This window comes from Streptomyces sp. NPDC020875, from assembly GCF_040641415.1.
Classification (GTDB): Bacteria; Actinomycetota; Actinomycetes; order Streptomycetales; family Streptomycetaceae; genus Streptomyces.
In genome coordinates this window covers 1-56,126 of the sequence record NZ_JBFADP010000022.1, presented here as the reverse complement: position 1 = coordinate 56,126, position 56,126 = coordinate 1, and the positions used below count along the sequence as shown (strand labels likewise).

The window sequence follows — 56,126 nt, the reverse complement described above, 5'->3', positions numbered from 1 at the left end:
TTGACCGCCGTGCCGATGGCCAGGGCGTCGTCGAGGACGGCGAGCCCGTCCAGGACACTCTGGCGGGTCCACACGCCGCCGAAGTCGCCTCCGGACTGTTCGTCCAGGACGTGGAGCTGAAAGTAGTCCGCGAAGAGCTCAAGTTTGGTCACCACCAGGGCATCATCCCCGCCGCCCACCACGGACAACACGGCAGGGTGAGGCCCGGGCCCGGCCCGCGGGGTACAGGGTTCACGGGAACGCGACGGCCGGGCCGGGGATCTCACGGAGCAGACCGCCGGGCGCGCCCTCTTGTCAGCCGTCGCCGGGGCCAGGTCCTTCGCCGAGGACTTCCGCAGCGGACGACCGGTTCGTCTCCTCACACCGCCGAGCACCGAGATAACAATTGCCATGCGGAGACCGGGAAACCAAAGGCGTTGATCTCTCTCGGCCCTGGATGTGGCGGCCGCAGTGCCGGGCCGCATCTTCGATTCCATGGTGGTGAGACCGCCCGCACGCGGAACGCGAGCGCCGGGCCGCGGACGCCGACGCGGTCCGTCAGGCGCTGGCGTGCGAGGACTGCGGGCGCGCCCGGGCCGCCAGGATGCGCTCACCACGCGAAGACATCCTCGCTGCGGCGCGACGTCGACGCCGAAGCCCGCCGGGAGACCGTCCCGAGCCGGGGAGCCGGGGAGCCGGGGAGCCGGACGGCGAGACGGCGACGCCGTCGTGGACCGAGCGTCCGTACGGCACGCAGGCCGACGAGCAGCTTGCCGCCACCATCCCGCTCTCTGCCTCCGGGGGCCGAGGTGGTGGTGGAGGAGGAGGAGGAGGAGGCCCAGGCCCGCCGCGGCCACCAGGTCCTCGGTACCCGGCTGGAGCCGTAGAAGGCCGGGCGTCACCCTGGGCGCCCGGTGGGGACAAGGAGCCGACTCCACCGGGCCGAGACCACGGCCCGCCGCATCGCCGCGGAAGGTGCGGCCCGGGCGTCCGCCGCCCAGCGGCGCGCGGCCGCCGGCCGGGCCCGGGAAGCGCCGTCCGCCGCATACCAGTACCGGCCCCCGCCGAGCCGCAGCGGACTATTGATGGGCATGTAGGCGACGGGGTGGTGCGGGCCTCTCGGCGGCGGTCACTGGCTTCGGAACCGTGCCGGAGACCGCCGAGGTCCGCTCCGAGTGCCCAGTGCGACGCCAACTTCTGCTATCAGAACGGCTGTAGAGTCCTGCCCGTGGCGAATCATCAGGACGAGACCAGAGCGGCGTACGACGGGGTCGTCGAGCTGTACGCATCGCTGTTCGCGGACCGGCTGGAGACACAGCCGTTCGCCCGGGCCATGATCGGCACCTTCGCCGAACTGGTGCGCGCCACGGGCAACCTGCGGGCAGCGGATGTCGGGTGCGGACCCGGACATCTGACGGCCATGCTGCACGAACTGGGCCTGGACGCCTTCGGACTCGACCTCTCCCCCGGCATGGTCGACCATGCCCGGCGGGCCCATCCGGCGCTGCGCTTCCAGGAGGGGCGGATGGAAGCCCTTCCGATCGAGGACGGGGCACTCGGCGGCGTACTCGCACACTATTCGATGATCCACACTCCTCCGGGAGAACTGCCGGAGTTGCTCGCCGAACAGGTACGCGTCCTGGCGCCGGATGGCCTGCTCCTTGTCTCCTTCTTCGGGACCGACGGACCAGAACCGGTCCGGTTCGACCACAAGGTGGCGCCTGCCTACAGCTGGCCAGCGGATCGCCTCGCCGAACTGCTGGCTGATGCCGGGCTCGTTCCCTTCGCCCGGCTGCTCCATGATCCGGCTTCCGAACGGGGCTTCCTCGACGCCCATCTACTGGCCCGCCGTTCGTAGGTCCCGCCCGGTGACACCCGTCGGCCGGTCGGCGCACCTCCGGAGAGGAGGTGGAGCACGCCCGTCGAGGGGCGGCAGATATGGATCCCGGCGACGATCGACGGCGTCCGCCAGGCCCTCGCCGACGACCCTGTGCGGCTGGCGGAGTTCGAGCGGGAGCTGGGCGGCACTCCGCCCTGGAGGACCTGGACGACGCGGTCCCCGGACCGCGGACCCGGTGAGCCGCTGCCGGATCCAGTTCTCCGATCGGGCCCTCGCCCAGCGGCGGTCGATGGACGCGCAGGGCCGCGCCGCGGTTGACGACGGGATGCGCCGACTCGCCACCGAACCGTGCGGACCGGGCTCACATCCTCGCCCCGTACAGCCGGGACAAGGACCGCCGGATGCTGCCCCTGCCGACCGGGATCGTCGTCGCTGGGTCCACACCGGCATCCTGGTCGTCACCGCCGTCGACATCATCCACTGACCACCACGGTGACCGAGCGGGCCCGACTCGCCCGGGTGGATCTGTTCGAGCGGGCCCGGGCCGTCCCCTCCTGCCGAGGATTCGCGATGAGCAGGCCCGAGCACGGCCGCCCCCGGCACGCCGGGCGGAGGTCCTGTGTCATACCCCCGTGGTACTCCTGTCCCATGAGCCAGTTCCGCGACTTCAACCTCAAGCTGCTCGTCATCGAGGAGCTCATGTACGGCCCCGAACCGCTCCTCCCGGTCTACGACCTGCCCGCACGGCTGGCCGAGCGAGGGATCGGCGACCCCGCGTCCTACGCCCTGGAGAACAGCCTCCACAGCACGGTGCTGCCGGAGTCCCGGGCCCACTTCGAAGCCCTGGAGATCCCGGCCGAACTCCTCGCCCGCGTCGAGGAGCTGTGCTTCGACGCCGGCGCGGACGTCTTCACCCACTGCGCCCCCGCCTGGGACGGCGAGGACGATCTGTTCGACGTCCGCCAGCTCGACGACCTCGCACTCCTGCCCAACCTGCGTGAGGTCACCTTCGTGGAAGACGGCGTCCTGACGGTGCCGGACGCTGCGGAGATCTTTGCCGCACGCGGCATCACCACCGACTGAGCCCGGCACTCGTCCATCGCCCCCGGACCCCGGCCGCGCCCCTCGGGCCCGCCACTTAGGTGGAGCGGCAGTCCGCCGCGAAGCGGGAGCTGTTGCTCCGAATGTTCCCCGAGCCCAATGTCGTCACCACCTGGGGGCAGGCCCGAGTGGGACGGGTTCCGGGGTCGGCCCGGCCCGGGTCGCGCTGCGGGCCGCGATGGAGACGGCCCGCAGCAACGGCGCCAGCCGTGCGGAGAAGCCGAAACCGCGCCTTGTCCGTACGGAGCGCCGGGATGGGCGCGAGCCGGTCGGCCTCGGTGCCGCGCTCGGCATGCTGGTCACCGAAATCGCCCGGGAACTTCCGGTCGCGGGCGCCTTACTGCGGGAGCGGTGGCCGGACATCGCCCGGGAACTCGCCGGACACGTCACGGCGGGCGGATTCGCCCCGGACACCAGCCAGCTCGCCGTGTGCCCGGAGGCGAAGGCCTGGGCGACGAAGCCCCGGCTGGAACAGACCGGCATCATTACGGCCGCCAACACCTCGGCCGTCCGCGCCCTGCGGGTCCTCGCACCCGGCACGGTCCCGGTACCCGAGCCGGCCGACGCTGCCCCGGTGCCGCCAACCGCCGCCCACGACATCGGGACGCCCCCCCGCCGGGCGGCCGCCGGGCCAGTGGGGGACCTCTGTGCCACTCGTGGCCGCACGCGTCGGAACAGAAGCGCTGGCGTCGGCAACCGCCAGCTCCGGGATCAACAGGCGGACCGCCTTCCGGCGCTCGTCCCGGGGAAGCCAGACGGGCGATCTTCCCCATCTGTTCGCTGATCCGGCTGAGTGTGATCTGAACGAGTCGGAGTGCGGGAACCGCGACGACGGTGTTTCAGGGGCCTTTGCATGGATCGTCGTGCGCAGGTATCGGCTGGGTGTCGGCTGCCAGGCAGGAGGAGTACACGGGCGGCACAGTGGGTGGCGGTTCCGGTTCCGACTGCGCGTTGAGAGCAATGACCGCCCCGGCAGCGGCGAGGCCGGCCGCGCACAGCACTCCCCACGCGGCCACCCATACACGTGAGTTGGTTCCTAACGGCTTCGGCATTCGGTCATCGTACGAGCACCGGCCGAGAACACCGGCGTGGAGACCGGTATCCGGCGCATTACAAGCCGCTTCCCCGGCCAGCCGCTCAAGGTGGTTACTCGCCGCTGGCCGGGCCGGTTCGCCTGCTACCGGTAAGCCGGGAGTGCCTGGTTGCGGGCGATGGCAGCGGAGTGACGCTTCGGGCGGCCCCAGGGGGGGGTGGATCGGGCGGCGGATCAGGAGGTGCCACTTCGTGCCGTCGCCGTCGCCGTCCTCGTTCTTGCCGTCGGAGACACGTTGAGGAGCCGATGAAGATGTCGAAGATCGACTACAGGCCCGTGGGCCTGTTGCTGAGTGCCGTCAGAGGGACGCTGCCCACGGCCTTGTTCCGCCAGGTCTGGCGGCGGCTCGGTCACGAGGACGAAGCGCCCGGCGCCACCGACCCGGACCGCACATGGCGGGAAGTCCTGTTCGCCGCCGCGGTCCGGGGCGCCGCGTTCTCCACTGTGAAAGCCGCCGTCGACCGCGGTGGAGCAGCCGCCGTTCACCGGCTTTCCGGGACCTGGCCCGGATGACACCGGGCCCTCGTCGGAGCCGTGTGCTCCGCCCGGACGCAAAGCCGTGTCTCCGCAGGGACACATTCCCTGGGGTGCGCTGCCGGGGTCGGCGGGACGTGGCTCAGGTGGTGCCGTCCGGTGCGCCGGGGCCGACCGCTTGCGCGTTCCCCGGGTTGGTCGGGGGGTGAGCCGTGCTGTGGTGCGAGTTCGCGGCGCCGGTGGGGGATGTCACCGTGAAGTACTCGAGCGTGCCGGTGATGTCGAGGAGCCGGTCCAGTATCGCGGGCCGGTCGTCCAGATGCAGCCGCGCTCCGGCCGCGGCGGTGCGACGGCCGATCATCAGCAGGATCGACAGGCCCATGGAGTCGACGGCACCGATCTCGGCGCAGTGCAGATGGAGTTCCTTGAGGCCGGGCCGGGCGGACAGTTCGTCGGTGACCTCGTCCAGGAGGAGATCGGCGGTGTCGTAGTCGAGGTCCCCGGTGATCTCGATACGTACCGTGTCCGCGGTGTCGATCGTGGTCAGGCGGAGGGCGGGGGGCTGCGTCATACGTATGTTCCAGCGGTGGGGTGGTCGGCGGTGAGAGCTTCGATACCGCGTTGCAGGGTGCGGGAGGCCCGGGGGAAGTCCTTGAGTTCGTGCGCGAGGAGGTTCAGCGTGGGAGGGAGGGTCTGGGCGGGCACTTCTCGGGCTCGGAGGATCTGGGCTGTCCAGGTGATGTAGCGGGTGAAGAGGTCGTCGTCGTCGAGGTAGAGGGAAGTGGCGAGGAACTCCACGATGTGCGCGAGGTCTTCCGCCGTGCGGTCGCGCCGCATTTCGTCGGAGCGGAGGGCGGGGAAGGCGTCCTGAAGTCCGGAGAAGACGGTCCGTACCAGAGAGTCGCTACTGCGGGCGACCATCGTGTACTCCTGGTCGGCCAGGTGCGGCAGGTCGTCGACCTGCTGGTGGTCGGCCTGCGGGCGCGCCAGCGGCCCCTCGGCGAGCCGGTCGGCCGCGGTTCGGGCGTCCGGAGCCCACGCCTGGGCGCCCAGCAGTTTCGCATAGCGGCCGTCGGGTCCGAACGCGGCGCCTCCGACCAGGACGGGAACGCCCACGGCCTGGCAGGCGGTGATCGCCGCGTGCGCCGTGGGCAGGCGGGTGGCGATCGAGCCGGACAGGGCGACCGCGTCGGCCTTCGTGGTGTGCAGGTGGGAGATGAGATGAGGGGAGGGGACCTGCGCGCCGAGGTAGTCGACCTGCCAGCCGCGCAGTTTCAGCACCTCGGCCACCAGGCGGGCGGGCAAGGCGTGCCACTCACCGTCCACGCAGGCCACCGTGATCCGTCCCCGGCGGGCCGTGGTACGGGCGGCGGGATGCAGGGCGAGCGCGGCGACGGCGCGTTCGTTGATGGAGGTCGCGGCATGCTCCTGCGCGACGCTGATGCGGTTGGCGGCCCATTCCTCGCCGATGGTGCCCTGGACCGCGGCGATCACGTCCAGCAGGACGGACTCGGGGTCGAGACCGTCGTCCAGGGCGCCCAGGACGATACCGGTGGCGGTGTGCTCGTCGCCTGCCGCCACGGCGGTCCACAGCTCGGCGGTGAGTTCCCGTATGCGCTCACGGCCGGGGAGCCGGGGCGGGGTGTGCGTGCTCATGCGGTGAACCTGCCCCGAGTGCGGCCGTTCACCGCACTCAGATGACGGGTGCGGGGCGCGGAGATCGCGAGGACGGCCATATCGTCGTGGCGACGGTTGCCGAGCCACTGGGAGGCGAGCATCTGGACGTGTTCCACGATGCCCTCGGCCGGCATCCCGGCGCATCCGGCGAGGGCGCGCCGGAGGCGTTCCTCACCGAAGAAGCTGTCGCCCAGCGGGCCGCCCTTGGCCTCGGTGATGCCGTCGGTGTAGAGGACGCAGGACTCGCCGGGGGCGAGCGTGACGGACGCGGTACGGGCGCGGACGTCCGGCAGCACCCCGACCAGGGTGCCGCGGGTGTCGGCTTTCTGGACCGTGCCGTCCGCGCGGATGATCAGCGGGTTGGGATGGCCGGCGCTGGTCAGCCGTACCTGGACCTCGTGGCCCCGGCGGGCGGCGGAGGCGAGTACCAGGGTCGCGAACCGGGTGTGGTGTGAGTTGAGCAGGGCGGTGTTGAGCAGGGTGAGCATCCGCTGGTGGTCGTCGGCCAGGGGCAGCAGGGCATGCAGGGTGTTGCGGATCTTGCCGGTGAGGACGGCGGCTTCCAGGCCCTTCCCGCACACATCGCCCAGCGTCACCAGCGAAGGCTCGCCTTCCACGGCGGCGGGGTGAACGTCGTAGAAGTCCCCGCCGATGCGTTCGTGGTCGGCCGAGGGGCGGTAGCTGCCGGCGAAGTCCACGCCGGAGATCTGGTGCAGGGCCGGGGGCAGCAGCTCCCGCATGAGTACCTCGGTGATGGCCGTCTGCTCCGCGTACAGACGGGCCGCCGACATGGCCGCCCCCGAACGCGCGGCGAACAGGCGGGCGAAGACCTCTTCCTCTTCGGTGAAGGCCGCGCTGCCCTCCCCGCGCAGCATCACCAGCGCCCCGGCCGGAACGCCGTGCCCGGGCAGCGGAGTGATCACCATCGCCCCGATGGGGCCGAAGCCTTCGGGGATCATCCAGGCCGGAGCGGCGGCGGGGTCGATCCACCGGGAGGGCACCGGCGGAAACCCGCGCAGGGCTTCACCGAGACCGGGCACCTCGCCGGGGTCGACCGCTTCCTGCGAGGAAAGGGGCATGCCGCCCCGCAGACACGTCACCACCGGAAGGCGGCGGCCGCGGGCCGGCGCGATGACCAGGGCCGCGTCGGCGAGGTTCTCGGCAGCCAGCTGCGCCGTCACGTCCATGCACCGCCCCAGGTTGAGTGAGGAGAGCAGCGTGCTGGACGCCTTCGCGAGGAACGCGGTCCGCTCCCGTTCCATGTGCAGGGCCTCACGGGCCAGCTGGTGATCCGTGTCGTCCACCAGCCACCACGCCACCGTGCCGTCGTCCCGCACACTGGGGTGCGCCTCGAAACGGCGTGCTTCGATCGCACCGGACAGCGGTACGTCCGAGTGCCGGGCGGCATCCGGGCCGCCCCGGCGGATCGCCCGGTGGGCCGCGGCCAGCCAGTCCGGTGCCACGTCGGCCAGGCGGCACGCCGGTCGGGCCGCAGGCAGCAGTGCCCGAGCCGCGTCGTTGCAGTCCACGACAAGGCCCGCCGCGTCAGCTACCAGGACCGGGTAGGGGGCACGGCCCCACGGGAAGGCCGGCTCCGCGTCCGCGGCGGTCTGTGCTCGGGTGGAAACCAAAGAACGAGGACCCGCTGGGCGAATCCCTCACCTCACCAACTCCATCGGGATCATTTCCTTCAGGCAACGATCCCCCAGGGGTCTTCTTCCTGGCAAGCCACCCCCTCCCACGCCCCCTCATCTGCACAGATGTCAAGGCGATGGGCGGGCAGGCCCTCGTACCGGACGACGCCTCCGGTACGGAGGCGGCCCAATGCGGTACCGGCGACGTCCGAGCCGTGCGTACGGCGAATCCGTCGGAGGAACGTCCCGTAGGCGTTCTACGGGGCTACCCGCTACGACTCTTCTCGTTCCCCCGGCTGTGACGACGCCGTACGGGATGGGGCGAGTCGGCCGGTGGCGTGGAAGGCGTGGACGAGTTCATGGACACCGGCGCCGGTGCTCAGGATGTCGCGGCCGAGGACCTGTTCGGCGGTGCGCAGGCGGGAGCGGACGGTGTTCCGGCTGATACCGAGTCGTCGACCGGTCAGCCGGGCGTCCGCGTCGGCCTCGATCCAGGCGATCAAAGTGCCGCGAAGGTCCTGACGCTCATGGGGACGCAGCGGGGCGAGGAGCGCACGGGCCCAGGAAGCGACGGCAGGGGTGCCCAGCAGGTCGTCGAGGGTGGGCGAGGCCGTGACATCGGCCGTCTCCTCGAGGTCCCGGGGGTCGGCGAGGGCCAGGGCGAGGGAGAGACCGCCCCGCTGCGGGTGTTCCGGAGGTCGAGTCCGAGCGTCTTCTCGGTGCGTTGGAGATGGGTTGCACGGCGGGGGCTCCTACCCGGCGAGGCTCGCCACCCGGGCCGTCCCGGGAGCGCGAAGGAGCCGGAGGGCTGTCGGCCGCGACTTCCTTCTGCCCGCCGGAATCATCACTGCCGGGCGTGAAACGATTCACGCCCGGCAGCGCTCCGGTTGCAGACCGCGACCGGCACCGAGTCGAAGGCGGTCCGTATCGCCCGCGTGAGAGCATGGCCGGGCGGGAAGGAGCCCTGATGCCCGAACGGCTGCTGGCGCACGATTTCCGGATCACCCCCGACTACGGTGGATTCGACCTCTACGACGGCGACTGTGACGCGCGGGATCCGGAAGTGGCGACGCGAGCCCGGAGCGAAGTGGCGGCTGGCACCGGATACGAGATCGCCATCGCCTGCGCGGGAACGATGGACGTCGATCTCACGATCGAAGCCTGGAACGCGGCCCCAGACTCCGACCTGACCAGTTGGGAAGGCCATCGCCTTCTGGCCTTGGAATGCCCAACGGGCACTCTCGTCATCTCCAAGCGCACCATTGGCGCTACGGTCCTCGAACTCCCCGGGCCCGGCAACTATGCCGTGCGCGTGATGTACCAGGGGTGGCAGCAGATGAACGAAGCCATGAGCGTGTTCCCCATCAGTGCCGAACGAGCGCAGATACTGACCGGGGAACGGTTTGTCGTTCAATTCTGGCCATCGAGCCAGCAGTACAACTGACGGCGCGGGAGCCGATGGCCCCGGTCATACCGCCTCGGCCTGACCGTGCCCAGTTCCAGGGCTCCGGCCGCCGATATCAACTCCGAAGCCGGTCATTCGGCCATTGAATAGAAGCCGGGCTTGATCTCGCGACCTTCATGGCATGTTCATTGCGTATCTGATGGCTTCCCGCACGGTCCAGGCACGAGGCACAACCGACCGGAGGCACACATGACCTTACGCAGACTGCCGCGAACCCGTACGGCTCTCATGATCGTCTCGGCACTGTCGAGCGCGGCCCTGATGGTCAGCGGACCCGGCGCATCCGCAGCGCCCGCCCCGTCGTCCCCGCAAACCGACACGGCGCGGGTACTGCCCCAAGACGCCCAGACGATGGCCGGGGGCGCGATCAAGAATCTCAACACCGGTCGCTGTATCGACGACAGCGGCGCCTTCGGGCTCCGCGAGCATTCCTGTAACGGTCTCAACTACCAGGACTGGAAGATCATTTCTTCCCTGAACAACAACTGGGTCCTGAGGAACGACAACACCGGTCGGTGTATCGACGACAGTGGTGCCTTCGGGCTCCGCGAACACTCTTGCAATGGCCTCAACTACCAGCGCTGGGAACTGTGGCGCAACAGCAACGGCACGATCACATTCAAGAACGAGAATACGCGTCGGTGTATCGACGACAGCGGCGCTTTCGGGCTCCGCGAACACGCCTGCAACGGTCTCGGCTACCAGCAGTGGTACGGCGCCTAGGCACCGATACGGCCGGGCGGACGCACCGAGGCGAGCGAGCGCCTACGTGGCCACTCGCCGAAGACGCCCGCCCGGCGCGCATCGGAATTCGGGTTCCCTAGCTGGTCGGGCGGGTCCGGCCGGAGAGCCGGTCCAGGATGACGGGGCCGAGGTCGGTGACGTCCCCGGCGCCCATGGCGAGGCTGTGCGGTGTCGGCCCTGCCGGGCGGCCCACTCCAGCGCGGTCATGTCGCGGCTGGCGAGTTCGGTCAACGCGCCGTGGTCGAGCCGCAGGCGGGCGATCTCCACGTGCCCATGCCGACGGCGATCATGAGCGCGGTGGGCCGGGTCGACTACACCCTGCCGTTGGGCTCCGCTGCCGCTTCGAGGAGCAGCCGGGCAAGTTCTGCCCGCGCCTGTTCCACGGCGAGACGCAGCGGCGCCGTCTCCCGGTACTCACCAACGGGCGCTTCCGTGTCCGCCCCGGCCTCCAGGAGAAGACGCGCTGCCGCCGTGTGACCTCCCCACAAGGCGTGGTCCAGCGCGGCGCGGCCCCGACCCTGGCAAGTCTGGCCGTCCGGGGAAACACCCAGACACAGCAGAGCCACGATCTCCTCGTCCCGCCCGGCGGCCGCCGCCCGCACCAGGTGCTCGTCACCTTCCATCCGGTCATTCTCCGGCCGGGGGCGAGAACAGTTGCGCGGCAACCAGGGCCTCCCTCCCCGCGGCGGATCGCGGGCCGGTGCTGCGGCAACCCGCCAGAAGGCCCCAGCTCGGACTGCGACCTCTTCCTGTTCATCACCGCGCGCGGGAACTGCACCTGCCCGGTCCCGGCCCGCCCCGGTCGGCACCGGGCACGTGCCGACGGCCAATCGGCCGCCCTGGATCTGTTCGCGACGAGGGTGCGCCCCCAGGCGGCTGCCGACGGTTGTTGCGTGGGCTGGCGTCGTCGTGGTGGTGGGGAGTGAGTGAGCAGGATGAGCCCTCTGGAACCTGCCTGATGGTGCGCCGGGAAAGTCGGCGATTGGTCAGCATCAGCCCTCGAAAACCTGGTGGAAGCTGACCGGATATGCGACTCGTTGTAAGGTAGGGAACTGCACTTGACCTGCGAGAACGCAGGCAGGGAGCCTAGTTCCGGGAGTAGCTCGATGATGCGCACCATGTTCAAGTCCAAGATTCACCGTGCCACTGTGACGCAGGCCGATCTGCACTATGTCGGCTCCGTCACGATCGACGGCGAGCTGATGGAGGCCGCCGATCTGCTCGCCGGTGAGCTGGTCCATATCGTCGACGTCACCAATGGTGCCCGGCTGGAGACCTATGTCATCGAGGGCGAACGCGGTTCCGGGGTGATCGGGATCAACGGTGCCGCCGCCCATCTGGTCCATCCCGGGGACGTGGTCATTCTCATCAGCTACGCCCAGATGGACGACGCGGAGGCGCGCGCCCTGGTGCCGCGGGTGGTGCATGTGGACGCCGCGAACCGCATCGTGGAGCTGGGGAGCGACGCGTCGGCGCCCGTACCGGGGAGCCGGACCGAGCGGAGTCCCGGTGCCGTCGTGGGCGGAGCCGGCGAACGATGAGCGAAGGAGCGATGTGATGGCCGAGGCCGCGGAGTACGAGCTGCGGGACGACCGGGCGCGGGGCCTGCTGGAGGCGTACGACGGCGACGGGACCGTGACCGGGCGGATCCAGTACTTCGTCCTGGACCGGGACGGCGCGCCCGCCGCGCTGGTCGCCGTGCACACCGTGGTCGACCGCGGCTACGAGGGCCGGGGCATCGCGGGGGCCCTGGTCCGCGAGTTCTACGCGATCGCGGGGCGGGCGGGCCTGGCCGTCGTACCGCTGTGCCCGTACGCCGCGCGCTGGGCCGGACGGCACCCCGACGAGGCGCCCGAGGCCCCGGCCGGGCTGGTCGAGGCCGCCGAGGAGGAGCTGCGGGCCCGGCCCGACCGGTGGTGAGCGGCGAGGGCCCGGCGGGTTCCGCCGGGCCCGTTCTGGCGCTGCTCCACACCTCGGCCGTGCATCCGCCGGTCTTCGACGCCCTGCGCGACCGGCACCATCCGGGGGTCGGGCTGCGCCATCTCGTCCACGAGGGACTGCTGGCCCGCGCGGTCGCGGAGGGGCCCGAGGCGGTCGCCGACGAGGTCTCCGGCGTGGTCGGGCGGGCCGTCGCGGCCGGGGCCGGGGCCGTGCTCTGCACCTGCTCGACCATCGGCGCCGTCGCCGAGGCGAGCGCCGGGCGGCACGGCGTGCCCGTACTCCGGGTGGACCGCCCGATGGCGGCCGAGGCCGCCGCCCGGGGCCGGGCCGTGGTACTGGCCGCCCTGGCGAGCACGCTGGGGCCCACGGAGGCGCTGATCCGGGCGGAGGCCGCCGGACGGCCCCTCGAACTGCGGAGCGTCCTGGTCCCCGGGGCCTGGGAGCGGTTCGAGGCCGGGGACGCCGAGGGGTACGCCCGGACGGTGGCCGCCGCGGTCGACGCCGTCCGCGATACGGCGGTGATCGTGCTGGCCCAGGCGTCGATGGCCCCGGCCACCGGATACGCCCGTACGGCGATCCCGGTCCTGGCGGGGCCCGAGTCCGGGCTGCGCGCGGCGGTGACGGCCCTGAACGGAGGGTGACCCGCCGGGGGAGTGTGGGCCCGGCGGGCGGGGGAACCCGTACCGGGAGACAGTTGGAACGCACGACTCCGGATCCTGGAGGACCGTATGACCCAGCCCCCCGTACCTCCGTCACCCGTACCGTCGCCGGGCCCGCCGGGACCCGACCCCGGCCCGCTGCCCGGCCCCGTACCGACTCCGCAGCCGCCGCCCCGGCCGCCGGACCCGGTGACGCCGCCCGGTCCCGGGCCCGGCCCGGGGCCCGATCCGGAGCCCCAGCCCCAGCCGGGACCGGCCTGATCCTCCGGCCGTCGGGCCTATGACGGCCGGGGCGCGTCCGACGTGCCCCGGCCCCGGGCCGTACGGCCGGTCAGTCCGCCGCGACCTCCGAGCGGTCCCCGCCCCAGAGAGTGTGGAACGATCCCTCGCGGTCGGTACGGCGGTAGGTGTGCGCGCCGAAGAAGTCCCGCTGGCCCTGGGTGAGGGCCGCCGGGAGGCGCTCCGCGCGCAGCGCGTCGTAGTACGCCAGGGACGCCGAGAACCCCGGTGTCGGCACGCCCTGGCGGGCCGCCGTGGCGACGACCTCCCGCCAGTCGTCCTGCGCCGCGCCGATCTCCGCCGCGAACCGCTGGTCCGACAGCAGGCCCGGCAGGTCGGGCCGGGAGTCGTACGCCTCCCGGATCCGGTCGAGGAAGTCCGCCCGGATGATGCACCCCGCCCGCCAGATCGACGCCACCGCGCCGAGGTCGACATGCCAGCCGAACTCGGTGCTGCCCGCCGCGATCTGATGGAAGCCCTGGGTGTAGGAGACGATCTTCGAGGCGTACAGCGCCTGCTCCACGGCGTCGGCGAAGGCCGCGGCCTCCGCCGCGCCGAGCGGTCGCGGCACCGGGCCCGGCAGCTCGCGGGACGCCTCCCGCAGCGCCGCGTGGCCCGAGACGGAGCGGGCGAAGACCGCCTCCGCGATCCCCGAGACGGGCACCCCGAGGTCGAGCGCCGTCTGGACGGTCCAGCGGCCCGTGCCCTTCTGCTCGGCCCGGTCGGCGACGACGTCCACGAACGGCTTCCCGGTCGCCGCGTCCGTATGGGCCAGTACCTCGGCCGTGATCTCGATCAGATACGAGCCCAGCCGCCCCCGGTTCCACCGGCGGAACGTCTCGGCGATCCCGGCGGGGGAGTAGCCCGCCACCGAGCGGAGCAGATCGTACGCCTCGGCGATCAGCTGCATATCCGCGTACTCGATGCCGTTGTGGACCATCTTGACGAAGTGCCCCGCGCCGTCCGGGCCGATATGGGCCACGGTCGGCACGCCGTCGGGCGCCTTCGCCGCGATCCGCTCCAGGAGCGGGCCGAGGGCGGCATAGGACTCCTCGGAGCCGCCGGGCATGATGCTGGGGCCGTGCAGGGCGCCCTCCTCGCCGCCGGAGATGCCCACGCCGACGAAGTGGATACCGCGTTCCCGCAGTTCCCGCTCGCGGCGCCGGGTGTCGGCGAAGTGCGCGTTGCCGCCGTCGATGATGACATCGCCCTCGTCGAGGAGGGGGGCGAACTCCTCGATCACGGCGTCCGTCGGCCCACCCGCCTTGACCATGATCACCAGTCGGCGGGGCCGTTCGAGCGCGGCGACGAACTCCTCCGCCGACTCGGCGGCGATGAACTCCCCCTCGTCCCCGAACTCCTCGACCAGGGCGCGGGTCCTGGCCGCCGTACGGTTGTGCACGGCGACCGTGAAGCCGTTCCGGGCGAAGTTGCGGGCGAGATTGCGGCCCATCACCGCGAGTCCCGTGACCCCGATCTGCGCGTTACCACTCATCAGAAACTCCTGCGGTCCAAGGCGTGTGCCGAAGATCACCCACGGGTCCGCGGATGCCTTCCGGCCGGTCGGCCGGGTGGTCGTACGCGGTGCCGGGGCTCCGGCCGCTCACTCGTCGTCAATTCCCGCGCAGCCCGGAAAATTTCCCCGTTCGAGCCCGTGTTCGCCCCGATGGCACGGGGTCGGGGCGGCGATCGGGCGACGGTCCCCCCAGGTCCGGACCGGCCCTCCGGGGGTGTCCGCCCCCGCCTGCCGTCGTGCGCGGGGCGCTGAGCCCTTGTCAGGGCCGGAGCGGACGGCCTAGGTTGACGGCTTGGTACGTGACCGTTCCGTGATCTACCGTGCTTGACCAGCCGTACTCGTCGTACCAGCCGTTTCAGTTCTGCCTGCCCCAGGGGGAGAAGCACCATGGCCGCAACCGGTCGCCACCGCCGCCAACAGCCGAGCCGTATCAACCGCGCGTCGTTGACGGTCACCGCGGGCGCGTCCGGCGTGGCGCTCCCGCTGATCGCCGCGAGCACCAGCCAGGCCGCGTCCGTCGACGTCTGGGAGAAGGTCGCCGCCTGCGAGTCGACCAACAACTGGAAGATCAACACCGGTAACGGCTACTACGGCGGACTCCAGTTCAGCCAGTCCACCTGGGAGGCGTTCGGTGGCCGGGAGTACGCCCCGCGCGCCGACCTCGCCAGCAAGGACCAGCAGATAGCCGTCGCCGAGCGGGTCCTGGAGGCCCAGGGCCCCGGCGCCTGGCCGCACTGCTCCGGCAAGGCCGGGCTCAGCCGCGGCGGCGACGCGCCCGCCGTCTCCCCCGAGCGGGGGGACAAGGCCCAGGGCGGCCGGACCGCCGCCGCCGAGACCCGGCAGGCCGCCCCGCAGCGGACCGCGCCCCCCAAGCAGCAGAAGGCGACTCCGACCACGGTCCCCACCCAGCGCCAGGGCTACACCGTCGCGGGCGGCGACTCCCTCTCCTCGATCGCCGACGCCAAGAACGTCCGGGGCGGCTGGCCCGCCCTCTACGAGCAGAACCGGGCGACCGTCGGCTCCGACCCGGATCTGATCCACCCGGGCCAGAAGCTGGTCATCAAGATGTCGGCCCCCGCGAAGGGTTCGGCGCCGGTCCGGGAGCGCGCCGCCGGAACCGACCGCACCCCGAAGACGGCGGCCCCCGCGCCCCGGCAGCGGGCCACCGGCGAGCAGGCCCGCAAGCAGGCGCCCCGCAAGGCCGCGCCCGAGGTGCGGAAGGAGCGGGCGGAGCGGCCCGCCACCAAGCCGCAGCAGACCCAGAAGCCCCAGCCGAGGAAGACCCGGCAGGCCGCCCCGTCCCGGGCCGGGCTGAGCGCCCCGGTCGACGGCGCCATCGGCACCGCGTACCGCAAGGCGGGCTCCGCCTGGTCCAGCGGCTACCACACCGGGGTCGACTTCCCCGTCGCGACCGGCACCTCGGTCAAGTCCGTCGCCAACGGCCTCGTGGTCTCCGCGGGCTGGGCCGGTGCCTACGGCTACCAGGTCGTCGTCCGCCACGACGACGGCCGGTACAGCCAGTACGCCCATCTCTCCGCGCTCACCGTCCGCTCCGGCCAGCAGGTCGACAGCGGCCAGCGGATCGGCCGCTCCGGGAACACCGGCAACAGCTCGGGCCCCCATCTCCACTTCGAGGTCCGAACCGGCCCCGGCTACGGCACCGACATCGACCCCCTCGCCTACCTCAGGTCCGGTGGCGTCTCAATCTGACCCCCGCGCCGCCGCCGGGGCCCGCCGCTCCGCCGACGGCCCCGGCACCGCCCGGTGCCGGGCGGCCCGATATCCGGGCCGGTGGGATCCACAGCCGCGAAACCCCCGCCTCCCGGTCCGGTCCGCCGCGCCCCGACCGGCGCGCGCGGCCGGGCCGTACGGCACCGGAGTGCCCCCGGGACGCCCGCCGGTCTCCGCTCCGCCCCGCGACACCGGATCCGCGTCGGGACCGTCGCCGGCCGTCCCGCGCGCGTTCCCCGGCTCCCCGGCGGCCACCGCGGCCTCCCGGTCCCGGGCCGCCGCCAGCCGCTCCGATGTGAGCAGGGCGAGCCCGGCCGCCGCCACCGCGCCGAAGCCGATCGCCAGCACCGCGCCCGGGGCGCCGCCCCGGAACGACTCCCCGAGCATGGTCAGCCCGACCGCCGTCGCGACCACCGGATTGACCACCGTCACCGTCGCCAGCGGCGCCGCGAGCCCCGCGCCCCGGTACGACGCCTGCGAGAGCAGCAGCCCACCGGTGGCCAGGACGGCGACCGCGAGCAGACTGGGCCACTGGGCGAGCGGCTCCGACCACTCCCAGTCGACCGCGACGGTCTTGGTGAACACGGAGCCGATCCCGAACGCCACCCCGGCCGCCGCCGCCAGCAGCACGCTCCGCAGCACCGGACGGTTGATCGTCTGCGCCACCAGGAACACCAGGGCGACCACCCCGAACGTCACCGCCCCCAGCAGCGCCCGCTGCCCCGTACCCAGCGACGAGGAGGCCGAGTTCCCGGCGTCCCCGCTGAGCGCCAGCAGACCCGCCAGCCCCACGGTCGCCAGCAGCGCCCCGCGCCACGCGGTCGCCCCGGCCCGCCGCCGGACGAAGACCGCGGCCAGCGGCAGGGCGAACACGATCGTCAGCGCGCCGAGCGGCTGGACGACACTGAGCGGCCCGTAGGCGAGGGCTATCACATGCAGCAGCGCACCGACCCCGTTCAGGGTCACGGCACACCACCACCCGGGGTGGTTCAGGGGGGCGTAGGCGCGCGCGGTCGCCGCGACGTGCTCCTGCACGATCGCCCCGGCCGCATAGGCGACCGCGGAGACCAGGGACAGCAGCACGGCGAGCAGAAGGGGACTCATAGAGATCACGATCCCTCTGATACGGCGTCGCGTCGTCGTCCTGGAGCAGGCAATCCCTCCTACTGCCGACGGAGTACGAGCGTAGGCCCCAGGTCTGATCCCCGGTGTCCGGGCAGGTCGGCGGGGCGTACCCCGGAACGCGCCCCGGGGCGCCGGAACCCGTGGATCCGCACCGGGCCGTACATCGGCGGAGCCGCGCGGGTGGCACGAAGGCCGACAGGACCACGGTACGCCCGGCATGGCACCATGCGACAGCCGTCGACGGCGGCACACGGAGACCACGACGCGCGGACGGCCGCGGGCGACGAGAGAAGGGGCGGCGGATGAGCGGGGGAGCAGGACCGGAGGGCGAGACCGGAACAGCCGGGACCGCTGCCACCGGTGCTATCGGCGGCTTCTTCGCCCTGCGCACCGGCACGCCCCCGGACGGTACGGAACCGGGCCCGGCCGCCACCGCGCTCGCCGCCGTCTACGCGGGCGACCCCGTCCCGCTCGCCCGCCGGATCGATCTCGTCGCCGACCGGCTCGGCGCCCGTGAGCGACGGGTCGCCGCCTCCATCGCCCAGTTCGGACTCGCCGCCCGGCTCTGGTCGATCGCCCTCGGCTCCGCCGCCCTCCACGGCACCCTGCCCGCGCTCCGCCCCGCCGATCTCCGCTGGACCCCCGAGCGGACCACCCCCGACGATCTGCTGCTGACCGACCCGGGCACCCTGCCCGCGTCCGTGGCCGCGATCCGGGCCGCCGTCCACGAGGCCCATCTCGTCCCGCTCGCCGCCGCCGTCCGCCGCGATACCCGGATCTCCCCCGGGCTGCTCTGGGGCAACGCGGGCTCCGCGCTCGCCGGGGCCGTCCGCGAGATCGACGCCTGGGCCCGCCGTACCGGCCGTACCGACGCCGCCGACCGGGCCCGGACCCTGGCCGACGGCCTCTTCGACCACCCCGATCTGGCCCGCACCGTACGGGGCCCCGGGATGCGGCGGACCACCTGCTGCCTCCACTAACGGGTGGGCGGCGGGCTCTGCGGGGACTGCGCCTTCGACACCCCGCCCGGGGCGGGGCAAGCCGCCGGGGACTGCTGATCCGCGGGGTCCGGCCCCGGGGCGCACCCGGCGAAACCGGCCCCGGTCCCCGGCCGGGACGATCACATTTGGTCCGTCACCCCTCCGCTCGGTAAAATCGCGCTTTTGGAACCCCCGGGTGATCAGCGCGCGGTCAGCCCCGCGCGCCCCGCGATCGAGGAATGGCACAGCTCATGACGGTGACAGAGGACAGCCCCGCGTCGTACGGGCCCGGTATCGACCCGGAGCGGCTGGCCGTCTGCCTCAGCGTGCTGGACGAGCTGGACGAGCTGGACGTCGACCACCCCGACGCGATCACCGTCCGCCGGGCCACCGCGGGCATCTACCGTACGGTCAAGCAGCGCAGGCGCCAGGAGCGCCGGGCCTCCAAGACCGCGCACGACAAGGCCGTGACCGAGGCCACGGCCACCGGCTCCGCCGAGCGGATCGACGACGAGACCGAGGGTCTGCTGCCGTCCTCGTCGGCGCAGGGGCAGCTCGCGGGCATACTCAAGCGCCCCCGGTCCTGCTATGTCTGCAAGACCCGGTACGTCGAGGTCGACGCCTTCTACCATCAGCTCTGCCCGGAGTGCGCGACCGAGAACCGGGCCCGCCGGGACGCCAGGACCGATCTCACCGGCCGGCGTGCCCTGCTCACCGGCGGCCGGGCCAAGATCGGCATGTACATCGCCCTGCGGCTGCTCCGCGACGGCGCCCACACCACGGTCACCACCCGCTTCCCCAACGACGCGATCCGCCGCTTCAAGGCCATGCCCGACAGCGACGAGTGGATCCACCGGCTCAAGATCGTCGGTATCGATCTGCGGGACCCGGCGCAGGTCGTCGCCCTCGCCGACTCGGTCGCCGCCGAAGGGCCCCTGGACATCCTGATCAACAACGCCGCGCAGACCGTCCGCCGCTCCCCGGCGGCCTACCGCGAGCTGCTCGCCGCCGAGTCCGCGCCGCTGCCCGCGGGCGTACTGCCCCCGGCCGAGGTGATCGGCACCTTCGGCAGCGGCGCCGTGGACCCGGTGGCCGCCCTGCCGCGGGCCGCGGGTGAGGGCCTGACGGCCGCGGACGTCACCGGGCTCGCCCTGGTCTCGGGCTCGGCCACCCCGGCCCGGATCGAGGCCGGTACGGCGATCGACGCGGGCGGGCTCGTCCCCGACCTGGACGCCACGAACAGCTGGATCCAGACCGTCTCCGAGGTCGACCCGGTCGAGCTGCTGGAGGTCCAGCTCTGCAACTCGACCGCCCCGTTCATCCTGATCAGCCGGCTCCGCCCGGCGATGGCCGCCTCGGCCGCGCGCCGGACGTACGTCGTCAACGTCTCCGCCATGGAGGGCGTCTTCGCCCGGGGCTACAAGGGCGCCGGACATCCGCACACCAATATGGCGAAGGCGGCGCTGAACATGCTCACCCGGACCAGCGCCGAGGAGATGTTCCGCAGCGACGGGATCCTGATGACGGCCGTCGACACCGGCTGGATCACCGACGAGCGCCCGCACCCGGACAAGATGCGGCTGGCCGACGAGGGCTTCCACGCCCCGCTCGACCTGGTCGACGGAGCGGCCCGGGTCTACGACCCGATCGTGCGCGGCGAGGCGGGCGAGGATCTGTACGGCTGCTTCCTGAAGGACTACGCGCCCGGCAAGTGGTAGTCCACCGGCCGGGCGGGGGCGCGGGGGCGCCCCGCCGCAGCGGTGGGAATGCGCCGTTTTCCGGGGGCGCCGTCGTGCGACGGCGCCCCCGGAAACGTTTCCGCACAGCGGCCGTCGGCGAGTAACTCCGACCACTGGCACCACTACTCCATCCGTGGCATCACCCGCCACAGCGGCCCGGGGCTGCTCCGGCGCCCCGCCGTCGTGGACCTTCGACCGGATCACGGCTGGAATGCGAGGAATTCACCAGCCCCCATCGAGCGGAGCCCCGCTCATGTGGTTACTCTGAGACCCACGGACGCCACCAAGAGGATCCACAAAAGCCTTCCGGCCGTCCTGGGACACGTCTGCAACCAGGCTGCGGTCCCGCCCGAACGCCGGCGCCACCGCGACCGATTCGCCCTGTCCCTTGTTGCGCGACACAGAGGAGTTCGCGGTGACACCTGAGGTGAAGCAGTACGAGACGCGCCCCCCGGAACCGACCCGGGAGCGGAGCGCCCGCCCGGAGCGGCTCGGCAGCCTGGACGTCTGGGCCAGGTCCGCCCCGATCCGGCTGGCCGGATACGAGGACGACCTCGCCGAGCCGCACATCCTGCCCGGAATCGACTGATCCGACTGATCCGACTGACCGGACGGCCGGTCCGCCCGGTACCCGTGCCCCCGCCGACCCGGCGGGGGCACGCGCGTTTCCGCGAGCCGCCGGGACCATGCCGTACGCCGCCGGACCCGGCCAGGGGCTCAGCGCCCGAGCCGGGTCGGCGGCCAGAACTCCCGCTCCCCGTCCCGGTACCAGACCGCCCCCGTGGCCCGCCGCTCGGCCCGGGTCGTATAGCGATAGCGCCAGATCCGGGCCCGGACGAAGACCGGCGGCGCGTCGGGGAACGGATTCACCCCCAGCAGCCGCAGGGTGTCCCGGTCGCCCGCCAGCAGCCGCTCCACCAGCGGCCCGAACCAGGAGCGGGCATAGCCGGGCGAGAGCGCGGCGAACCACATCAGCCAGTCGAGCCGCAGATGGTACGGGGCGAACTGCCGGGGCCCGCGGTACGGATCCGTCGGCTTGCCCCGGAAACCGTACTCCCGCCACACCGTGTCCGGGCCGACGACCGGCTCGGCCGTCCCCTCGATCACCACCTCCCGGCGCACCCGGCTCACGGTGCCGAAGGCGCCGTAGGAGTTCACCAGATGCAGCGGATCCCAGCTGGTGTTCATCCGCTGCTCGCGGGAGAGCAGATTGCGCGCGGGCCGGTAGCTGCGGACCACCACCAGGACGGTGACCGCGACGACGACGACCACGTACCAGACCGGCGGCCCGGGAGCCGCCCGCGCCGGGGCGCCCACCAGGGACCCGTCCACCGCCGACAGCGCCAGCGCGATCGTCAGCCAGTTCAGCCAGGCGAAGTTGCCCGACAGCACCAGCCACAACTGGGTCACCACGATCAGACCGGCCGCGACCGACGCCACCGGCTGCGGAGTGAAGAGCAGAAACGGCAGAACGAGCTGGGCGACGTGGTTGGCCGCGACCTCCACCCGGTGCAACGGCGCGGGCAGCAGATGGAAGAAGCGGCTCAGCGGGCCCGGCATCGGCTGCGTCTCGTGGTGGTACCGGAGACAGCTCAGATCCCGCCAGCAGGGGTCGCCGCGCATTTTGATCATTCCGGCGCCGAACTCCACCCGGAACAGCAGCCAGCGCAGCAGCAGAAGCACCAGGACCGGCGGCGCGGTCCGGTCGTTGCCGAGGAAGACCGCGAGGAAACCCGTCTCCAGCAGCAGGGACTCCCAGCCGAACCCGTACCAGACCTGGCCCACGTTGACGATCGACAGATACAGCGCCCAGAGCACCGCCCACCAGGCCATCGCCAGAGCGAGCGGGATGTCGTCGGCGGCACCGGCGAGCAGAGCCGCCGAGAGCACCACCCCGGTCCGGGCACAGTTCGCGAAGAGCCGGTCCGAGTAGCGCAGCTGAAAAACGCCCGGCGCCCGGCGGAACGGCACACCCCGCAGATACCGGGGCACCGGCAGCATGCCCCGCTCGCCGATCAGCGCCCGGAACTGGCGGACCGCCGTGAGGAACGCGACCAGATAGACAGCCGCCAGTACCCGCTGGAAGACCAGCCGGCTCAGCGCGTAGCCGTCGTCAACGAACCACTCCATCCCGCCCAGTATCGAACGGGGCGTACGGGCCCGGCACCCCCGCCGCGCCCGCCGGGGCGGCCAGTCGGCGTACCGTACGGCCCAGTCGGCGGGCGTAGGCCCGCTGCACGGGCGGGATCAGCGGTCCGGCGAGCCGGGTGAACCAGCGGGCCGGACGGCTGAAGGCCATGACGGTGAACCAGACCGACCCGTCGTCCCTGATGTCCACCACGAAGCACTCCTCGCCGCGTTCCGGATGACCGGGCAGGGTGCCGTAGCCGAAACCGGTCCGGGTCCGCCCCGACTCGGCCCAGACCACCGCACAGCGGCCCGAGATCCGGACCGGGCCGACGCCCAGGGACACCTCCACCTGGGTGCCGGGCTCGGCCGCCGGGCCGGTGGTCCTGGGGCGGCAGCCGGCCGCCGAGTGCATCCGCCAGTCGAGGACGGCCGCGCCCGCGGCCTCGTACAGCGGTCGGCCCCGGCCGATCCGGACCGTGTGGTGCAGATGCCCGTAGCCGTCGGGCATCGGACCCAGCCGGGTGGCGCCCGTCTCCGGGTAGCTCGGGCTGCTCCGAACGGGAACGAGGAAACCGGGCGGCCCCGGACGGGCGCCCCCGAACACCTCCGTCGCGAGCCGGGCCACCACACCGACCAGTACCGAAACCATCCGTGCCACCCCCGGGTCCGAGCCGATCATCCCCCGCACGGCCGAGCCTAAGTGCCCTGTTGAACGCGTTCAAGTCGCGGGTCCGGGGCTGATCCGGAAGAAAGGACGCACAGACACAGCGGACCTCCGCCGTGGCCGCCCGGCCGCGGCGCCTGCACCCCGGCACGGGCGGGGCGGAGAGGCGGAAGCGGACCATGCGGAAGCGGAAGTTGTACGGACCCCACCGGCCCCGCCGCCGATGGCCGGTGGCGGTCGCCGCCCTGCCCGCCGCCGTGTGTCTCGGGGTGCTCGCCGCGGGCTGCGGAGGCGGCGGCTCCGAGCCGGAACGGGACCGGGACGAGGAGGTCCACCTCAGACCGGCGGTGGAGCAGGGACCCGACCCGTACACCGCGACCAGCGCCCGGACGCTCTCCGTCCCCGTACCCGAACCCGTCGTCCCGGGCGCCGGGGGCGGCGGCGTGGCCCGGCGCGGCCACACCCTGCGCACCATGTCGGGCGCCACCCCCGGGCTCTACGGCGGAACCCGGTCCGTCGGCAGCTGCGACGTGGAACGACAGCTCACCCTGCTGCGGGCGGACGACGCCAGGGCCGCCGCCTTCGCCGACGGCGCCGACGTCTCCCGCGGCGATCTGCCCGGCTTCCTGCGCGGACTGACCCCGGTGGTGCTGCGGGCCGATACCCGGGTCACCGGACGCGGCTACCTGACCGGAAAGGGCGCTGCCCCCGCCCGCCAGCTGGTGCTCCAGGCGGGAACGGCCGTCCTGGTGGACCGGTACGGCGCGCCCCGGGTGCGGTGCGCGTCGGGCACCCCGCTGTCGTCGCCGGTCGCCGTGAAGGGCGGTGTGATCCAGCGGGGCGCGGCCTGGCAGGGGTACAGCGCCGACCGCGTCGTGGTGGTCAAGCCCGCCACCCGGCCGCTGGACAGCCTGGTGATCGTCGATGTCGTCGAGGACACCTGGATCGACCGGGCGACCGGTACGGACGGCGAGGACGACGGGCGGCCCGATGTGGTGCCCCCGGTCAACCCCGACGACGTCTACGCCTATCCGGCCGCCCGGGACCGGGAGGCCGCCGCCGCGGCCCCCGACGCCCTGGACGGCGCGGTTCGGGACTGGGCCGTCGCGGACGGGACGGACTCCGGCGGGACTGCCTCGGGCGGCGCGGGCGAAGAGCCGCTGTTCGGTCCGGAGGGGCCGGAGGCGGAGATCGACCCCGCCGACCCGGCGGACCTCCTGTTCGGCGGGGACACCGGGGAGGGCGACGGCTTCGACGCCCTCCCCGAGGAGACCGAGGAAACCGGTGAGGCCCTCTCGGATGACCTCACCGGGGACCCGGACACCTACGAGGGCTGACCGCCCGGTCATCACGCAATAGGTCGAATAATCTGACAAATGATGGCAGAGTGGCGGCATGGTTGATCGGGTAGCGGGGGCCCAGACGCTTCCCGACGACTGGCCCGCCGATCCGGGCCGGAGCCTGACCCTCAACCTGATGGGCAGCTTCGACTGGGACCTGGCCAGCGGACTGATGCATCTGGACCCGCCCGCGCACGAGGTGCTCGACCTGCCGCCGGACGAGTACGACGGACGGCGGGCCAGTGTGATGGCCCGGATGCCGTCCGACGAGGCGGCGCGCCTCGACGCCGGGGTGGCCCAGGCGCTCAAGAGCGGCCGGGACCACTACGGGGTCTACTTCCGGATCCGCCGCCGCGACGGCACCCTGCGCTGGACCCACTCCCAGGGCTGTGTCCGCCGGGACGCCGACGGCCGCCCGGTCCGGGTCATCGGCATCGTCCGGGACGCCACGGCCGAGCTGGCGGACTCCACCGCCCGGATCGCCGCCGACACCGAACGCCGCTGGCAGACCAGTGTCGTCGAGGCCACCACCGCCGCCCTGGCCCACGCCAGGACCGTCCAGGACGTGATCGACGTCCTCAAGGACACCCACGGTCTTGAGATCTTCGGCGCCCGCAGCCTGGTCATGGGCCTGCTGGAGCCCGGCGGCCGGATCCATCTCGTCGCCGAGGGACCCCAGGAGGCGTTCGTCCCCGGCACCCGCTACACCCGGGTCGACGAGCAGTACCCGATGAGCGAGGTCATCCGGAACCTGGCGCCCCGCTTCATCGAGGGCCCTGAAGACTTCGCCGGGTCCTATCCCGTCCTCTGGCCGCATATCGCCGGGCTCGGGGTGCGGGCCGCCGCCTATCTGCCGCTGATCGCCCAGGGCCGCCCCATCGGCGCCTTCGGACTCCTCTACGACGACCGGACCGGCTTCACCGCCGAGGAGCGCAATCTGCTCGTCGCCATCGGCAGCACCATCGCGCAGAGCGTGCAGCGCGCCGTCCTCTACGACCAGGAGCACGACCTCGCCGAAGGGCTCCAGCAGGCGATGCTGCCGCGCCGGATCCCCGATGTGCCCGGCGCCCAGATCGCCGTACGGTACCGGTCCGCCCGGATGGCCCGGGACATCGGCGGCGACTGGTACGACGTGATCACCCTGCCCGGCGGCCGGGTCGGCGCCGTCATCGGCGACGTCCAGGGCCATGACACCGACGCCGCCGCCGTCATGGGCCAGCTGCGGATCGTCCTGCGGGCGTACGCGGCCGAGGGCCACACCCCGGCGACCGTGATGGCCCGGGCCTCCGCCTTCCTCGACGAACTCGACACCGACCGCTTCGCCACCTGCCTCTACGCCGAGGCCGACCTGTCGACCGGAGTGGTCCAGATCGTGCGCGCGGGCCATGTCGACCCGCTGGTCCGCGACACCGACGGCAGCTGCCGCCGGATCCCCGTCGACGGCGGGCTGCCGCTCGGGCTCTCCGCCGAGTTCGGCCGGCTCGAGTACCCGGTCACCACCGTCGAACTCGACCCGGGGCAGACCCTGCTGCTCTACACCGACGGCCTGGTCGAGCAGCCCGGCGCCGACCTCGACGACGGACTCCAGCTGCTGACGGCGCTGGTCCGCAACGGCCCCCGGGACCCCCAGCGGCTCGCCGACCGCCTCTGCGAGGTCGTCGACGAACGCGGCGGCGACGACGACGTCGCCCTGCTCCTGCTGCGCCGCCGGGGCACGCTCACCCCGAGGTCCGGCGGCCGGCTCCACCAGCACGTCGCCCAGAACGACCCGGAGGCGCTGCGCTCCGCCCGGCACATGGTCCGCTCGGCCGTGGTGGCCTGGGGCGCCGGGGCCCGGGCGGACGAGATCGAACTGATCGCCGACGAACTGGTGACCAATGCGCTGACGCATACCGAGGGCCCGGCCGAGTTGACCGTACGGGTGGTCCCCGGGCCCCCGAGGCGGCTCCGGGTCGAGGTGGAGGACGGCTCCAGCGCGCTGCCCCGGCGGCGCGACGCGGGGGAGTCCGGGGTGTCGGGCCGGGGGCTGCTGCTGGTGGATCTGCTGGCGGACGCGTGGGGAGTGGACTCGCGGGGCGGCGGCAAGTGCGTGTGGTGCGCCTTCGGGGTGCCCGAAAGGTGACTCCCGGCTCCGGGCGGCGGTGAGAGGACGGGCGGTACGAGCCCGACCCCGGTGCCCGCCCCGGCGGCTCTATCCGGCGGTCCGGCGGCGACCACCGGCCCGTCGCCTCGCGGATCGCCGGGATCACAAGCGCCGGGACCCGGCGATCCGCGCCCCGGGCCGGGTCCCGGCGGATCCGCCCGGCCCGAGACGCCGGGCCCGCGCGCACGCTCCCCCGTAGCCCTTCGGGCACGGGAGGGACACCCGGCGTTGCCGGGCTTCCCGAGTACGTCCGGTACGAGGGAGACCGCCCCCGGGCTCCGCCGGGGACCCGACCGCCGTCGCGCGCCGTACGCACCGGACGTCGCGGGCCCCGCCCCACGGGCGACGGCACCACGTCTCGGACACGGCCCGGGACCGCCGGGGCGTGCCCGAGCGCCCGGCCGGACCGGCGGCCGTTTCCCGAGGGGCGTCCGAGCGGAGCGTCCTGGCCGCGCCGACCAGAGCGTGTCCGGGAAACGGGAAACAGGGCGCCGGGCGGGCGAGGCCGGCGAGATCCGCGAGGTGTGCTCCGGCCCGGGCGGGAGCTGTCGGCCGGGCCGTTCGGGTCGGCCTGCGGGGCGTACGGCCCAGGGCGAAGGCAGGGCGCGGAACGAGCAGCTAGGGTAACTGTGCGTAAAGCTATCGTCCTCGATTGTTACCGACTGGGACGATCGACCGCCGCCCGGTCTTCGGTCTGTTCCGTTCTGTTCCGGTCTGTTCGATCCGGGCGCCGGGACGCGGACCCCCGTCCGGCCCGGCGACGCCCCCCCCGCAACCGACCGGACCCCGAGCCGGAGGCCACCGTGAGCCCGAGCACCGAGCGACTAGCCCCTCTCGACCTGGCGTTCTGGCATCTGGAAACCGCCGGTCACCCCATGCACCTCGGTGCCCTCGCCCTCTTCGCCCCCGCCCCGGCGGACCCGGCACCCGGCTCCGCCCCCGGTGCCGACCGGCCCCCGCCCGCCCATGCCGTGCTCGCCCTGCTCGCGACCCGGGCCGCCGCCGTACGACGGTTGCGGTCCCGGGTCCGGGACGTCCTGCTGCCCGTCGGCGGGGCGGTCTGGATCCCCGATCCCGACTTCGACGTCACCCGGCACGTCCACCGGATCCGGCTCCCCGGCGCCGCGCCCCTCGAAGACGAGGCCGTCGCCGTCGCCGGTGAGCTGATGGAACGCCCCCTCGAACGGGGCCGCCCGCCGTGGGAGATGTATCTGCTGACCGGCCGCCCCGACGGCACCTTCGGGGTCCTCGTCAAGCTCCACCACGCCCTCGCCGACGGCATGCGGGCCGTCGCCATCGGGTCGGCGATCTTCGACGAGATCGCCGACCCCCGGGGCGTCCGGGCCCGGGCCGCCGCCCGGCTCCGGGGCGGCGCAACGGCCACCGGCCGACCCTGGTTCGGCGACCCCGCCCGGCTCGTCGGTGTCGCCCGGGGCCGGATCGACGACCTCGGCCGGGCCGTCGGCGTCGGCGCGTCCGTCGTCCTGGCCAGCAGGTTCGACCCGCGCGGCCGGCCGCAGTCCCTGGCCGCCGGGGCGAGCGGCACCCGGCGGCTGGGGACGGCCGTACTCGACGCGGAAGACGTCCGCCGGGTCCGCAGGGCGTCCGGCGGCACCACCAACGACGTTCTCCTCGCGGTTGTCGCCGGGGGTCTGCGCCGCTGGCTCGCCGGTCGCGGCGAACCGCTGCCCGCCGCCGGGCCGCGCGCCCTCGTCCCCGTCTCCCGGCGGCGGCCCGGCGACCCCGTCGGGCCGGGCAACGAACTCTCCGCGTACCTCCTCGATCTGCCCGTCGCCGAACCCGACCCGTACACCCGGCTCGATCTGGTCCGCCGGGCCATGGACCGCAACAAGGAGGCCGGACCGCTCCGGGGCGCCGGGGCCCTCGCCGTACTCGCCGATCAGCTGCCGCCGATCGCCCACCGGTTCGGCGCGCCCCTCGCGGGCGGCGCGGCCCGGATGCTCTTCGACCTGGTGGTGACCAGTGTGCCGCTGCCGCGTTCGGAGCTGTCCATCGGCGGCTGCCCGCTGCGGTCCCTGTACCCGATGGCCCCGCTGGCCCGGGGCCACTCCCTGGCGGTCGCGCTCACCTCGTACGGCGGCCGGATCCACGTCGGTCTGGTCGCCGACGGGGAGGCCGTACCCGATGTGGCCCGGCTGGCCTCCGCTACGGAGGAGGAACTGGCCGAACTGACGGCACCGACCGCGACGGCCCGCGCGCTCCCGACGGCTCCGGCGACCTGGCCAGGGGCGCCGTCGCCCGCCTGAGGCGACCTGATCACAGGCTGCGGCCCCGGCCCGGCTGCGGCAGTCTTGAGGCATGCCGGAGCTACCCGAGGTGGAATCGCTGCGCGACTTCCTCGACGGCAGACTGACGGGTGAGCGGATCGCCCGTGTGCTGCCGCTGAACATCAGTGTCCTGAAGACCTACGACCCACCGCTCGGCACCGTCGAGGGCCGTACCGTCACCGCTGTCGCCCGGTACGGCAAATGGCTCGACCTCGTTCTCGACGACCTCCATCTGACCATCCACCTCGCCCGCGCGGGCTGGCTCCGCTGGCGGGACGAGTTCCCCGCGGCACCGCCCCGCCCCGGGAAGGGCCCGCTGGCCCTGCGGACCGTCCTCGGCTCCGGCGCGGGTTTCGACCTCACCGAGGCGGGCACCACCAAACGCCTCGCCGTCCATCTCGTCCGGGACCCCGCCGACGTCCCCGCCATCGCCCGGCTCGGACCCGACCCGCTCGCCGACGACTTCGACCGTGACGCCTTCGCCGCCCTTCTCTCCGGCGAACAGCGGCAGATCAAAGGCGCCCTGCGGGACCAGAGCCTGATCGCGGGCATCGGGAACGCGTACAGCGACGAGATCCTGCACGCCGCGAAGATGTCCCCCTTCAAACAGACCCGGCACCTCGGCGACGACGAGATCACCCGGCTGTACGAGGCGCTGCACGCCACCCTCACCGAGGCCGTGGCGCGCTCGCGGGGCGTGGCCGCGGGCCGGTTGAAGGGGGAGAAGAAGAGCGGACTACGGGTCCACGGCCGGGCGGGCGAGCCGTGCCCGGTGTGCGGGGACACCATCCGGGAGGTGTCGTTCAGCGATTCGGCGCTCCAGTACTGCCCGACGTGCCAGACCGGCGGCAAACCCCTGGCGGACCGCCGGATGTCACGGCTGCTCAAGTAGGCGTTGCTCGGATGGCGACCGGCCGGTCCGCCGGGGCCGTACGGACCGGCCGGACGCCGCTCAGCGGGGCGCCGTGGCGCCCGGGGGCCGCCACATGGCGGTGGTCTCCAGCGGGCCGATCCTCAGCCGTTCGAGGACGATGAAGCCGAAGCTCTCGTAGAAGCCGACATTGGCGCCGTCCGAGGTGGTGAGGAAGACCCCCTCGGGGGCGGGGGTACGGTCCAGCAGCTCACCGAGGAGCCATCGCCCGGCGCCCTGCCCGGCGTCCTCGGGCCGTACCCCGATGAACTCCAGCGTCCAGGCCCCCGGCGGAGCCAGACGTTCCGTACGGTCCAGATACCGCAGGGTCCTGCTGAAGGTCCGCCCGCCGCAGAGCGCCAGGGTCCGTACGGTCCACCCCAGCCGCGCGCCGGGCGACGGCGACCCGCCCGGCGGGGTGAGCACCGCGGCGCCCACGGCCCGCCCGTCGGGGCCGGTCAGCATCATCCGGCGGCCACCCGCCACGGTGGCCTGGGTCGCGAGCAGTCCGGCGAACCAGCGCCGCCGTACGGAGTCGGAGCCCCGGCAGATCCACCGGCCGGTCCCCTCCTGGACGAAGGCGGCGGCCAAGACCTCCGCGCACTCGGCCGGGCCGGGCGCCTCGTCCACCCGCCACCGGGCCGCTTCCCCGGTCTCCTCAGTCATCGGCCGACCCCCGCTCGGCGGCGGCCCGGCCGAGGCCGTCAGCGACGGAACCCCGGTCGTCGGCGGCCGTTCTGCGGCGCAGCGGCGCCTCCGGCACCAGATGGCAGACCAGCAGCTTCAGAAAGAACAGCGGGGCGAACCAGAGCAGCGCGTCCGGCACGGTCAGCCAGAACAGGTTCACCACGACCGCCGACGTCCAGACCGCCATCGCCACCGGCCGCCTCAGCTCCAGCGGGGCGAACTCCACCACGACGGCGCCCGCCAGCAGCAGCCCGGCGTTCCCCAGCAGCCACGCCCAGTCGCCGTCCAGGACGAGCAGCCCCATCGCCGCGAGATGGCCCAGATGCGCCGAGACGAAGACCAGCCGCCCGCGCCGGGCCCGCGGATCCTCCCGGTGGTACCAGCGCTTGGCGGCATTGGTCGCGTTGGTGAGGATCCCGCCGACGAGATCGAGCCCGGCGAGCGCCACGATCACGATCTGGACAGCGGACCAGTCCCGGAGGGCGTCGGACGACCAGACCCCGGCCGCCAGCAGCAGGGCGCAGAGCGCGCCGCCGACCCCCTCGACCACGGACTCCGCCGGGGACTTCCCCGGGCCCATGAACCGTTCGAGCCGACCGGTGAGCCCGGCCGGGGTCGGCGGTATCTCCCAGTCGGTCTCCAGATCAGTCCGCATCGCGACCGCCCCCGTCGGTGTTCCCGGCTGCGCTCCCGTCCAGAGGGCCGCCCCAGAGACCGCGCAACAGCTCCCACACCTGCCCCGTGTCCGGCTCCCGGCCGTCGCGCCAGGCGGCCAGGGCCCAGGAATCACCCGCCCGCAGTACCGCGGCAGTGGCCGCGACCAGCAAGGAACGGTCCAGATCGGAGCGGACCACACCGAGCCGCAGGCCGTCGTCGACCAGGGCCTCGAACCACGCCACCCAGGCCGCGCCCGCGGGCCGCGCCGCCGCGACCTCGGCCAGCGCCAGATCGTCGGGGTGCGCCCGCAGATGCGCCGAGAGATCCCGCGTACCGGTCTCCAGCGCCGCCCGGAATGCGGCGGCGTCCGGGGCGGGCTCCCAGGGGCCGAGCACCCCGAGCAGCCGGGCCAGCACATCGTCGAGCACGGTCGCGAGGAGATCTTCCCGGCCGTCGAAGTACTGATAGGCGGCGGTCTTCGAGAACCCGGCGGCCTCGATGATCCGGTTGTACGAGGCGCCTTCCGGGCCCTGCTCCGCGAAGTGGCCGCGGGCGATGCGCAGGATCGACTCCTGCCGTTCGGGAGGCAGTCGGAGGAAACGGGGGAGTGGACTCATGTACCGATAGTACATACCGCTGGTGTGTACTGCCAGTACACCTCATCGTCCGGGGGCGGTCGGAAGCCGTCGGGAACATCGGCCGAAGCCTGGGACGGCGGGACCGTGGCCGGGCGGCCGACCCGCGCCTAAACTCCGCACCATGCTGCGCGCCCTCGCCGTCGACGACGAACGCCCCGCACTGGAGGAACTCCTCTATCTGCTCCGGGCCGACCCCCGGATCACCAGCGCCGAAGGAGCCACCGACGCCACCGACGCGCTCCGCCGGATCACCGCCGCGCTGGACGCCGCGCCCGGCGGGGACGACGGCGCGAGCGGACTCGACGTGGTCTTCCTCGATATCAACATGGCCGGGCTGACCGGCCTCGAAGTCGCCAAACTCCTGGCCAGGTTCGCGCATCCGCCGCTGATCGTGTTCGTCACCGCCCACGAGGGCTTCGCGGTACAGGCGTTCGACCTCAAGGCCGTCGACTACGTACTCAAGCCGGTACGCCGGGAACGCCTGGCCGAGGCCGTACGCCGGGTCCGCGACCAGGTCCGTACGGCCCGCGACCTCCGCCCCGCCGACGGCCGTCCGGCGGCGCCGGGCACCTCACCGGGCGGGGCGCAGATCGCGGTGGAACTCGGCGGTGTCACCCGCTTCGTCGCGATCGACTCGATCACCTATGTCGAGGCCCAGGGCGACTACGCGCGACTGCACACCGCCGACGGCAGCCATCTGGTCCGGATCCCGCTGTCCACCCTGGAGGAACGCTGGTCGGTCCACGGCTTCGTCCGGATCCACCGCAGCCATCTGGTCGCCCTGGCCCGGATCGACGAACTCCGCCTGGACGCCGGTACGACCACGGTCCGCGTCGGCACGTCCGAACTCCCGGTCAGCCGCCGCCACGCCCGCCAGCTCCGCGACCTCCTGATCCACCACGCCCGCCCGTGACCCGGCGCCGGACGGCCCGGCGGCGCGTTCCCGACCCCTGGAGAGGAGTACGCGTTACCGCCCGCCGAGGTCCCTGAGCGCTATCTCCAGTTCGACATAGGACTCCTCCGCCCGGCGGAAGGCCACCGCCAGCGCCGCATCGGCGCGCGGGCCGACCATGCCGTGCGCCGACTCGTGCACGGCGTACAGCACATCGGCCCAGCGCGCCGCCGCGCTGGTGACCGTGCCGAGCAGGGCGTGGAGTTCGCGGGCGCTGGACGCCCGGGCCTCCGGCAGATTCCGGAGCTCCTCCAGCAGCGCTTCGATGTCGGACATCAGACCTCAGACCCCTTCACTCCACGATCGAGGCTAGGACCCGGAGCCGTACCGCCCCCGCCCCGGACGGCGCCGGGCGCCGGGCGGGCGCGACGGCGCGCCGAACGGTCGGCGCGACCCGCCCAGCGGTCGCCGGGGGAGGTGCCGCGAAGACCCCGGCGAAGGCCGATACGGCGACACCGCGCGGGATTCCGCCCCGGCGGCCACGGCGTCGACGCCCGGGGGACATCCCCGTAGACTCCCCGGGGCTTGTCCTCGAAGGAGCGGTGTCCACGCGCTGGGCGCCGCGGCCGGGCGGGGCTTCGACGGCGGGCCGCGGTGCCTCGTGGCCGTACCGGCAGCGGGGGCCGATCCGACCGGTCACGGCTCGCCCGAGAGAGCAGGCGACGATGCCGGGAGACCAGCGGCCCCGCCGTGAGGTGGTCACCGGGGTGCCCCGGGCCGGGCGCCGGGCGCCGCGTCCCGCGCCCGCCCGTTCGGAGATCACCGAGCAGACCACCCTCGGCGCCACCTATGTCCGGTCTCTGATGCGCAGTCAGCTGCGGACGGCGCTGCGGGCCACCGGGGTACTGGCGCTGCTGGTGGGGACCCTGCCGCTGCTGTTCGCCCTGCCGTCCGTCTTCGGCGGCCGGGCGCCGTCGCCGGAGCCGTTCGTCTGGGGGGCGCTGGGGGTGGGGGTGTATCCGGTGATGTGGCTGACGGCCCGCTGGTACGTCCGCCGCGCGGAACGGAACGAACGCGACTTCCTGCGGCTCCTCGAAGGCCGCTGACCCCATGCCGATACCGATAGCGATACCGGTACCCCGGGGCGGCGCCCGCGCGCGGTCCCTCCTCCCGGGCGGTCGCCGGTGAACCAGACGTACGCCGTGACGGCCGTGACCGTCGTCGTACTGGCCACCGTCCTCATCGGCGGGCTCGGGCTGCGGATCTCCCGGACCACATCCGACTTCTATGTCGCCTCCCGCACGGCGGGCCCCCGGCTGAACGCCGCCGCCATCAGCGGCGAATACCTCTCCGCCGCCTCCTTCCTCGGTATCGCCGGTCTCGTCCTCCTGCACGGCCCGGAGATGCTCTGGTATCCCGTCGGCTACGCCGCCGGATATCTGCTGCTGCTGGTCCTGGTCGCCGCCCCGCTGCGGCGCTCCGGCGCGTACACCCTCTCCGACTTCGCCGAGGCGCGGCTGGAGTCGGCGGCCGTCCGCAGACTGGCGTCGCTGTTCGTGGTCGGCGTCGGCTGGCTCTATCTGCTGCCCCAGCTCCAGGGCGCCGGGCTCACCCTGGAGATCCTGACCGGCGCGCCCGGCTGGGTCGGCGGGGTCGTCGTCGCCGTGGTGGTGACCGGGGCCGTCGCGGCGGGCGGGATGCGCAGCATCACCTTCGTCCAGGCGTTCCAGTACTGGCTGAAGCTGACCGCCCTGCTGGTGCCGGCCCTCTTCCTGGCCGCCGCGTGGGCCGCCGACGACGCCCCGCGGGCCCGCTTCGACGCCCCGGCCGTACTCCGCGAGCACACCGCCGTCACCCTCGACGACTCGGTACGGATCGAGCTGGCGAAGCCGCTGACCCTCACCGTCGACGGCACGGTCGACGGGGCCGCGTACCCGGGCCGTACCGTCACCCTCGACGCGGGCGAGCACCGGATCGCGGCCGGAACCCGGCTGGAGTTGCCCGCCGGTGCCGAGGTCCCCCGGCGGACGGCGTCGGAGGCCGATCCGTCGAGCTGGTCGCAGCCGCTCTCCGGCGGCCGGGACGGTTCCCATCTGTACGCCACCTACGGGCTGATCCTCGCCACCTTCCTCGGCACGATGGGCCTGCCGCATGTCGCCGTCCGCTTCTACACCAGCCCCGACGGCCGGGCCGCCCGCCGGACGACTCTCGTCGTCCTCGGACTGATCGGCGCGTTCTATCTGCTGCCGCCCGTCTACGGTGCCCTCGGCCGGATCTACGCACCCGAACTCGCCCTCACCGGCGCCGCGGACGCGGCCGTACTCGTCCTGCCGGAACGGGTACTCGGCGGTGTCGCGGGCGAGTTGCTGGGCGCGCTGCTCGCGGCCGGGGCCTTCGCGGCCTTCCTCTCCACCGCGTCCGGGCTGACGATGGCCGTCGCCGGGGTGATCTCGCAGGACGTGCTGCCGCCGCGCGGAGTGCGCTGGTTCCGGCTGGCGACCGTACTGGCCATGGTCGTACCGCTCGCCGTCAGCACCGTCGCCACCAACGTTCCCGTCGCCGACGCCGTGGGCCTGGCCTTCGCCGTCTCCGCGTCCTCCTTCTGCCCGCTGCTGGTCCTCGGCATCTGGTGGCGCGGACTGACCCCGCCGGGCGCCGCCGCCGGGCTCGTCGTCGGCGGCGGCGCGGCGCTCACCGCCGTGATGGCGACCCGGGCCGGACTCGCCTCCGACGGCTGGCCGCACGCCCTGCTCGCCTGGCCCGCGGTCTGGTCCGTACCCCTCGGCTTCCTCACCATGGTCCTGGTGTCGCTGGCCACCCCGGGCCATGTCCCCGCCTCGACCACCGCGATCCTGGCCAGGCTCCATCTGCCGGAGGACCTCGCGGGCGGCCCGCGACCGAACGAGGGCCCCACGGGACGAGGAGCGCGCCGATGACCGCTACGGGGTTCGCGGCGCTGGCCGCCGCCGGGGTACTGATCCTGGCCGCGGGGATCGCCGCCGGGGTCGCCGTCGGCCGGTTCACCGCCCGCCGGGGCGACCGCCCCGATCTCGATCTCGGCACCCCCGTGGAACGGGCCACCTTCCACACCCTGCACACCGCCTCACTCGCCGCGCCCCCGCTGCGGGCGGGCCTCACCGAGGACACGGCCCGCAAGGCGGTCCGCCGGCTCCGCTCCCTCCTGGGTACCGAGGCGCTCTGCCTCACCGACCGGGACCGGGTACTGGCCTGGGACGGGCCGGGGGAGGACCATCACCGCTGGCGGGTGATGGCCCGCGCCTCCGACGTCCTGGAATCCGGGCGCGGCAAGACCGTGGAAACGCACTGCGAGACACTGGACTGCCCGCTGCGCTGGGCCGTGATCGCGCCCCTCACCGGTGAGGACGGCGTCCTCGGCACCCTCGTCGCGTACGGGTCCCGGGAGTCCGCCGTCCTGGTCCGGGCCGCGACCGAGGTGGCGCGCTGGGTCTCCGTCCAGCTCGAACTCGCCGAACTCGACCGGTCCCGCACCCGGCTGATCGAGGCCGAGATCCGGGCCCTGCGCGCCCAGATCTCCCCCCATTTCCTCTTCAACTCGCTCGCCGCGATCGCCTCCTTCGTCAGGACCGACCCCGAACAGGCCCGTGAGCTGCTGCTGGAGTTCGCCGACTTCACCCGCTACTCCTTCCGGCGGCACGGCGAGTTCACCCAGCTCGCCGACGAACTCCGCTCCATCGAGCAGTATCTGGCGCTGGCCGGGGCCAGATTCGGGGACCGGCTGAAGGTGACGCTCCAGGTGGCACCGGAGGTACTCCCCGTCACCCTGCCCTTCCTCTGTCTCCAGCCCCTGGTGGAGAACGCCGTCAAGCACGGTCTCGAGGACACCACGGGCGAGCGCCGGATCACCATCGCCGCCCAGGACGCGGGCGCCGAGGCCATCGTCACCATCGAGGACGACGGGGTCGGCATGGACCCGGCGGTACTGCGCCGGATCCTCGCGGGGGAGGGGTCGGCCGCGACCGGGATCGGACTGTCGAACGTCGACGAACGACTCCGCCAGGTGTACGGCGACGAACACGGACTGGTCATCGAGACCGGCGTCGGCGCCGGGATGAAGGTCACCGTCCGGATCCCCAAGTACCGGGCGGGAGTGCATTCGTCATCGGGCCGCCGGACCCTGTGACGGCGAGCCGGAGCAACGGCCGGTCCGCGGAACGGCCGACCGGTCCGCGGGACGGCGGTGGCCGGGCGGGACGGTCGCTCAGAACAGATGGATCGCGAGATGCCCCAACGGCAGCCCCAGCCGCCAGGCCGGGGTCCAGACCAGCGTCTGTTCGTCCACCGCGGCCGACCTCGCCCCCGCGGGAGGAGGCGCCTCGTCGTCACCGAGGTCGGCGGTGAGCAGCTCCGTACGGCTCAGCCAGCGCCAGGACTCCCGGGCGAGCAGCAGATCGGGGCCCGGCCCGCCGAGGGCGCGGGCCCTGTCGTCGTGGACCGCGAGCCGTTTCCGTACCCACTCGGGCCAGGGGTGTCCGTACGAGGTGAGATCCAGCCACTCCTCGATCCTGGCGACCGCGCGCACCCCGGCCGGTTCGCCGGAACCCTCGCAGAGGTAGATCGTGAGGGCCAGGGTCTCCCGTCCGGCCCGGTACTCCAGGGACCCGCCGTCCACCAGGGCACCCGTACGCAGCAGCTCATCGGCGATGTACTCGGCGCAGAACCACGCCATGGGCACATCGGGAGTCTCTCCACCGGTGTCGTTCGTACTCTCGGTCTGCACCGTTCCCACCTTCTTCCGGACGACACGGTGACGGTGTCGGTTCGGAGACGAGCCTCCACCGAGTGACACGGCCCGTGGCGCGTCTTTACTCAACTTCACCGTGACGTTTCGCACCGGGCCCCCTGTCGCCGGGGCCACAGGGGGGAGCGGGAAGTGCGGGACGGCAGGTGCTGGTCCATGGGCCCGGGGGCCCTGTTCCGGGGGATGCGGGGGAGACACGGGGAACACGGGAGAAACGGCGGGGGCGGCACGTACGGGGCACGGGGCGGCGGGCGTGATCAGGCGGCGGAGCGCCCGGGGCGGGCGTAGCCGGGGAGTCCCCGGGCGAGCGCCCTCAGGGCGTAGTGGGACCGGGACTTGACCGTGCCCGGCGGGATTCCCAGGACCAGCGCCGTCTCGCTCACACTCAGCCCCTGGAAGTAGAGCCGGTCGAGGACCGCCCGGTGGTCGGCGCTGAGGGCGCCGAACGCGGCCCGGACATCGAGCTGGGCCACGGCGGTCTCGGTGACGTCCGCCGGGTCGGGGGTGGTCGCGAGCACCCCGTCACCGATCTCGGCCGGCCTGGCCAGCCGGGACCTGCGGGCGTCGATGGCCAGCCTGCGCCCGACGGTGAACAGCCAGGGGCGCATCGACTCGTAGGGCGCGTCGAACGCCTCGGGGTGCTGCCACGCCCTGACCAGGGTCTCCTGCAGCAGATCCTCGGCGCGCTGCTGGTCGCCGTAGGTGAGCTGCTGGAGAAAGCTCAGCAGGGCCGGGCCGTGCTCGCGTTGCAACTCCGCGATGGCGTCCTCGTCGGCGGTCGCCGGAGGGTTCAGGGTCGCCGTCGCCATGGTCAACACCTCTTTCGCACCGGAGGGCCGGTGCTCTCGACGGATCGTGGTTCGGTCGGTCGCGGGTCGGAGGGACGGGCGGCTGGGCGGGGGGTGGGCGCGCGGGCGGACGGGCGGATCGGGGACGGGTGGGCGGGCTCGTGGACCGGCCGACAGAGGACGGGCCGTGGCGGTATGGGAACCCATCGCGGAGGGCGGGGACAGTCGGCCCGCCACGATCGTCGGCGAGCGGTCGCTCTCGGCGGCGAATGGTGCGACGAACGGGCGGCCGGAACCGGTGGGCCGGGGAAGCGGACCGCCGGGCGGACCGCCGTCGAGGTGATTCCGGCAGCCCGGTGCGGCGTGTCCCTTGCGTCCCGGCGACGGGCCGTATGAGTTCGAATCGTCGTATCAGCATCTTGTCCGCCCGGCCGGGCGGACCCGGCGAACGGGAGCGGCCCATGGGATTCGCACGGCTACAGCCACGACGACGGCTGACGGGACCGCGGACGGGACCGCGGACGGGACCGCGGACGGGACGGCGGTACGGGTTCCTCGCCCTCGCGGCCCTCCTGTCGGCGGCCGGGGCGAGCGCCTGTACGGCCCCGGAAAGCGGCCGGGCCGCACCCCCGGCGGCCTCGCCCCCCGCGTCCCCGTCGAAGGCGGCCCGCGGCTTCACCCTGGTCGCCAGCGGGGACGTACTGCCCCATGACTCCGTGATCGCCCGCGCCCGGGACGACGCCACCGACCCCACCGCCGACGGCTACGACTTCCGGCCGATGCTCGCCGCCGTCCGGCCCGTGGTCTCCGCCGCCGATCTGGCGATCTGCCATATGGAGACCGTGTACGGCGCGGACGGCGACTACCGCGGCTACCCCTTCTTCACCTCACCGCCGCAGATCGCCCGGGGCCTCGCCGCCACCGGCTACGACGGCTGCTCCACCGCCTCCAACCACTCGCTCGACGACGGTGCCGACGGCATCCGCCGCACCCTCGACGCCATGGACACCGCCGGGCTCGTCCACCACGGCTCGGCCCGGACGGAACGGGAGTCCACCACCCCCGCCCGGCTGCGCGCGGGCGGTGCCGAGGTCGCCCATCTCGCCTATACCTACGACACCAACGGACGGCCGCAGCCCGAAGGGCAGCCCTGGGCCGTACGGCTGATCGACGAGGAGCGGATCGTCGCCGACGCCCGCGCCGCCCGCCGGGCCGGGGCCGATGTGGTCGTCCTCAGCCTGCACTGGGGTACCGAATGGCAGACCGAACCCGATGACCGGCAGCTCGCCCTCGCCCGGAGTCTGACCGCCGCCACCACCGGGGGACGGCCCGATATCGATCTGATCCTGGGCACCCACGCCCATGTCCCGCAGGCGTACGAGAAGGTGAACGGGGTCTGGGTGATCTACGGCATGGGCGATCAGATCGCGGGCCCCATGTTCGACTACACCGGCGCCCGGGACCACCGGGGCAACATGGGCACCATCGGGCGCTTCACCTTCGCCCCGCCGAAGACCCCCGGCGGACGGTGGGACGTCGTCCGGGCCGAGTACGTACCCCAGTGGTACGACACCGACGACGGACGGGTCGTCAATCTGCCCGCCGCCCTGGCCGACGACCCCGGCCGGGACGACTACCGGGCCGTGTCGGAGACCATCACCGAGGCCGTACTCGGCCGGGGCGCCGCCCGGGACGGACTCGTCGCGGCCCGCTGACCGGCCACCCGGCGGATCCCCGCGGACCCCGGCGGATACGCCCCGGCCTCAGGGGACCACGGTCACCGGCCACCGCCCCGCCTTCACCAGCCGGACCGCGACCGAGCCGATGAACCGGTGCCCCGCCGACTCCGACAGACCCACGACCACGGCGTCCGCCTTCAACTCGTCCGCCGCGCTCACCAGCCCGTTGAACGCGTCGCCGGGGAAGGTGTGGAACTCCCAGCGGACGTCCCAGATGCCCCGCACACGCTCCGTCGCCGCCCGCACCTCGGCCACCAACTCCTCCGCGACCTCACCCGTCGCGTCCGCCACCGGGACGCCCAGGGCCGCGCCTGCGGGCATCACCGGCTGGACGTAGACGATCGCCAGCAGCGCGTTCTGCCGCCGGGCGAGACCGCCCGCGTACGCCGCCGCGCGCAAGGACGCGTCGGAGCCGTCCACACCGGCGACGATCACCTTGGGGCCGTCGGTACCGCGTTCGAAGCGCGACGCGGCGGCCGGGGATTCCTGGGGTCCGGACTCTGTCATGGTTCCGAGGCTAATCACTTCCGGGAACCGGCCGCGGCCCGGCCCCGGCCGCCGCGCGCCGCCGGTCCCCGGCCCGGCGGTCGCCCACGCCCCGCCGGTATCGGGCGGATGTCCGGGCGGTGGTGCGTTCGACTGCTCTCATCGGGTACTTTCCCCCGACTCCGCGTGTTGATCATGCTCGGCGGCGGGCCGCCGTGCGAGCAGTTGGTCATGAAGAAGGATCAGACGCCGCCGGACCGCCGTACGGCGCTCCGGATCGCCGCGGGTCTCGGCGCCCTCGCCACCGCGGGCCTCCTCGTCACCGAGGGCACCGGCGAGCGGACCGCGGCTCCCCGGACCGCCGCCGCCGGAGCGGGTGGCGCGCCGGGCCGCCCGGCCGCCGGGGCGGCGGGGGCGGCCGGCCGACGCGTCCAGGCGTCGGCCTACCGCCTCCAGCCCATGACCTCGGTCCCGCGCCGGACGCGCCGCGTCCGGCCGCCCGTCCGCGAGAACCCCTTCCTCAGCCTGCCCGCCCCGGGCCGGACGATGGTGCTGACCTTCGACGACGGGCCCCACCCCGACTACACCCCGGACATGCTGGACATCCTGCGGCGGTACGACGTCCCCGCGATGTTCTTCGTCTGCGGCGAGATGGTCGCCGACTACCCGGACCTGCTGCGGCGGATGGCCGACGACGGCCATGTCATCGGCAACCACACCTGGTCGCATCCGCTGATGCCGTCGCTGCGGCCGTCCCGGATCCGCGGCGAGATGGGCCGGACCAGCGATATCGTCGAGCAGCTCGTGGGGCAGGCACCGCTGTGGTACCGGGCGCCGTTCGGCGCCTGGAACCGGCACTCCTTCGAGATCGGCGCCGAACTGGGCATGGAACCGCTGGCCTGGACCGTCGACACCCTCGACTGGACGGAGCCCGGCGCCGGGACCATCGTCAGCCGGGTCCTGGACGGGGCCGGGCCCGGTGTGGTGGTCCTCTCGCACGACGCCGGGGGCGACCGCTCCCAGAGCGTCGCGGCGCTCCGCAACTATCTGCCGAAGCTGCTGGAGGCCGGATACCGGATGACCGTGCCGCAGCGCTGAACCGGCGCGGACCGGGTCGGGGCGAACGGGGCGAACGGGGCGGCCGGAGCGGTACGGGCGGGTTCGGCCGGGCGGTCCGAACCCGTCGGGCCGTACGAAGCCCGGCGCCCGGAGCCCTGGGCCCGTACTCCGCCCCGCCGTCGGCCGACGCCCGTCAGCGGTCAGCGGTTAGCGGTCGGTGGTCAGCGGGAGGAGACCATCCGGGCGAAGACCACCACATTGCCCTCGTAGCCGTCGGCCCGGCTCCATGTGCCGCCGCAGGTGATCACCCGTAGTTCGGGATGGCCCGTCTCGCCGTACACCCGGGCCCCCGGGAAGTCGTGCTTGGAGTAGACCTCCACGCCGTACACCTCGAATACCGCGGTCTTCCCGTCGAGCCGGGGCACCTCGATCCGGTTCCCCTTCCGCAGGGTGCCCAGACCGTAGAAGACCGCGGGCCCCGCGTTGTTGTCGACATGCCCGACCAGGACGGACGTGCCGCGCTCCCCGGGGGCGACACCGTTCTGGTACCAGCCGGCGACATCGGGAGAGTCGGCGGGCGGGGCCTCGATCCAGCCGTCCGGGTCGAGTCCCACATTCATCAGGGGCGCGTCCACACCGATCGCGGGGATCAGGATCCGCTCGGCGGGGGCGTGCGGCAGCCCCTTCGGCACCGAGAGCGGGGCGAAGGTCTCACCGGCGGTCCGGCCGAGGGACGCGGCAGCCGCGGGCTGGGGCGGCCCGAGCGCGACATCGACCCCGTTCTTCATCAAGGCGATTCCCGTCAGCATCACCAGCGCCAGCACGCCCCAGGGCGAACGGCGCCGGGGCTCCGGGTCGTCGAACTCCGCGCCCATCATTCTCCCTCCGCGGGCCGGGCCGGACACCGTCGTCCGCTCCGTACCCGCTCGGCCGGTCCGCCAATGGATACTTTTGTGCTCTTGATCCTTTTGTTCCCTGCGCACGGTAGGCGAGCCGGGACCGTCCGGCGATCGGGACGGGGCGAACGGGTGGCGCGCCGGTCCGCTCGTCCGTCCGCGCCAACGCCCCGGGAAAATCTCCCCGGCCGGGCTGACGGTCCGTGACCTGCGGTTCCACGGAGCCCATTCGGCGTGTCGTGGGCGTGTCGGGTGCCGCCGTCGCGGGCGTCGACATGCGTGCGGTGGCGGGCCCGGTGAGGGTGCGTCATGGAAGGCGTACTCGTCGACTATCCCGGAGCGCCGTTCCGGGCGTCTTCCGCTGGAGGTTCACGATGCGTGCTTCACGTGCTCTCGCCGTGGCCGCGGTCGCGGGCGTGGCCGTCGGGCTCCAGGCCCCCCTGGCCGTCGCCGGTGGCGACACCCGGGACACGGGGCCGTACAACATCTCCGTCCATCCGCACGCGGTCCACCCGGGCGGAACTCTGCGGATCACCGTCGACGGCTGCTCCCGCGGCGGCACGGTGACGTCGAACGCCTTCCCCACCGCACGACTGGAGAACCGGGACGGCCGGGACAGTCGCGACAGCCGGGACGACGGCGAGAACAGGGATAACGGAGACAGCAGAGATAACAGAGATAACAGAGACAACAGGGAGAACGGAGAGGGCGGCGACAACCGCGATAGCCGCGACAACCGGGACAACCAAGGCGGCCAGGGCGGCGGTCAGGGCGGTCAGGGTGGTGGCCGGGACAACGGCCGGGGTGGTGACGGTGCCCAGGTCGCCGTGGCCCGGGTCCACGACCGGGCCGCTCCTGGCGCGTACAACCTGGCCGTCCGGTGCCAGAACGGCAACCGGGTGGAGACCGCGGAGTTCGCCGTGCTGAGGGGCAGGGGGGCGCGGGGCGGTCTCGGCGGCTCGGTCGGCCCCACCACCGCGGAAATGGCGGTCGGCGGATCCCTGGCCGGTGCCGCCGTACTCGGTGGGGCCCTGGTGATCGCCCGCCGCCGACGCGCCTTCGGCGAAACGCTCTGACGGACCACCGGACGCCCCGGACACCCGGACGGATCCGCGCGCCCGACTCTCCCGGTCCCCCCTTCGGCCGGGAGGAACGGGCGGCGCGCGTACGGGCCGACTCGCACGCGGCCCGCGCGGACCCACCGCCCGCACGTCCGGGGCGTCCGGCCTTTCCCGGCCCCGGATGCCGCTCCGGAAACCGCCCCGGGCGCCCGGGTGCCGCCCGCGCCCTCGTGATCCGTGGGAACGACGAACGACGGGTGGGCGACCGCGCGGTTTCGCGCGATCGCCCACCCGGCCGGATCAGTGGCGGCGCACCCCTGTCCGGCGGCGCAGAACCACCGCCGTCGCGGTCGCCGCCGCCAGTACCAGCGCCGCCCCGGCCGCGAACTCGACCGGGCCCGCGCCGCCCGTCACACTGCCGCCGAGTCCGCCGCGGACCCCCTGCGGGGTGGTGGCCGGTGCGGTCGCGGTGGCCGTACGCGTCGCGGTCGCGGTTGTCGTCGGGGCCGGTGCCGTGGTGCGCGCGGGGGTCGCGGGCACCGTCGGGGAGGGCGCGACCGGTGGCCTGACCGTCGTACTGATGGTCGGGCTCGCGGTGCCCCCGCTGATCGTCAGGATCACGGTCTTCTGCGCGTCACCGCAGCTGAACCGGATCGAGTACTGGGCGCCTCGGCGGGCGTCCCGGTCCACGGTCACCGTCGTGGAGCCACCCGGGCGGATCGACGCCGAGTCGAACACCCCGGACGTCGCGGTCGCCGTGGACGCGCAGCCGTTCGCCGAAAGCGCCACCCGTCCGCCGGGCGCGACCGTCGACGGCGCGACGGCGAAGAGGGGATCCCCGCCGTTGCCGCCCGCCAGGGCGACAGGAGCCGCCAGGGCCAGCACGGACGCTCCCAGCAGAGCGGCGGTCGCGGCACGTATCGCGCGCATGGTCATTCCTCCGGGTCCCCGAGGAGCGCCGCGGAAGCTGTTTCCACGTGAGACCGGATCAGCCCCTCGATGTCCGAAACGCTAGGAGTGCCCCTATCCGGCCGCGATCGGTACCGGGCGAACGGGTCATCGGTGTCCGCCGGGCGGGGGACGGACGCGGCGCGCCGCCGGACATCGCACCCTCGTTCCGGGATAGCGGAATATGTGGCCGACCGCTCGGCCGGGGCCGCCGCCGGACCCGTCGCGGCTCGTCCCGGGGCTCCGCGCGGACCCCGCCCCGGCCTGTTTCGATCCCTTTGCGAAAGCAATGGTGTGCGAACATTCTCCCGGTGGTCCGGCGGTCCCCCGGGCGAACGGGACCGGTGTGACGGGGGACGGTCGTTGCGTCCTCGGTACGTCCCGGCCGGAATCGGCCGGGACGGGCCGTTCCGGCGAGGACGCCAGGTCAGCCATGAAACGGCGCCACCTCGCACAGGAGTACGGGCCGTGTCCGGTTCCCGGCCGTCCCCGGTGGGCCGCTTCCGGGCGCGGTCACTCCGTCCCCGGCGGGGGAGGGGCCCGGGGACGCCGCATCCGAAGCCCCGGGCTCCGGTTCCGTTTCCGGCCGCGTACGGACCCTGCCTCCGATCCCTGGGTCGTACACCGTTCGGTGAGCCCGCCCGTGGTCACCGGGTCCCGCGGAGCGCCGGGTTCCCGCGATGCCCCAACGGGCCGGCGGCCGGGGCGCCGCCACGGGGATTCCGCTCGGTGAACCGGACCCGACCGGGCCGCGGGGGCGTCCGGCCGCCTCCCCCGATGCCGTTGCCGTCAACAACGACGACATCCGGGGCATCCTCCGGAGGGATTTCGCCACCGGATCCGCCGGACCCCTCATGGCGGACTCCGGCCCCGCCCGCGCGCGGACCGCGAGCCGGGCGGCGGCGAGGCGCGAGTCAAGAGGGCGTCAGGGTCGCGATCGGCCCGCGGGGCAAGGCCATCGGGCCCCGCGAGGCCCGCCCGCCGGACCCGCGGGGTCCGGCCCGGACCGCCCGTAGCCCCGCCGGACCGCCGCCGCCCGCGCCTCGGGCCGGGCCCGCGGACCGCATCCCGTACCCCCGGGGTGTGACGAAGAACGGCCCGTGGATCGCCGTCCGGACTCGCCCAAACGACGGCCGATCAGTAGCCTCGGCTCGAACACCGGCCGCGGACACGGCCGGAGACACCGCACGGCCGCTGGTCGAACCCGGTTGGAGACATCGATGGAGCGTGCTGCCTGGGCCCCGCCCGGCATCGACACCTCGATGCCGAGTGTGGCCCGGATGTACGACTACTACGCGGGCGGATCCCACAACTTCGCCGCCGACCGGGCCGCCGCCCGCCGGACCCTGGAGTATCTGCCGGGACTGCCCAAGACCGTCCAGGCCGACCGGGCGTTCATGCGCCGCGCGGTCGGCTGGGCCGTCGGCCGGGGGGTGTCCCGCTTCCTCGACATCGGCTGCGGAATCGTCTCGTACGGCAATGTGCACCAGGTCGCCCGGGCCGCGGACCCCGGCAGCCGGGTCGTCCACCTGGACCACGATCCGGTCGCCGTCGCCCATGGCCGGGAAGTGGCCGGCGGCGACCCCGGGATCACCGTAGTAGCCGCCGACCTGCGCAGACCCCGGCAGATCCTCGACGTTCCCGAGGTCGCCGAACTGCTCGCGGCACCCGGCCCGGTGGCGCTGCTGCTGCTCGGCGTGCTTCCCTTCGTCGAGGACGCGGACGACCCGTACGGCGCGGTACGGGAGTTGGGCGCGGCACTGCCGCCGGAGAGCCTGATCGTCCTCACCCACGCGGCATATGACGGCGTCCCGGTGTCCCAGGAGCAGACGGATGGGGCTCTGGGGGTCTACCGTGACATCCGCAGTCCACTGACATTGCGTTCACAAGAGCACATCGCTCGGTTCTTCGAGGGGTACGAGATGGTCGAGCCCGGACTGGTGTTCACGCCGCGCTGGCGGCCGGACGCCCCAGCCGAGCAGGAGGACCCATATGCCTTCTCAAGCTACGCAGGGGTGGGGCGCAAGGCGTGATGGCGCCGTCGCAGGCGACGGGTCCCGCGGCGGACCCGGACGGTCTTGAGGACAGACTCCGCCGTTTCGCGACCATCTGGAGCCGTGCCGTCTTCCCCGTGACGGCGACCTCCCTGACCCGTAACGAGGTCGAGGAGCATCTGCTGCCGCTGGCCCGCGGACTCCGCGGGCTGCTGCACACCCGGCCGTTCGACCCCAATCCGGCCCACGGGGTCGGCGCGGCGCTGGTCGAGGCCCATCTCACCGACCCCGAGGCGCTGACCCGCACCCTCGGTGTGATCGACGCCTATCTGGTGCTGTACTGCGGAGACGCGGGCGACGAGGAGCTGACCGTCGAGGACGGGCGGACCCGCTGCACCCGGCTCCAGCACGCGGTGGCGGCCGGTTTCGCCGCCGGGCTGCGGGACCGCACCCTCACCGAGCAGGAGGCGGTGGCCCGTTCGGCGCTGACCGCCCGGACCGACGCGGTGCACGCCCTGCACGCCACCGAGACCCGGCTGCGGGCCGTGTTCGAGGGCGCCGCCATCGGGATCGGCATCGCCGAACTCGACGGCACGGTCGTGGAGGTCAACGAGACCCTCACCCGGATGTTCGGCGGCCTCGAACACCACGTCCGGGGCCGGAAGATCGCCGAATGGACCCATCCCGAGGACCGGCCGCACGTCGCCCAGCTCTACCGGGAGCTGAAGCGCGGCGAGCGGGAGCACTTCCGGGTCGAGAAGCCGTTCTTCCGCGACGACGGCACCGTCCTGTGGACCAATCTCACCATGTCCCTGCTGCGGGACCCGGAGGGCAGACCGCAGTATCTGCTGGCGCTGCTGGAGGACACCACCGAGCGCCGGCTGCTCAACCTCCGGCTGCGGTACGAGGCCACGCACGACGCGCTGACCGGGCTGCCGAACCGTACGCTCTTCTTCGAGCGGCTGGAGAAGGCCCTGGCCGGTACCGGCCCCGGCAACACCCCGGCGGTGGCCGGGGCGGACGGCGCCCCCGAGGCCAGGTTCGGGCTCTGCTATCTCGACCTCGACGGCTTCAAGGCCATCAACGACAGCCTCGGCCACGCCACCGGCGACCGGCTGCTGGTCGAGGTCGCCGACCGGTTGCAGAGCTGTGCCACCGCGCCCGGTGAGATGGTGGCCCGGCTCGGCGGCGACGAGTTCGTCGCCCTCACTACCGGACCCGACACCGAGTACGAGGTCGGGGAGCTGGCCGCCCGGATCCTCGGCGCCCTCGGCACCCCGATCCTGGTCGACGGCCGGGAGTTCACCGTCCGGGGCTCCATCGGCATCGTGGAGGGCCCGGCGGGCGAGCGCACCACCGCCGAGGTGCTGCGCAGCGCCGACATCACCATGTACCGGGCCAAGGCGCGCGGCGGCAACCGGTTCGAGATGGCCGATCCCGAGCTGGACCAGCGGGCCATCACCCGGCACGGGCTGACCACGGCCCTGCCCGCGGCGCTGGAGCGCGGCGAGTTCTTCATCGAGTACCAGCCGCTGGTGCACATGGGCGACGGCCGGGTGCACGGCGCCGAGGCACTGGTCCGCTGGTCCCACCCCCAGCACGGGGTACTCGGCCCCGACCAGTTCATCCCCCTCGCCGAGCACACCGGGCTCATCGTGCCGCTGGGCCGCTGGGTCCTCCAGGAGGCGGTCCGCCAGGCGTGCCACTGGCAGGAACACCTCGCCGACGGCGTACCGCTGCGGATCAATGTCAACCTGTCGCCCACCCAGCTCCAGCACCCCGGTCTGGTCGCCGACACCGTCGCCGTACTGGAACGCGCGGGCCTCGCGCCCGGCGCGCTCTGCCTGGAGGTCACCGAGTCCGCGTTGATAGGAGCCGACGAGGGGCTGCTGAGGCCGCTGCGGCAACTCGCCGAGCTGGGTGTGGACATCGCCCTCGACGACTTCGGCACCGGCTACTCCAACCTGGCCAATCTGCGGCGGCTGCCGGTCAGCGTCCTCAAGCTCGACCGCTCCTTCACCAAGGGCATGCAGCAGGCGCCCGTGGACCCGGTCGATCTGAAGATCGTCGAAGGGATCGTCTCGCTGGCGCACAGTCTGGAACTCGCCGTCACCGTCGAGGGCGTGGAGACCGGCGTCCAGGCCGACCAGCTCCGCGAACTCGGCTGCGACACCGCCCAGGGCTGGTACTACGCCCGCCCGGGCCCGCCGGACAAGCTCCACGCGCTCTCCCTGGCCGACGCGATCTGAACGGGGAGCCGTACGACCCCGGAGGCCGTACGGCTCCCCGGGCGCCGTCGCACCCGTACGACCCGGTCCGCCGGGACGCCCCTCAGCCCTCCACCGGCCCGCCGCCCGGCCGCGTCGCGCCGTCCGACACCGTGGACAGCAGGACCCGCTGAAGCTCCCGGGCCGCCCGGGGCGGCGCCACGTCGCTCCGGTGGGCCAGGGCGATCGTCCGCCGCAGCCCCGGCGGCGCCAGCGGGGTCACCCGCAGATCGGGGCCCGCGCGGTCCGCGACCATCCGGGGCACCACCGCCGCCCCGAGCCCCGCCCGGACGAAGCCCAGTACGGCGTCCATCTCCCCGCCCTCCACCGTGAACGACGGCTCGAAACCCGCCGCCCTGCACGCGGCGACCGTCAGCTCCCGCAGGTCGTAGCCGTGCCGGAACATCACCAGCGGGACCTCCCGCAGATCGGCGATCCGGACCGGATCCGGCGGCGCCGGGGCCGCCGCCGACGACACCACCACCAGATCCTCGCGCAGCAGCTCGACCGTGGTCAGCGCCGGTGACGCGGGCGGCAGCGGCAGCACGATCAGCGCCAGATCCAGCGCGCCCCGGGCCAGCCTGCGCACCAGATCGTGCGAGCCGCCCTCGTCGATCAGCAGCCGGATCCCCGGATGCCGGTCGTGGAAGGCGCGCAGCACATCCGGGAGCAGCCCGGTACAGAGACTCGGGGTCGCCCCGAGCCGTACCCGGCCCCGGCGCAGCCGGGCCAGCTCCTGCACCTCCAGCCGGGCGGTGTCCGCGTCCGCCAGGATCCGCCGGGCCAGCGGCAGCAGCGCCTCCCCGGCCTCGGTCAGCCCGATATTGCCCCGGGCCCGGCTGAACAGCTCCGCCCCCAGCTCCTTCTCCAGCGCCCGCACCTGCTGGGAGAGCGAAGGCTGCGACACATGGACCCGCTCGGCGGCCCGGGTGAAGTGCCGGGTCTCGGCCACGGCCACGAAGTACTGGAGCTGCTGGAGCTGCATGGCCCCAGAATAGCCCGTTCATAGGCAATGGCTATGGAGATCAGCCGAATCATGTCTTGGACCACTGGTCAGGTACGCGTCTACCGTTCCGGGCATGGCTCTGGCAACGCGTACGGACCGAAAACGGGCACCGGGGACCCGCCCCCCGCGCTCGTTCTGGGGCTCCACGATCGGCAAGAAGGTCGTGATGGCCGTCAGCGGGCTGATCATGCTCGGCTATCTGGTCGCGCATGTGATGGGAAACCTCAAGGTCTTCTTCGGCCCGGAGGAGTTCAACGCCTACGGCCACTGGCTGCGGACCATGGGCGCGCCCGTACTCCACCACGAGTGGGCCCTGTGGCTGGTCCGGATCGGACTGGTCGCCGCGATCGTCGCCCACGGCGTCAGCGCCTACCAGCTCAGCCGGCGCGACATCAGAGCCCGGCCCACGGGCTACGCGCACCGCCGCCGCCGGGCGAGCTACGCCACCCGCACCATGCGCTGGGGCGGGGTGATCATCGCGCTGTTCGTGGTCTGGCACATCCTCGATCTGACGACCCTCACGGTGAACGAGAACGCCGAGCCCGGGAAGCCGTACGAGAACGTCGTCGCGACCTTCTCCACCTGGTACGGCAATGTCATCTATCTGACCGCGATGGCCGCCGTCGGACTGCACATCCGGCACGGCTTCTGGAGCGCCGCGCAGACCCTCGGCGCGGGCAGCGCCACCCGCGACCGGGCCCTGAAGGCCGTCGCCAACGGCCTCGCGCTCGTCCTGACCGCGGGCTTCGTCGCCGTCCCCGTCGGCGTCATGACCGGAGTGGTGAGCTGAGAATGAGTTACACGGAGTACGAGACCGGCGCCCCGATCACCGACACCAAGGCACCGGACGGGCCGATCGCCGAACGCTGGGACCGCCGCCGATTCGAGGCCAAGCTGGTCAACCCGGCCAACCGGCGCAAGCACACCGTCATCGTGGTCGGGACCGGGCTCGCCGGGGGCGCCGCCGGAGCCACCCTCGGCGAACAGGGCTACCACGTCGAGCAGTTCTGCTACCAGGACTCCCCGCGCCGGGCCCACTCCATCGCCGCCCAGGGCGGCATCAACGCCGCCAAGAACTACCGCAACGACGGCGACTCCGTACACCGGCTCTTCTACGACACCGTCAAGGGCGGCGACTTCCGGGCCCGGGAGTCCAATGTGCACCGGCTTGCCCAGATCTCCGTGGAGATCATCGACCAGTGCGTCGCCCAGGGCGTGCCGTTCGCCCGGGAGTACGGCGGACTCCTCGACACCCGCTCCTTCGGCGGCGTCCAGGTCTCCCGGACCTTCTACGCCCGCGGCCAGACCGGTCAGCAGCTCCTCCTCGGCGCCTACCAGGCCCTGGCCCGGCAGATCGCGGCGGGCACCGTCACCATGCACCCGCGGACCGAGATGCTCGATCTGATCGTGGTCGAGGGCCGGGCCCGGGGCATCGTGGCCCGCGACCTGATCACCGGCGAGATCTCCACCCACTTCGCCGACGCGGTCGTCCTGGCCACCGGCGGCTACGGCAACGTCTTCTACCTCTCGACGAACGCCATGAACTCCAACGCCACCGCGATCTGGCGGGCCCACCGCCGGGGCGCCTACTTCGGCAACCCCTGCTTCACCCAGATCCACCCCACCTGCATCCCCCGTACCGGCGACCACCAGTCGAAGCTCACCCTGATGAGCGAGTCGCTCCGCAACGACGGCCGGATCTGGGTCCCCAAGGCCCGCGGCGACCACCGGCCCCCCGCCGAGATCCCCGAGCACGAACGCGACTACTACCTGGAGCGGATCTACCCCTCCTTCGGCAATCTGGTGCCCCGCGACATCGCCTCCCGGGCCGCCAAGAACGTCTGCGACGAGGGCCGCGGCGTCGGCCCCGGCGGCCAGGGCGTCTATCTCGACTTCGCCGACGCCATCCGCCGGATGGGCCGCGACAGCGTCGCCGAGAAGTACGGCAACCTCTTCGAGATGTACGAGCGGATCACCGCCGAGAACCCGTACGAGGTCCCCATGCGGATCTACCCCGCCGTCCACTACACCATGGGCGGACTCTGGGTGGACTACGACCTCCAGACCACGGTCCCCGGCCTCTTCGCCATCGGCGAGGCCAACTTCTCCGACCACGGCGCCAACCGGCTCGGCGCCTCCGCCCTGATGCAGGGCCTCGCCGACGGCTACTTCGTCCTGCCGTCCACCATCAACGACTACCTCGCCCGCACCCCGGTCGGCGACCGGCCCGACGCCACCCACCCCGAGGTCGGCGCCGTCGTCGCCGAGACCGAGGACCGGCTCCATCTGCTGCTCGCCGTCGACGGCGACCGCACCCCCGACTCCTTCCACCGCGAGCTGGGCGAACTGATGTGGGAGTACTGCGGGATGTCCAGGACCGAGGAAGGACTCCGCAAGGCACTGGAGCGCATCCCGCAGATCCGGGCGGAGTTCTGGCGGCGGATCAAGGTCCCCGGCACCGGCGAGGAGTTCAACCAGTCGCTGGAGAAGGCCAACCGGGTCGTCGACTACCTCGAACTGGCCGAGCTGATGTGCCTCGACGCCCTGCACCGGGCCGAGTCCTGCGGCGGCCACTTCCGCGAGGAGTCCCGCACCCCGGACGGCGAGGCCGCCCGCCGGGACGAGGAGTACGGCTACGCCGCCGCCTGGGAGTTCCCCCACGACCGGCGCGCCCCAGTCCTCCACAAGGAAGCCCTCGTCTTCGAATACGTCCACCCCACCCAGCGGAGCTACGCATGAGGCTCACCCTCCGCGTCTGGCGCCAGCGGCGCCCCGACGCACCCGGCGCCATGGCCGTCTACGAGGTCGACGACATCTCCCCCGACATGTCGTTCCTGGAGATGCTCGACACCCTCAACGAGGAGCTGATCCTCCGCGGCGACGACCCCGTCGCCTTCGACCACGACTGCCGCGAGGGCATCTGCGGCGCGTGCAGCCTGGTCATCAACGGCGACGCCCACGGGCCCGAGCGGACCACGACCTGCCAGCTCCATATGCGCTCCTTCGCCGACGGCGACACCATCGACGTCGAACCCTGGCGGGCCGCCGCCTTCCCCGTCGTCAAGGACCTGGTCGTGGACCGCTCCGCGTTCGACCGGATCATCCAGGCGGGCGGCTATGTCTCGGTGCCCACCGGCTCGGCCCCCGAGGCCCACGCCACCCCCGTACCCAAGGCCGACGCCGACACCGCCTTCGAACACGCCGAATGCATCGGCTGCGGCGCCTGTGTGGCGGCCTGCCCCAACGGCTCGGCGATGCTCTTCACCTCGGCGAAGGTCAACCACCTCAACGTCCTCCCGCAGGGCGCGCCCGAACGGGAGAGCCGGGTCCTCGACATGGTCGCCGCCATGGACGACGAGGGATTCGGCGGCTGCACCCTCACCGGGGAGTGCGCGACCGCCTGCCCCAAGGGGATCCCACTGCCGTCGATCTCCGCGATGAACAAGGAATGGCTGCGCGCCACCCGCCGCTCCGGGCGCTGACCCGGGCGAGTCCGGCATTGATACTCGTAGCGGGTCCGGTGGTCGTGGCTATCGTCGCGGCACACGCCGCGACGAAGACCTCGTATGCGCATACCGGGACCGGCTCACCGCCGCTTGACCGCAGAGACCCAACAATTCCTCGAACCTGAGGCGGGACGTCATGGATGATGAGACGATGTTCGTCCGCACGGAGAGCCTGCCGCAGCCCCCGCGGCAGCACATGACCGTTCGGGTTCACACCTCCATCGGAACCGCCGTGGTGCGCTGGCATGGTGATCCGGGCGAAGCGGATGGCCGCCACCTCATCGAATGGACCGTCGACGAGGACATCCACTGGGGCCGGAACACCCGGCCGGCCACTGCCGCCGAGCCGGAACTCCGGCAGGAAGGCGACCAGGTGATCATGAGTGGTCGCCTCCACCTGACCGACGACGGCGCCGGCTACCTCCGGATGGGCCACTGGCCCGTGCTTTTCGACCTGGCATCACCCATTCCCAACAGCATGGACGAGTCCTGGGTGCAGGTCAGCGTCGGATCGGCGAGCGTCGCTCTGTACCCCTACAAAACCTGACCGGGCCACTCTCAGTTCTCAGTAGCCCTTGACTGCCGATAGGAGCATCAGCAGCGCCGTCCACCCGGTGGGCGGAGACCGCGGTCTGCGGCGCGTGCGACGCGCGACGGCGGGTGGCCCCCTGGCGGAGCGCCGAGGGGTGGTCTCCCGGGATGCGACGGACCCGGCCCGGCCCGGGGGCGCACCCGGCGGAACCGGGCCGGGCGTCGTGGCGATCTGCGTACGTACCCGATCCGCCGGGGTGGGGGAGTGAGTCGTACGGCGGGCCGGTCGTGGCGGCCTCGTCAGACGGCGGGTCGTACGGGCAGGGCCCGGGCCAGCCACGGGGCGGTGCGGCTCTGCGGCGCCGACGCCACCTCGGCGGGTGTGCCCTCGGCGACCACCCGGCCGCCAGCGCCGCCGCCGCCCGGTCCCAGATCCACCACCCAGTCGGCGCCCGCGACCACCGTCATGTCGTGCTCCACCACGACCACCGAGTGCCCGGCGTCCACCAGCCCGTTCAGCTGCCGCATCAGCACCTCGACATCCGCCGGGTGCAGTCCGGCGGTCGGCTCGTCCAGGACGTACACCGTCCGTTCCCGGCGCGACCGCTGCAACTCGCTCGCCAGCTTGATCCGCTGCGCCTCACCGCCGGACAGCTCGGTCGCGGGCTGCCCCAGCCGCAGATGGCCGAGGCCCACGTCCAGCAGGGTCGACAGACTGCGGGCCGCCGCCGGGACGTCCGCGAACCGGACGGCCGCCGCCTCCACCGACAGATCCAGCACCTCGGCGACGGTCAGCCCCCGGTGGCGTACCGCCAGGGTCTCCTCGTTGTACCGGGCGCCCGCGCAGACCGGGCAGGGCGTGTAGGTACTGGGCAGAAAGAGCAGCTCGACCGCGACGAACCCCTCGCCCTGGCACTCCTCGCACCGCCCGCCCGCGACATTGAACGAGAACCGCCCCGCGCCGTAGCCGCGGGTGCGGGCCTCGTCGGTGGCGGCGAAGAGCTTGCGGACGGTGTCGAACAGCCCGGTGTAGGTGGCGAGATTGGACCGGGGCGTACGGCCGATTGGCTTCTGGTCCACGGTCACCAGCCGGCCCACCCCGGGCACGTCCCCGGTGATCTCCCCGACCAGCGTCGACTTGCCCGAACCCGACACGCCGGTGACGGCGGTCAGCACACCGAGCGGGATCCGGACCCGGACATCGCGCAGATTGTGCCGGGTCACCGGGCCGAGGGAGAGCCACTCCGACGCCTCGCGCCTCGGCTGCGGTGTTTCGGCCGCCGCCGGACCCCCTGGTGGACGGTCGCCGGAACCACCGTCGGGACCGCCACCGGAGCCGCCCCCGGTGCCACCGCCGAACAGGAAACGGCGCGTCGCCGACTCCGCCACCGCCGCCAGCCCCTCGGGCGGACCGCTGTGCAGGATCCGCCCGCCGCGGTCGCCCGCGCCGGGGCCCACGTCGACGATCCAGTCCGCGGCCCGCATCACGTCCAGATGGTGCTCCACCACGAAGACCGAGTTGCCCGCCGCCTTCAGCCGGCCGAGGACGGTCAGCAGCGACCGGGTATCGGCCGGATGCAGCCCCGCCGACGGCTCGTCGAGCACATAGACCACACCGAAGAGCCCCGACCTGAGCTGGGTCGCGAGCCGCAGCCGCTGCAACTCCCCGCTGGAGAGCGTGGGCGCGGGCCGGTCGGTGGAGAGATAGCCCAGGCCGAGTTCGGTGACGGCGGCGATCCGGGCCAGCAGATCGGCCGTCAGTACCCGGGCCGCCGCGTCCCCCTCGGCCGCCGCCAGCACCTCGGCCAGTCCGTCCAGCGGCAGGGCCGCGAGTTCGGCGATCGTCCGGCCCGCGAAGGTCACCGCCAGCGCCTCGGGCCGCAGCCGGGCCCCGCCGCACCGGGCGCAGGGCGCCGAGCGCAGAAACCGCTCCGCCCGGGCCCGCAGGGTCCGGCTCTTCGAGGTGGCGAAGGTGTGCAGCACATAGCGCCGGGCGCTCTGGTACGTCCCCTGGTACGGCCGCTGGATCCGGTCCGCGTCCCGGACCGGATGCACCGTCACCACCGGCTGCTCGTCGGTGAAGAGGATCCACTCCCGGTCGGCCGCCGGCAGCTCGCGCCAGGGCCGGTCCACGTCGTACCCCAGCGCGTCCAGGACGTCCCGCAGATTCTTGCCCTGCCAGGCGCCCGGCCAGGCGGCGATCGCGCCCTCCCGGACGGACCGGGACGGATCGGGGACCAGCAGGCCCTCGTCCGTCTCGTGGACCCGGCCCAGCCCCTGGCATCCGGGGCACGCCCCGGCGGCGGTGTTCGGCGAGAAGGCGTCCGAGTCGAGCCGCTCCGCGCCGGGTGGATAGTCACCGGCCCGGGAGAACAGCAGCCGCAGCGAGTTGGAGAGCGTGGTGACCGTGCCCACCGACGAACGGGACGACGGGGCGGACCGGCGCTGCTCCAGCGAGACCGCGGGCGGCAGTCCGGTGATCTCGCCCACCACCGGGGCGCCCACCTGATGGATCAGCCGACGGGCGTAGGGGGCGACGGATTCGAAGTAGCGGCGCTGCGCCTCCGCGTAGACCGTCCCGAACGCCAGGGACGACTTGCCGGACCCCGAGACACCGCTGAAGACCACGAGGGCGTCCCGGGGGCAAGCGCCAGGGGCCGCTCTACAAGGACGCCCGCGACGCGGCCTGGGGCGACGAATGGCCGCCGCCGGAGGACTGAACCCCGTCCGGCCCGGCAT

51 protein-coding genes (1 of these 51 running past the window's edge) are annotated in these 56,126 nt (G+C 73.1%); 30 read left to right on the top strand and 21 right to left on the bottom strand.

Annotated elements, in window-relative coordinates:
• Positions 1 to 152 carry the beginning of a hypothetical protein gene (locus tag AB0G74_RS15070; protein ID WP_361145467.1) on the bottom strand. The gene continues 334 nt to the left of window position 1, outside the view, so 152 of the gene's 486 nt are visible here — the first part of the coding sequence; the start codon lies at positions 150 to 152; the stop codon falls past the left edge of the window.
• A gap of 1,055 nt (positions 153 to 1,207) precedes the next feature.
• Between AB0G74_RS15070 and AB0G74_RS15065 the strand changes: the two genes are divergently transcribed.
• The 4 genes from AB0G74_RS15065 (at position 1,208) to AB0G74_RS15050 (ending at position 4,526) form a co-directional block, all read left to right on the top strand.
• Entirely contained in the window at positions 1,208 to 1,837 is a 630-nt protein-coding gene (locus AB0G74_RS15065) for a class I SAM-dependent methyltransferase (protein WP_361145464.1), read from the top strand.
• 217 nt (positions 1,838 to 2,054) lie between these two features.
• On the top strand, positions 2,055 to 2,303 hold the full coding sequence (locus tag AB0G74_RS15060) for a hypothetical protein (RefSeq protein ID WP_361145461.1): 249 nt from the start codon (positions 2,055 to 2,057) through the stop codon (positions 2,301 to 2,303).
• Positions 2,304 to 2,467: 164 nt separating this feature from the next.
• Positions 2,468 to 2,902, top strand: a complete 435-nt coding sequence (locus AB0G74_RS15055; protein ID WP_361145458.1) for a hypothetical protein — start codon at positions 2,468 to 2,470, stop codon at positions 2,900 to 2,902.
• Between the two features lie 1,357 nt (positions 2,903 to 4,259).
• Entirely contained in the window at positions 4,260 to 4,526 is a 267-nt protein-coding gene (locus tag AB0G74_RS15050) for a DUF4235 domain-containing protein (protein WP_361145455.1), read from the top strand.
• A 103-nt stretch (positions 4,527 to 4,629) separates the two neighbouring features.
• Here the strand turns inward: AB0G74_RS15050 and AB0G74_RS15045 are convergent, their stop codons facing one another.
• From AB0G74_RS15045 to AB0G74_RS15030, 4 genes are all read right to left on the bottom strand, one after another.
• A complete protein-coding gene (locus tag AB0G74_RS15045) occupies positions 4,630 to 5,058 on the bottom strand; it encodes an STAS domain-containing protein (RefSeq protein WP_361145453.1) in 429 nt (142 codons plus the stop codon).
• On the bottom strand, positions 5,055 to 6,143 hold the full coding sequence (locus AB0G74_RS15040; RefSeq protein WP_361145450.1) for a cobalamin-dependent protein: 1,089 nt from the start codon (positions 6,141 to 6,143) through the stop codon (positions 5,055 to 5,057). Before AB0G74_RS15040 ends, AB0G74_RS15045 begins: the two co-directional genes overlap by 4 nt.
• Positions 6,140 to 7,693, bottom strand: coding sequence for a SpoIIE family protein phosphatase (locus AB0G74_RS15035; RefSeq protein WP_361145447.1), 1,554 nt, complete (start codon positions 7,691 to 7,693; stop codon positions 6,140 to 6,142). Before AB0G74_RS15035 ends, AB0G74_RS15040 begins: the two co-directional genes overlap by 4 nt.
• A gap of 377 nt (positions 7,694 to 8,070) precedes the next feature.
• Positions 8,071 to 8,301, bottom strand: a complete 231-nt coding sequence (locus tag AB0G74_RS15030) for a helix-turn-helix domain-containing protein (RefSeq protein WP_361145444.1) — start codon at positions 8,299 to 8,301, stop codon at positions 8,071 to 8,073.
• Between the two features lie 464 nt (positions 8,302 to 8,765).
• Here AB0G74_RS15030 and AB0G74_RS15025 point away from each other — a divergent pair, with 464 nt between their 5' ends.
• Both AB0G74_RS15025 and AB0G74_RS15020 read left to right on the top strand, forming a co-directional pair.
• Complete coding sequence (locus tag AB0G74_RS15025; protein ID WP_361145441.1) at positions 8,766 to 9,242, top strand: hypothetical protein; 477 nt, start codon at positions 8,766 to 8,768, stop codon at positions 9,240 to 9,242.
• Between the two features lie 210 nt (positions 9,243 to 9,452).
• Complete coding sequence (locus AB0G74_RS15020) at positions 9,453 to 9,986, top strand: RICIN domain-containing protein (protein ID WP_361145438.1); 534 nt, start codon at positions 9,453 to 9,455, stop codon at positions 9,984 to 9,986.
• Between the two features lie 332 nt (positions 9,987 to 10,318).
• Here AB0G74_RS15020 and AB0G74_RS15015 read toward each other — a convergent pair whose 3' ends face one another.
• A complete protein-coding gene (locus AB0G74_RS15015; protein WP_361145435.1) occupies positions 10,319 to 10,630 on the bottom strand; it encodes an ankyrin repeat domain-containing protein in 312 nt (103 codons plus the stop codon).
• Between the two features lie 483 nt (positions 10,631 to 11,113).
• Here AB0G74_RS15015 and panD point away from each other — a divergent pair, with 483 nt between their 5' ends.
• Genes panD through AB0G74_RS15000 form a run of 3 tightly spaced genes read left to right on the top strand, consistent with a single transcriptional unit; the run spans position 11,114 to position 12,589 of the window.
• Positions 11,114 to 11,548, top strand: coding sequence for an aspartate 1-decarboxylase (panD, locus tag AB0G74_RS15010; protein WP_361145432.1), 435 nt, complete (start codon positions 11,114 to 11,116; stop codon positions 11,546 to 11,548).
• Positions 11,549 to 11,564: 16 nt separating this feature from the next.
• Positions 11,565 to 11,927 (top strand): GNAT family N-acetyltransferase, encoded by a 363-nt coding sequence (locus AB0G74_RS15005; RefSeq protein ID WP_361145430.1) that lies wholly within the window; start codon positions 11,565 to 11,567, stop codon positions 11,925 to 11,927.
• Complete coding sequence (locus AB0G74_RS15000; protein WP_361145427.1) at positions 11,921 to 12,589, top strand: aspartate/glutamate racemase family protein; 669 nt, start codon at positions 11,921 to 11,923, stop codon at positions 12,587 to 12,589. Before AB0G74_RS15005 ends, AB0G74_RS15000 begins: the two co-directional genes overlap by 7 nt.
• A gap of 349 nt (positions 12,590 to 12,938) precedes the next feature.
• Here the strand turns inward: AB0G74_RS15000 and gndA are convergent, their stop codons facing one another.
• Positions 12,939 to 14,381, bottom strand: a complete 1,443-nt coding sequence (gene gndA / locus AB0G74_RS14995; RefSeq protein ID WP_361145424.1) for an NADP-dependent phosphogluconate dehydrogenase — start codon at positions 14,379 to 14,381, stop codon at positions 12,939 to 12,941.
• A 408-nt stretch (positions 14,382 to 14,789) separates the two neighbouring features.
• Here gndA and AB0G74_RS14990 point away from each other — a divergent pair, with 408 nt between their 5' ends.
• Positions 14,790 to 16,112 carry a transglycosylase family protein gene (locus AB0G74_RS14990; RefSeq protein WP_361145421.1) on the top strand — a complete coding sequence of 441 codons (1,323 nt, stop codon included), beginning with the start codon at positions 14,790 to 14,792 and terminating at the stop codon, positions 16,110 to 16,112.
• Here the strand turns inward: AB0G74_RS14990 and AB0G74_RS14985 are convergent.
• Positions 16,104 to 17,237 (bottom strand): DMT family transporter, encoded by a 1,134-nt coding sequence (locus AB0G74_RS14985; protein ID WP_361145418.1) that lies wholly within the window; start codon positions 17,235 to 17,237, stop codon positions 16,104 to 16,106. The two genes, AB0G74_RS14990 and AB0G74_RS14985, sit on opposite strands and share 9 nt — an antisense overlap.
• A 323-nt stretch (positions 17,238 to 17,560) precedes the next feature.
• Between AB0G74_RS14985 and AB0G74_RS14980 the strand changes: the two genes are divergently transcribed.
• From AB0G74_RS14980 to AB0G74_RS14970, 3 genes are all read left to right on the top strand, one after another.
• A complete protein-coding gene (locus tag AB0G74_RS14980; RefSeq protein ID WP_361145416.1) occupies positions 17,561 to 18,238 on the top strand; it encodes a ferric iron reductase in 678 nt (225 codons plus the stop codon).
• Positions 18,239 to 18,489: 251 nt separating this feature from the next.
• Positions 18,490 to 19,956, top strand: a complete 1,467-nt coding sequence (locus tag AB0G74_RS14975) for an SDR family NAD(P)-dependent oxidoreductase (RefSeq protein ID WP_361145413.1) — start codon at positions 18,490 to 18,492, stop codon at positions 19,954 to 19,956.
• 436 nt (positions 19,957 to 20,392) lie between these two features.
• Positions 20,393 to 20,566 carry a hypothetical protein gene (locus AB0G74_RS14970; RefSeq protein ID WP_361145410.1) on the top strand — a complete coding sequence of 58 codons (174 nt, stop codon included), beginning with the start codon at positions 20,393 to 20,395 and terminating at the stop codon, positions 20,564 to 20,566.
• A 128-nt stretch (positions 20,567 to 20,694) separates the two neighbouring features.
• Here AB0G74_RS14970 and AB0G74_RS14965 read toward each other — a convergent pair whose 3' ends face one another.
• Both AB0G74_RS14965 and AB0G74_RS14960 read right to left on the bottom strand, forming a co-directional pair.
• A complete protein-coding gene (locus AB0G74_RS14965) occupies positions 20,695 to 22,107 on the bottom strand; it encodes a lipase maturation factor family protein (RefSeq protein ID WP_361145407.1) in 1,413 nt (470 codons plus the stop codon).
• On the bottom strand, positions 22,091 to 22,711 hold the full coding sequence (locus tag AB0G74_RS14960) for a DUF1990 domain-containing protein (RefSeq protein WP_361145623.1): 621 nt from the start codon (positions 22,709 to 22,711) through the stop codon (positions 22,091 to 22,093). Before AB0G74_RS14960 ends, AB0G74_RS14965 begins: the two co-directional genes overlap by 17 nt.
• A 239-nt stretch (positions 22,712 to 22,950) precedes the next feature.
• On the opposite strand from AB0G74_RS14960, the gene AB0G74_RS14955 reads away from it, so the two are divergent.
• From AB0G74_RS14955 to AB0G74_RS14940, 4 genes are all read left to right on the top strand, one after another.
• Positions 22,951 to 24,108 (top strand): DUF6777 domain-containing protein, encoded by a 1,158-nt coding sequence (locus AB0G74_RS14955; RefSeq protein WP_361145404.1) that lies wholly within the window; start codon positions 22,951 to 22,953, stop codon positions 24,106 to 24,108.
• Positions 24,109 to 24,166: 58 nt separating this feature from the next.
• A complete protein-coding gene (locus tag AB0G74_RS14950; RefSeq protein ID WP_361145401.1) occupies positions 24,167 to 26,233 on the top strand; it encodes a SpoIIE family protein phosphatase in 2,067 nt (688 codons plus the stop codon).
• Between the two features lie 824 nt (positions 26,234 to 27,057).
• A complete protein-coding gene (locus tag AB0G74_RS14945; RefSeq protein ID WP_361145398.1) occupies positions 27,058 to 28,521 on the top strand; it encodes a wax ester/triacylglycerol synthase family O-acyltransferase in 1,464 nt (487 codons plus the stop codon).
• Positions 28,522 to 28,573: 52 nt separating this feature from the next.
• Entirely contained in the window at positions 28,574 to 29,434 is an 861-nt protein-coding gene (locus AB0G74_RS14940; RefSeq protein ID WP_361145395.1) for a DNA-formamidopyrimidine glycosylase family protein, read from the top strand.
• Positions 29,435 to 29,494: 60 nt separating this feature from the next.
• Here AB0G74_RS14940 and AB0G74_RS14935 read toward each other — a convergent pair whose 3' ends face one another.
• From AB0G74_RS14935 to AB0G74_RS14925, 3 genes are read right to left on the bottom strand one after another with little or no spacing between them, the layout of a single operon-like run.
• Positions 29,495 to 30,118, bottom strand: a complete 624-nt coding sequence (locus AB0G74_RS14935; RefSeq protein WP_361145392.1) for a GNAT family N-acetyltransferase — start codon at positions 30,116 to 30,118, stop codon at positions 29,495 to 29,497.
• The gene (locus AB0G74_RS14930; RefSeq protein WP_361145389.1) at positions 30,111 to 30,794 is read right to left on the bottom strand and encodes a hypothetical protein; all 684 of its coding nucleotides are present in this window, start codon (positions 30,792 to 30,794) and stop codon (positions 30,111 to 30,113) included. Before AB0G74_RS14930 ends, AB0G74_RS14935 begins: the two co-directional genes overlap by 8 nt.
• Positions 30,784 to 31,413, bottom strand: coding sequence for a TetR/AcrR family transcriptional regulator (locus AB0G74_RS14925; protein WP_361145386.1), 630 nt, complete (start codon positions 31,411 to 31,413; stop codon positions 30,784 to 30,786). Before AB0G74_RS14925 ends, AB0G74_RS14930 begins: the two co-directional genes overlap by 11 nt.
• A 142-nt stretch (positions 31,414 to 31,555) precedes the next feature.
• On the opposite strand from AB0G74_RS14925, the gene AB0G74_RS14920 reads away from it, so the two are divergent.
• The gene (locus AB0G74_RS14920; RefSeq protein WP_361145384.1) at positions 31,556 to 32,347 is read left to right on the top strand and encodes a LytTR family DNA-binding domain-containing protein; all 792 of its coding nucleotides are present in this window, start codon (positions 31,556 to 31,558) and stop codon (positions 32,345 to 32,347) included.
• Between the two features lie 54 nt (positions 32,348 to 32,401).
• On the opposite strand, the gene AB0G74_RS14915 is transcribed toward AB0G74_RS14920, so the two are convergent.
• A complete protein-coding gene (locus AB0G74_RS14915; protein ID WP_361145381.1) occupies positions 32,402 to 32,662 on the bottom strand; it encodes a hypothetical protein in 261 nt (86 codons plus the stop codon).
• Positions 32,663 to 33,051: 389 nt separating this feature from the next.
• Between AB0G74_RS14915 and AB0G74_RS14910 the strand changes: the two genes are divergently transcribed.
• From AB0G74_RS14910 to AB0G74_RS14900, 3 genes are all read left to right on the top strand, one after another.
• The gene (locus AB0G74_RS14910; RefSeq protein WP_361145378.1) at positions 33,052 to 33,432 is read left to right on the top strand and encodes a hypothetical protein; all 381 of its coding nucleotides are present in this window, start codon (positions 33,052 to 33,054) and stop codon (positions 33,430 to 33,432) included.
• A 78-nt stretch (positions 33,433 to 33,510) separates the two neighbouring features.
• Positions 33,511 to 35,262, top strand: coding sequence for a cation acetate symporter (locus tag AB0G74_RS14905; protein ID WP_361145375.1), 1,752 nt, complete (start codon positions 33,511 to 33,513; stop codon positions 35,260 to 35,262).
• Positions 35,259 to 36,488, top strand: a complete 1,230-nt coding sequence (locus AB0G74_RS14900; protein WP_361145372.1) for a histidine kinase — start codon at positions 35,259 to 35,261, stop codon at positions 36,486 to 36,488. Before AB0G74_RS14905 ends, AB0G74_RS14900 begins: the two co-directional genes overlap by 4 nt.
• 78 nt (positions 36,489 to 36,566) lie before the next feature.
• Here AB0G74_RS14900 and AB0G74_RS14895 read toward each other — a convergent pair whose 3' ends face one another.
• Together AB0G74_RS14895 and AB0G74_RS14890 are read right to left on the bottom strand one after the other, a co-directional pair.
• Entirely contained in the window at positions 36,567 to 37,034 is a 468-nt protein-coding gene (locus AB0G74_RS14895; RefSeq protein ID WP_361145620.1) for a hypothetical protein, read from the bottom strand.
• Positions 37,035 to 37,363: 329 nt separating this feature from the next.
• Entirely contained in the window at positions 37,364 to 37,915 is a 552-nt protein-coding gene (locus tag AB0G74_RS14890) for a sigma-70 family RNA polymerase sigma factor (RefSeq protein WP_361145369.1), read from the bottom strand.
• A 440-nt stretch (positions 37,916 to 38,355) separates the two neighbouring features.
• On the opposite strand from AB0G74_RS14890, the gene AB0G74_RS14885 reads away from it, so the two are divergent.
• Positions 38,356 to 39,609, top strand: coding sequence for a CapA family protein (locus tag AB0G74_RS14885; protein WP_361145366.1), 1,254 nt, complete (start codon positions 38,356 to 38,358; stop codon positions 39,607 to 39,609).
• 48 nt (positions 39,610 to 39,657) lie between these two features.
• On the opposite strand, the gene AB0G74_RS14880 is transcribed toward AB0G74_RS14885, so the two are convergent.
• A complete protein-coding gene (locus tag AB0G74_RS14880; RefSeq protein ID WP_361145363.1) occupies positions 39,658 to 40,140 on the bottom strand; it encodes a universal stress protein in 483 nt (160 codons plus the stop codon).
• A gap of 210 nt (positions 40,141 to 40,350) precedes the next feature.
• On the opposite strand from AB0G74_RS14880, the gene AB0G74_RS14875 reads away from it, so the two are divergent.
• Positions 40,351 to 41,217 (top strand): polysaccharide deacetylase family protein, encoded by an 867-nt coding sequence (locus AB0G74_RS14875; RefSeq protein WP_361145360.1) that lies wholly within the window; start codon positions 40,351 to 40,353, stop codon positions 41,215 to 41,217.
• Between the two features lie 182 nt (positions 41,218 to 41,399).
• Here the strand turns inward: AB0G74_RS14875 and AB0G74_RS14870 are convergent, their stop codons facing one another.
• Positions 41,400 to 42,053, bottom strand: coding sequence for a class F sortase (locus AB0G74_RS14870; RefSeq protein WP_361145617.1), 654 nt, complete (start codon positions 42,051 to 42,053; stop codon positions 41,400 to 41,402).
• A 395-nt stretch (positions 42,054 to 42,448) separates the two neighbouring features.
• Between AB0G74_RS14870 and AB0G74_RS14865 the strand changes: the two genes are divergently transcribed.
• Complete coding sequence (locus AB0G74_RS14865; protein ID WP_361145358.1) at positions 42,449 to 43,150, top strand: hypothetical protein; 702 nt, start codon at positions 42,449 to 42,451, stop codon at positions 43,148 to 43,150.
• 285 nt (positions 43,151 to 43,435) lie between these two features.
• Here AB0G74_RS14865 and AB0G74_RS14860 read toward each other — a convergent pair whose 3' ends face one another.
• Positions 43,436 to 44,065 (bottom strand): hypothetical protein, encoded by a 630-nt coding sequence (locus AB0G74_RS14860; protein WP_361145356.1) that lies wholly within the window; start codon positions 44,063 to 44,065, stop codon positions 43,436 to 43,438.
• A 1,238-nt stretch (positions 44,066 to 45,303) separates the two neighbouring features.
• Between AB0G74_RS14860 and AB0G74_RS14855 the strand changes: the two genes are divergently transcribed.
• Both AB0G74_RS14855 and AB0G74_RS14850 read left to right on the top strand, forming a co-directional pair.
• Positions 45,304 to 46,116, top strand: coding sequence for an SAM-dependent methyltransferase (locus AB0G74_RS14855; protein ID WP_361145354.1), 813 nt, complete (start codon positions 45,304 to 45,306; stop codon positions 46,114 to 46,116).
• The gene (locus AB0G74_RS14850; RefSeq protein WP_361145351.1) at positions 46,113 to 48,326 is read left to right on the top strand and encodes an EAL domain-containing protein; all 2,214 of its coding nucleotides are present in this window, start codon (positions 46,113 to 46,115) and stop codon (positions 48,324 to 48,326) included. The genes AB0G74_RS14855 and AB0G74_RS14850 overlap by 4 nt, the downstream gene beginning before the upstream one ends.
• A gap of 82 nt (positions 48,327 to 48,408) precedes the next feature.
• Here the strand turns inward: AB0G74_RS14850 and AB0G74_RS14845 are convergent, their stop codons facing one another.
• Positions 48,409 to 49,329 (bottom strand): LysR family transcriptional regulator, encoded by a 921-nt coding sequence (locus AB0G74_RS14845; RefSeq protein ID WP_361145349.1) that lies wholly within the window; start codon positions 49,327 to 49,329, stop codon positions 48,409 to 48,411.
• A 94-nt stretch (positions 49,330 to 49,423) separates the two neighbouring features.
• Between AB0G74_RS14845 and AB0G74_RS14840 the strand changes: the two genes are divergently transcribed.
• The 4 genes from AB0G74_RS14840 (at position 49,424) to AB0G74_RS14825 (ending at position 53,403) form a co-directional block, all read left to right on the top strand.
• The gene (locus AB0G74_RS14840; RefSeq protein WP_361145347.1) at positions 49,424 to 50,140 is read left to right on the top strand and encodes a succinate dehydrogenase; all 717 of its coding nucleotides are present in this window, start codon (positions 49,424 to 49,426) and stop codon (positions 50,138 to 50,140) included.
• 2 nt (positions 50,141 to 50,142) lie between these two features.
• Entirely contained in the window at positions 50,143 to 52,089 is a 1,947-nt protein-coding gene (locus AB0G74_RS14835) for a fumarate reductase/succinate dehydrogenase flavoprotein subunit (RefSeq protein ID WP_361145345.1), read from the top strand.
• Positions 52,086 to 52,832, top strand: coding sequence for a succinate dehydrogenase/fumarate reductase iron-sulfur subunit (locus AB0G74_RS14830; protein ID WP_361145343.1), 747 nt, complete (start codon positions 52,086 to 52,088; stop codon positions 52,830 to 52,832). Before AB0G74_RS14835 ends, AB0G74_RS14830 begins: the two co-directional genes overlap by 4 nt.
• Positions 52,833 to 52,992: 160 nt before the next feature.
• Complete coding sequence (locus AB0G74_RS14825; RefSeq protein WP_361145341.1) at positions 52,993 to 53,403, top strand: hypothetical protein; 411 nt, start codon at positions 52,993 to 52,995, stop codon at positions 53,401 to 53,403.
• A gap of 284 nt (positions 53,404 to 53,687) precedes the next feature.
• Here AB0G74_RS14825 and AB0G74_RS14820 read toward each other — a convergent pair whose 3' ends face one another.
• Positions 53,688 to 56,087 carry an excinuclease ABC subunit UvrA gene (locus AB0G74_RS14820; protein ID WP_361145614.1) on the bottom strand — a complete coding sequence of 800 codons (2,400 nt, stop codon included), beginning with the start codon at positions 56,085 to 56,087 and terminating at the stop codon, positions 53,688 to 53,690.
• Positions 56,088 to 56,126 lie beyond the last annotated feature (39 nt).

Coding starts and splice junctions, on each gene's coding strand:
- AB0G74_RS15055 (WP_361145458.1), top strand. CDS start 2,468: ATGAGCCAGTTCCGCGACTTCAACCTCAAGCTGCTCGTCATCGAGGAG.
- AB0G74_RS15050 (WP_361145455.1), top strand. CDS start 4,260: ATGAAGATGTCGAAGATCGACTACAGGCCCGTGGGCCTGTTGCTGAGT.
- AB0G74_RS15045 (WP_361145453.1), bottom strand. CDS start 5,058: ATGACGCAGCCCCCCGCCCTCCGCCTGACCACGATCGACACCGCGGAC.
- AB0G74_RS15040 (WP_361145450.1), bottom strand. CDS start 6,143: ATGAGCACGCACACCCCGCCCCGGCTCCCCGGCCGTGAGCGCATACGG.
- AB0G74_RS15025 (WP_361145441.1), top strand. CDS start 8,766: ATGCCCGAACGGCTGCTGGCGCACGATTTCCGGATCACCCCCGACTAC.
- AB0G74_RS15020 (WP_361145438.1), top strand. CDS start 9,453: ATGACCTTACGCAGACTGCCGCGAACCCGTACGGCTCTCATGATCGTC.
- AB0G74_RS15015 (WP_361145435.1), bottom strand. CDS start 10,630: ATGGAAGGTGACGAGCACCTGGTGCGGGCGGCGGCCGCCGGGCGGGAC.
- panD (WP_361145432.1), top strand. CDS start 11,114: ATGATGCGCACCATGTTCAAGTCCAAGATTCACCGTGCCACTGTGACG.
- AB0G74_RS15005 (WP_361145430.1), top strand. CDS start 11,565: ATGGCCGAGGCCGCGGAGTACGAGCTGCGGGACGACCGGGCGCGGGGC.
- gndA (WP_361145424.1), bottom strand. CDS start 14,381: ATGAGTGGTAACGCGCAGATCGGGGTCACGGGACTCGCGGTGATGGGC.
- AB0G74_RS14990 (WP_361145421.1), top strand. CDS start 14,790: ATGGCCGCAACCGGTCGCCACCGCCGCCAACAGCCGAGCCGTATCAAC.
- AB0G74_RS14985 (WP_361145418.1), bottom strand. CDS start 17,237: ATGAGTCCCCTTCTGCTCGCCGTGCTGCTGTCCCTGGTCTCCGCGGTC.
- AB0G74_RS14980 (WP_361145416.1), top strand. CDS start 17,561: ATGAGCGGGGGAGCAGGACCGGAGGGCGAGACCGGAACAGCCGGGACC.
- AB0G74_RS14975 (WP_361145413.1), top strand. CDS start 18,490: ATGACGGTGACAGAGGACAGCCCCGCGTCGTACGGGCCCGGTATCGAC.
- AB0G74_RS14965 (WP_361145407.1), bottom strand. CDS start 22,107: ATGGAGTGGTTCGTTGACGACGGCTACGCGCTGAGCCGGCTGGTCTTC.
- AB0G74_RS14955 (WP_361145404.1), top strand. CDS start 22,951: ATGCGGAAGCGGAAGTTGTACGGACCCCACCGGCCCCGCCGCCGATGG.
- AB0G74_RS14950 (WP_361145401.1), top strand. CDS start 24,167: ATGGTTGATCGGGTAGCGGGGGCCCAGACGCTTCCCGACGACTGGCCC.
- AB0G74_RS14940 (WP_361145395.1), top strand. CDS start 28,574: ATGCCGGAGCTACCCGAGGTGGAATCGCTGCGCGACTTCCTCGACGGC.
- AB0G74_RS14935 (WP_361145392.1), bottom strand. CDS start 30,118: ATGACTGAGGAGACCGGGGAAGCGGCCCGGTGGCGGGTGGACGAGGCG.
- AB0G74_RS14930 (WP_361145389.1), bottom strand. CDS start 30,794: ATGCGGACTGATCTGGAGACCGACTGGGAGATACCGCCGACCCCGGCC.
- AB0G74_RS14925 (WP_361145386.1), bottom strand. CDS start 31,413: ATGAGTCCACTCCCCCGTTTCCTCCGACTGCCTCCCGAACGGCAGGAG.
- AB0G74_RS14920 (WP_361145384.1), top strand. CDS start 31,556: ATGCTGCGCGCCCTCGCCGTCGACGACGAACGCCCCGCACTGGAGGAA.
- AB0G74_RS14915 (WP_361145381.1), bottom strand. CDS start 32,662: ATGTCCGACATCGAAGCGCTGCTGGAGGAGCTCCGGAATCTGCCGGAG.
- AB0G74_RS14910 (WP_361145378.1), top strand. CDS start 33,052: ATGCCGGGAGACCAGCGGCCCCGCCGTGAGGTGGTCACCGGGGTGCCC.
- AB0G74_RS14900 (WP_361145372.1), top strand. CDS start 35,259: ATGACCGCTACGGGGTTCGCGGCGCTGGCCGCCGCCGGGGTACTGATC.
- AB0G74_RS14895 (WP_361145620.1), bottom strand. CDS start 37,034: ATGGCGTGGTTCTGCGCCGAGTACATCGCCGATGAGCTGCTGCGTACG.
- AB0G74_RS14890 (WP_361145369.1), bottom strand. CDS start 37,915: ATGGCGACGGCGACCCTGAACCCTCCGGCGACCGCCGACGAGGACGCC.
- AB0G74_RS14885 (WP_361145366.1), top strand. CDS start 38,356: ATGGGATTCGCACGGCTACAGCCACGACGACGGCTGACGGGACCGCGG.
- AB0G74_RS14880 (WP_361145363.1), bottom strand. CDS start 40,140: ATGACAGAGTCCGGACCCCAGGAATCCCCGGCCGCCGCGTCGCGCTTC.
- AB0G74_RS14875 (WP_361145360.1), top strand. CDS start 40,351: ATGAAGAAGGATCAGACGCCGCCGGACCGCCGTACGGCGCTCCGGATC.
- AB0G74_RS14870 (WP_361145617.1), bottom strand. CDS start 42,053: ATGGGCGCGGAGTTCGACGACCCGGAGCCCCGGCGCCGTTCGCCCTGG.
- AB0G74_RS14865 (WP_361145358.1), top strand. CDS start 42,449: ATGCGTGCTTCACGTGCTCTCGCCGTGGCCGCGGTCGCGGGCGTGGCC.
- AB0G74_RS14860 (WP_361145356.1), bottom strand. CDS start 44,065: ATGCGCGCGATACGTGCCGCGACCGCCGCTCTGCTGGGAGCGTCCGTG.
- AB0G74_RS14855 (WP_361145354.1), top strand. CDS start 45,304: ATGGAGCGTGCTGCCTGGGCCCCGCCCGGCATCGACACCTCGATGCCG.
- AB0G74_RS14845 (WP_361145349.1), bottom strand. CDS start 49,329: ATGCAGCTCCAGCAGCTCCAGTACTTCGTGGCCGTGGCCGAGACCCGG.
- AB0G74_RS14840 (WP_361145347.1), top strand. CDS start 49,424: ATGGCTCTGGCAACGCGTACGGACCGAAAACGGGCACCGGGGACCCGC.
- AB0G74_RS14835 (WP_361145345.1), top strand. CDS start 50,143: ATGAGTTACACGGAGTACGAGACCGGCGCCCCGATCACCGACACCAAG.
- AB0G74_RS14830 (WP_361145343.1), top strand. CDS start 52,086: ATGAGGCTCACCCTCCGCGTCTGGCGCCAGCGGCGCCCCGACGCACCC.
- AB0G74_RS14825 (WP_361145341.1), top strand. CDS start 52,993: ATGGATGATGAGACGATGTTCGTCCGCACGGAGAGCCTGCCGCAGCCC.